The following is a 57,671-nucleotide window of genomic DNA, read 5'->3' as shown; positions in this document are numbered from 1 at the left end:
TAAGACATTCCCACCGAAAATACCACTTCCTTTTCCTTTAACTGGGGATTTCTCCATTCGTGTATAGATTCTTACATCTCTTGTACCACAGCTTGGTGAGCGGTTTTTTAATATGAATCCGTCAATTTCAGGAAACGAGTGAAAAAACTCATTTGAAAATACATCCATTTTTTCGGTAAGGTCCTTTTTGGTCGATGGTTGCACGAGTCTCGGTCCATTGCGGGAGTCTACAAGTCGAATCGTCTCTCTTGGTGTACCAAGCCCGATTTCCACCTCAGGACAAATGGGGATGAACTCGACATACGGCATCAAGCTACGTACAGTCAAATCCTTTAAAACATCCCCGTTATAGCGACAGGCATCGAATTCTAAACATTTACTTACAACCACTCTTGGTTTAGGAAAAAAGCGCATGACTACCTCCCAAATACGTCTATGTAGATATTTACCCTTTAAGGAAGGTGTTATTCATGAAACGTTATTAAAAAAGGAAACTGTCATAAAAGTAATTTGCCAGCCCCATCTACGACAACATTTATTTCTCTAAATGTCGTTCAAGGCGGAGGGATTCAGACACATTCCGGACAGTCTCCTGAGTTGCCAAGTTTTCTTTACACTTAAAGAAAGTATAAACTACTTTCTTCAGTATAAGCGCAACTAAAACTAAGCCTGCGCCAAAGGCTTAACCAAGTTTTCTTTATTTCTTTGTTTTCTTCCTTGATGAATCGACAGATGGTCCTTTTTCATAGCCGGTTCCTTGTCCTTCAGGCTGGGATGAAGGGAGCCCAATCGTTGTCGGATCTTTTTTCTTTTTCTTCAAAATGATCACCTCCGTCTCCTTACTTTTCCCAAAACGTCTGACTTAATCAGTTTCTATGTGTAAAAACTTCAGAGAAGGGGAAGTGTTTGTACAAAATAAATCCAAGGAGGGAAAGAAGATGGGAGATAAAATCTATCACATTTTACCGAATGAAGATAATAATCGTTGGGAAATAAAAATCGAAGGACGTGATCGGCCGGAGAAAACGTTTGATACGAAAGAAGCGGCATACCAGGAGGCGCAGGACCTTGCTGATGCTTCAAGGCCGAGTCAGGTGGTCATACACCGCCAAAATGGCGAAGTAGAAGATGTAAGCAAATATTCGACAAATGGATGAAGAACATAGAAGAAGAGGCTGCCATTTCGGTCAGCCTCTTTAAATGACTACAATCATCTGTAAAATTTAATAATTCAGGCAGAGTTCTGAAAATACCTGATCGTTAGCTTCATTCTCCATCCTCATTGCCATGTCCCCGAGTACCGTCTGCTCTTTTATCGATATTACCACTAGGTGTGGTAGCAGTAGAGGCAGGGTCTTGTGTTTCGTCACGAACAGGATGCATCTGCTGGTGTGTATTTTCCATATAGATGCTTCTGCTAGGGAATGCGACAGAGACACCTTCTTCATCTAGAATTTCCATGATACGGAGGTTGATATCCTGCTTTACATCCAGGAAGTTGATCCATGCAGTCGTTTTTGTAAAGAAATAGATAAAGATATCAAGACTGCTGGAGTTGTAGCTATCGAAATTGACGATGATCAATTCTGGATGGACCTCTTCATGCTCTTTCAACATATTCCTGATTTTCTCAACCACATTTCCAAGTTTTTCCTTTGGTGTCGTGTATTCGACTCCCAGATTGAAAGAAATCCTGCGCTTTCGCATGCGTGTCCAGTTCGTTATCGGTTCATTGGCGATATTAGCGTTTGGTACTGTAACATGGGCATCAGCAAAAGTCCGGACTTGCGTGCTCCGGAATCCGATATCTTCGACAATGCCTTCAACTGAAGGTGTTTGTATCCAGTCTCCAATTGAAAATGGTCGTTCCATGATGATGACGACTCCGCCGAATAGATTACTCAATGCTTCTTTAGCAGCAAAAGCGAATGCTAATCCCCCAATTCCTAGACCGGCAACAAAACCATTTACGTTATATCCCCATTCCTGAGCTAACACACTGATGGCAATCGCTCCGATAACAGCCTTTAGAACTCTGGAGAAGAATGGAATCAAAATCTGGTCCATTTGTAAATCCAATCGTCGATGAATGCTCCTGAAAAGAATGGAAGACGACGACGAAAGATTGATCAATCCCCATGTTACTAGAATGATGACCGAAGTCCGGAACAGCCTAAGAGGCAAGTGGACATCCTCGGTACGCATCTCCAACGAGTTATATGCCAAATATAGACCTAAAAATATAAAAAAGGCATTCAAAGGTTTTTCAAAAGCCAATAATATTTTATGAAGGACTTTGGTTGATGTTTTATCAGTTAATCTAGAAATCAATCTGAAAATATATTTCGTAAATAGTTTTCTGAAAATGACAAATGCAATGAAAATAGCTATAGCAATACCGAAATCAATCCAAAGATCCAAATCGGTAAAGTAATCGACCATTGTATTATACCAATCCGCCATGACGTTGACTGCACCCCTTCTATGTAGGCTATAAAATAAATCTATCAAAAACGAGTAGGAAGGTAAAATATTCTATACGATGTACATAAACATTCTTTCTATGTTGGGCAGAAATGGGGGTGCACAAACGTTATTCAATTATGTTCAAAGATTCGGTCCGAGCTTGTTTCAACGCTTTGAAATAACCAACTTCTTTTGTGATATGGAGGTTTCCATGCTCACAGATCAAGCGATGGATATACTTTTCAAATTCTTCTCCAATGGTTGTGTTTTTGAGTTGTTCCGCAGCAGAACTCATCATCGACTGAATATAATCGACTAATGGGCGTGCATCGGTCACTTTTAAATCACAATCATAGCGATGACAATCGACATCAGTGAACAGCGTCTCAAGTTGATTTGCACCATTTTGCAAACTGAAGGTATGAAGTTCAGGGGTTTCAGGATTAAGCAAGGGGTGGAAATGCATGATGAGGGCAGTTATCTCTGACAAGTGCTTGTCTCCATTAGTGGAAGCATAAAGGAGACCATCCTTTTTAAGTACACGCTTCAACTCAGATAACCCCTCATTCCGCTTGTCATCGGGTACATGATAAAGCATATGATTTGCCATCACAACATCGAAATGTTCATTTCTAAAAGGGAGGGAACATAAATCTCCCACTAGATACTCTACATTTATTTCTGTATGATGAAGGTTTCTTTTTGCCGCCTGTATCATGCCTTCTGAGGTATCAACCAAAATAAGCCTGACATCTGTTGGAAGCTTTTTTGCGTTCATGGCCCAAAATTCCGCCGTGCCACAACCTACATCTAAAATCAGGTCTCCTTCTGACAGATCCATTTCATTGAAATACCACTCGAACCAATTTATTGAATTTGTACTGTAACGTTTATGGAGCTGGATTCTTGCCTCAAGCGGTGAACTTGACTGGTATTGGGATTCAACTGAATCATGCATGATAACTTTACCTCCTATTTGTATCCAATTATATCAAAATCGACCACTGAAATATCGTTTGATTTTGCTATAATTGGAACTGAATTCTATGACAGGGGAGCAGCAAATGACTTTATTCGAACAGGCTAGAAAAATAGCAGGAGTCTATAAGACAAATCCGAAGCTTGAGGTGATTTTTTTAGGAGGGTCAGTTTCGAGAGGCTGGGAAGATCAGTTTTCTGATGTTGAACTTTTTTTGATATGGAATGAACCACCTGATGATCAGGATCGCTTGCATCCCATCAGCCAGGCGCAAGGAGAGATCCTGAATTTTCATCCTTACGAAGACCAGGAATGGTCGGAGTCCTTTTTGGCAAACGGGACAAAATTTGAAATAAGCAGTTTCCTGGGTTCAACAGTGGAGGGGTATATCCAATCGATGACGGATGGGGACACCTCCCTTGAAAAACAATGTCTGATCGGGGCGATTGCAGATGGCGTTCCCTTCAAAGGCACAGCGATTTTTAAAAGTTACCTCACATCAATTTTTCCATATCCAAAAGCTTTAAAAGAAAAGCTTATTCTCCATTCGTTTGACTTCGATGGAAGGTGGCAAAGTCGTGAAGCTCTTGCTCAACGAAAAGATTCACTTTTCCTTCATTCAATATTCGTGGATGTTTCAAAAAAATTACTCGTTACATTGAGTGCATTGAATGAAATGTATATCCATCATCCAGGATTGAAATGGCTGCATGAAACAAGTGAAAGAATGCAAGTGAAACCGGAGTTTTTTTCAGATAGGATTCATCAGATTTTTACAAATAGCTCATTAACGGATAGTATCGCTCAATTGGAGGAGTTGATCAGTGAAACTGAACAACTCATTCAACTGCATTGTCCAGAGGTGAGCATTGAGCACCAGTTGAAGAGAGCGCAATCTACTCGACCAGGAGCACCCAACTTGTGATGAATGGATAGTTAGCCCTTTTTAATGAGATGGAGGGGGGGCTGTCCCGTAAGTGTTTGGCACTCGGAGACAGCTCTCTCATTTGGATGATCAGGCTATCATTTCATCAACTCAGCTTCAGAGAAAGATGCTTAGCTGCAATCATTCCCTGTGCAGTTGCATTGGATATACTCGAAAATACAGGGTGTGTGCATACATCTCCAATTGCGTATATGTACGGGTCGCTTGTCCGTTGACAAGAATCGACCTGAACATAATTCCCTTCATCAAGGTTGACGTATTCTTTAACGTAACGGATGTTCGGTTGGACGCCTATCCGGATGAAGACACCTTCAACCGACAATTGAGTGATAGAGTTGCTCATGCGGTTTCGTAGGTCGACTCCGACGATCCCGTTTTCTGCGTGTTGAATGTTTTTGACGACAGTGTCACATAAAATGGTGATTTTAGAGTGATCTGTCACAGGCCGCTTAAACTCTTCACGTGCCCGGAATTCTTTGGAACGATGGACCAAATAAACTTTTGCTCCGCTTTCTGCCAATAACAGGGCACCTTCGAATGCACGATCGCCACCCCCAACTACAACCACTTTTTTCCCATCAAAACGATGTCGATCCTTTGTGGCAGAATATATTTCACCACGATCGATCATTTCTTGCTCACCTGGTATGTCGAGTCGTCTTACTGAAGTCCCGGTTGCAAGAATCAAATAGCGATAATTGATTTTCGATTCTTTTTCATTTTGTATAAGTGAAGCAATTCGATTGGCATGGTCAAGGCGATGGATTTGCATCTTTACATGATAACAGGCATCCAATTCATCGATATGTTTGGTCAGATGCTGTTTAAGAGTTTGTCCATTTTCATAAACATATCCAGGGTAATCCACGATACGGTTATAGATATCCTTCAATTGTCCACCTAACTCTGACTGTTCTTCAATTAGTAGATAATTCAAGCCAAGGCGTTGACACCAGATTGCCGCAGATATTCCTGCTGGCCCACCGCCGATGATGAGTATATCCGTTTTTTTCACGATTGTTCACCCATTTCATATTTTTCAACCCATTGCTCAAACTCAAGCCAATTATGGACACGTTCAACATCTACATTTCGATTGTATCGATAATCCATTGCGATTGCTTTTCGGCCCGACTCTTCGAAAGCGATTAAATTATGTGGTGCATCGTCAAAAAGGATATCTCCTCTGACCATATCCTTGCGGTGTGTGAAAATCAGATTTCTTGCCCCTATGAACGGAAGATACTTTTCAACCCATTTTTCCTTTTCGGTGTATGCGTAGGTACGGCTGCTTGTAACAATGAGGATGTCATGTCGTTCAGAAAGCCTCCTTAATACTTCTATGGCATTCGGTAATGGCTCCAGCTGGATAAACAAATCCGGTTCATCTAAAAAATCATAGATTTTGGTGCCGCATTCCGTTTTGACGTACTTTTCGCTTTGCCAGCAATGAAGATCTTCTACACTAAGGTTATCGTCATATTTTTCGTTATATCGGCGATGCCATTCGCTCATCAAATCGCAGATCACCGAATCCATGTCGATCAAGAGGGTAATCATTTTTCTGCTCCTTTTATGTCTGCAATTATGGTTTAAAGTATAGCAAGACTTATAAAAAAGATAAAACACTCATGAAAGGGGAGTGTTAGTGTCTAAGAAAAAACAGAAAAAGGATGCATCCCCATCTGGCTTTTCCAACCAGAAGACATGATGCACCATTTCGTCATTATTCCCTATTCAATTTCTTCAGCATTTCCACTCAAAATTTTCGGCTGATTGTTTTCAAGGCCGACCTCATAATTGCATTTATATAAAACGGTTTTCGTACTTTTGTCCTTCGTACGCTCGAGGGCTTCTATAATAATCGTTACCTTATATTTATTCCCATCCTCAACAGGCTCACTGCTGATTTTGTTTTTGGTGATGTCTATGGTATGGATATATCCTTCCCGGAACTTTTTATACGGCGTGCCCGTCTGCCATTTGCTGCCGAGCAGGGAATACGCTGTGACATAATCCCCAAATGCTAGACTGTTGATGAAATAGTCGACCAGGTATCTACTCTTCTCTGCATCTATTGTCATTTCAGAAGAAGGGAGGCCGGTGTTATCATCAGATTCATTTGTATATTCTACAGGATCTTCGGACCAGCCTGAAATTCTCTTATGCACATCTGATAGAGGGATACTGAATCCAATTGACCCTTCTTCCGTTCCAGCTGAATTAAGTGCAAGGACCAGCCCTGTTTGTTTATCAATAAGTGGACCTCCACTGTTCCCTTTGGCGATGGGTGCAGAAATTTGATAGACATTCGAATAGGTATAGCCATCAATCTTGAATTCCCTGTTCAGGCCGCTGATGATACCAGTGGTCACTGTGTTCTGTAACCCAAGGGGACTTCCTAAAGCTACTACTTCATCACCGATTTCGGTATCATAGTCTGTTGCGATTTCAAGGAATTGTTCCCCTGCAAGTTCTGGAACTCGGACGACAGCGATATCAGTTGATTCACCAATACCAATCAATTGCCCTTCGTATTGCTGAGCATTTGTTGTACGGACCATGATTCTCTTTCCACCTTTGACAACATGGGCGTTTGTGACAACATCCCCGTATTCATTATAAAGGAATCCTGATCCCACGCTTTCACTATCATCGTGAGTGACTTCAAGTTGGACAACGCTTTTTTGACTCTCGTGAATGATTGTCTTCAGATCTTTCTCTTTAGGAGAGTCTACTTTTTCCTTTTCGCTGTTTTCGTGACCTAACGATGAGGTAGCCAGGACTTTTACACTACTATAATGATCATGTAAAAAGTAACCTCCAGCAATACCGGCGATCAAAAACAGGGAAGTTAAGAAAATGGAGAGAATGGCAGGACGTTTCACTCTTATCCTCCCTTTCAATTATTTTAGTTTTAGGCTGCTCTCTAAAAGTTTGTTGCTCATGGATTGTTGTAAGTAAAGATGATGAAACTTTTTGGCATTGGAAATATGCAAGACTCCAGCGGGAAAAGTAAGTTAAGCGAGTATTATTTCAAATGCCAATTCGCTTCCTTGTATTTAACGTCAAGCTTTTTATCGACCATGAAATGGGTATATTCAAACGATCCTTTTTCGCCAGGATATAGAATATCAGGATAGATATAGACTTCATTATCATCAAAAACTTTCTTCTTGTTATCAATTAAGGAATAAGCAACCCGAATAGAGTTGATTGGAACTGTAGCTTTGCTTTTGACAGTCCCTTCGACGACAAGATCTCCTAATTCATTCAACGACGTTTTGAGAGAGATGACCTCTAGAGCATCATTCAAATTACGTTCTTTCTCTTCTGCTGCTGCAATGAGGGCTTGTTCAATTCGATGTTCCTCCGCCTTTTCGAAAGCGGCTTGTTCATTCTGGATGGTCGATTTCAAGCTGATGAGCTTCTCATTTTTCGGTTCGTGGTATAATCCTTTTTTTACCGAGGCAAGTGCGGCAGAGTACTGATGGTCTGTCAGTAGTTGGTTCGCTTGGGCATAGGCGATGTTCGTAATCCGGTTACGAAGGTCTTCGGCAATTTCTTCAGCTTCTTCAATATCGAGCTTTTCGGCTTTTATCAAAATCGGCTCCAGCTCTTCAAGCGTAGCCTTACCGTTCATTTCATATCTGATCTCTGCAACATTTACATGCGTTCTTGCACTTTTTATATCAAGTTGGATGGTATCGGCTACTTTTCCCGTGTAACCTGAGACGATTTCCATGGCCTTTTCGATTTGTTCAAAGGACTTGCTGAACTCTTGTTCCTCTTGATGTTTTTTGGCAATATGTAGGCGTTCCTTTGCTTCGATTGCGGAATTGACCAGCTTTCTATTTTCCATTGCCGCAGGAAATTCCGAGCGTATTTCAAGTGCTTCTTCGAAATGTTTGCGAGCTTCCTTATACTCACTTTCGAGTGCTGCTGTTTCCCCTTTTCTAAAAGATTCCATTGCGGCATTCGTCTTATTAAGTTCACTATAAAAATAGCCTGATAGGCAGATTGCAGTAATGACGAAGGCTATGAGCGGTGTCAGCCAGTACCAACGTTTTATGTCTTTTCTTGTAGGTTCTACTGTTTCCAGGCGTTTTGCTCCGCATGTTTCACAATATCGGTCATACGTTTGCAATTTATTTCCACAATTCGAACAAAACATTTTCTTCCCTCACTTTTAGTAGACTCCTGTATTTATTTTGTCATATATTAGGATTCTTTGGAACTGTTAAAATGAAAATATTTCAAGGTTTTTAAAAATGCCACAAATGGTTACATCCATTTCCAAATTGCAATCTAATGACAGGTGGAGCTGTGCCGTCAGTATTGGTACAATAGATAACAAATTGTGTATCGGGATGGATGAAAAGTGAAAAAATTCGCTATAAATAAATGGATTGGAGGTCGGGTGCTCAAGACTGGTCTTGCTGCATTCGTCACAGCGCTGATCTGTAACATTTTCAATCTTCCGGCTCTATTTGCAGTCATCACAGCAATCGTTACTGTTGAACCGACAGCATCCGATTCAATAAAAAAAGGAATGATCCGTTTTCCAGCGGCTATGATCGGTGCCGGTTTTGCCATGCTTTTCGAATCAATGCTTGGGCAGTCTTCACTCGCCTACGCGTTAGCCGCAACGCTTACACTGGCAGTCTGTCACAAATTACGGCTCGATGCTGGAATGTTGGTGGCTACGTTGACAGCTGTTGCTATGATTGCAGAAACGGAAGACCAATTTGTGAACTCTTTTTTTGTGAGACTCAGCACAACGCTGATCGGGCTCGTTGTTTCTACCATCATCAATTTCATTATCCTTCCCCCGCAATATAACGAAATGGTCATCAAGAAAGTAGACGAACTCTATGAGGGTTCAGGTCAACTATTGACAAAGTTTATTGAAGAGAATAACCCGAAAGGCCTGTTGCTCGAATATCAACGCTTAAGCAAGGATTTAGAACGTACTTTTTCGCTTGCCCAATATCAACGGGAGGAGTGGAAATACAGAAGGCATAATTTGAAGGATATCCAGAAATTCGGTGTGGTTGTCAAAAAATTGGAATATTTCCAAAAGATTCTTTATCATTTCGGAAATTTGTTATATCTTAATATAGAGAAGGCAAAATTACCTCCAGACCAATCTCAGACCATTATTCATTCCGCCGCATCAATTGCCGCTATCTTAAAAGATCCCGAACACAACGTAAGTCAACAGCATGACAAGCTGATAGAAGAGCTTGATTCTTTGTTCATTTCTGAGAGGGATCGCCGAAATGTTACCGAAGCTTCCAGTACGAAACGGCATATCTCACAACGCCTGACAATCATATATGAGTTACTCGCACTAGAAGATGTATTAGAAGATCTGGAAAGAATCAGTAAGAAAAGATGAATTTCATTGTGTGAGATTTGAATCTTTTGTGTATTCATGGACAAAAAGTTGCCTCGCAGCTCACGCATCTTTTATTCTTGAAGGAGAACTTTTGTGAATAGGAGAGAAACCATGAATCAGAATTCATCTGCTACAAGTAAGAAAAGCTACACGGGACTTGTCGTATTCCTATCGATTTTAATAAATGCATTGGTCGTCGTCCTTTTCTTTTTACCTGAGTATGAGGGGGAAACGGGCTTTGACATCACAGTATTGCCACTATTGAATGCGATTTTCAATAGTTTTACATTTGTGTTTTTGCTGGCAGCGCTTTGGTTCATCCTGCGTAAAAACATCAAACTGCACCGCCGCTTCATATTTGCCGCATTCACATCGACAACATTGTTTTTAATCTCTTACGTTTCGTATCATTACTTAGCTGAATCAACGTCATATGGTGGAGAAGGACCATTAAAATACATCTACTATTTCATTTTGATCACACACATCATTTTAGCAGCAGTTATCGTTCCATTAGCATTATTGTCCCTGGTCCGTGGTCTGACCATGCAAGTTGAAAAACACCGTAAAATTGCAAGGTGGACAATGCCTTTATGGCTTTATGTCAGCTTGACAGGAGTATTGGTCTATATCCTGATCTCACCTTATTACTAGGTTTTGTTGAATTTTAAGTTGGATGTTCATTAAAAGAAATTCGTGACACTCCCTGCGCTTCGCTTGCCGAAAGGGAGTGATTTACGCTAATCTCAACCAAAAATCGAGGCACTTCTGGAGGATAGCGGGCCAAGTGAGAGCTCGCAGTGAGAAGCAAGCTAGGAGGCTTGTTTTGATCGCCTGGAGGATTTTAGATTTGAAAGTATAACAGAGCCTTTTACTCAAAGCGGGGTGGCCTATGAACCGGGTGGAACTTGATACTCGAAAATTGAATCGGAAAATTCTCAATGTCTACTGGTTGATCATTTTTTTGGCGATCATCATCAAGCTCATCAATTATAACTTCACCGATGCTCCATTAGGAGAGTACCTGATCTATTTCGTAGCCATTCCAGGCGTAATCGGTGCTTTAATTGTCATAGGTTCAGAGGTTGCAGTCCGGTTGGACAATCCTGTAAGAGATTTTATCGTCATCACAGCCGGACTTTTGATTGCACTTAATTTCATCTACAGCCGGCCCGACTTGATCATAGTGAAAGCGGCTTTGTTTTTACCTATTCTTACTTCTGGCGCTTATTTCAAGAAGAAGATCATCATATACACGACTGTGTTGACCATTGTCAGCTATTCTATACTTTCGGTCATCGACCCTATGTTGAGGAGTAGTATCGGCGTCATCGAACATTTCACATTACTGGCGATGCTATCGATTGCAGCCCTTGCCGTTATCGGAATCACTGAAAGAGGATTAGAGTTGACAGAACATTATCGGCAGTCAATAGAAGACCAACAGGATCTGCTTGTGAAAAATACACTGATGGAAAAGCTGTCGAAAACCGATTCCTTAACCGGAATGTATAACCAGATCTCATTCCATCAATACTTAAACGAACTGCTTGCGCACCATTCGCAGTATCATTTTTCAATCCAGATGGCAATCTTCGACCTCGACAATTTCAAACAAGTCAATGACACCTATGGACATCGTGCTGGTGATGAGGTGTTGAAACAAATCGCAGAATTGATTCAGAAGGAGATCACCAGTGATGATTTTGCTGCACGTTATGGTGGAGAGGAATTCATCGTACTTTTTGTCGGAAAACCGATGGAAAGAACGATCATATTGATTGAAGGGATCCGACGTAAAATCGAAGGTATTTCTTTCCGTGTATTGGAAGGCTCAAGGGTGACTGTCAGCATAGGGGTTAACGAATACGAAACAGGCATGGGAAAAGAAGCGTTTTTTGAAAAAGCGGACAAACTCTTGTACTCTGCAAAACGAAATGGTAAAAATCAAGTGAAGACAGGCTAGAAAGAACCTCGGTATTCGCAGGTTTTTTCTTTTTGGTTTTGTGAGAGAGAAAGCCACGGGAAGTTCGGACAGGAAGAGGAGTAGAAAGAGAAAGGCTGTCTGAAGCTGAGTCAAGTTCGGACAGGTAGAGGGAAAAAAGGTGAAAAGTTGTCCGAAGTCGGGTTAAGTTCGGACAGGAAAAGGAGCAAAAAGTGAAACAGTGTCCGAAGATGGATCAAGTTCGGACAGCTTTGCGAAAACAGCCTTTAAAATAAAAGGGATTTGCTATTCCATAGAGAATATAACGATTCTGCTAATTTTTCAGGGAGGGTTCAATATGACAACAATCGCATTCATCAGACATGGGGTTACGAATTGGAATCTAGAAGCAAGAGCTCAAGGGCAATCGGATATTCCTCTTAATGAAGAAGGAATACTACAAGCGAAAGCATTGGGGCGGCGGTTTGAAGGAGAAGAATGGGATACGATCTATTCGAGTGACCTGAGCCGTGCAAAAACGACAGCAGAAGCAGTCGGGGAAGTTCTGAGCCTTCCAGTGCAAACAGATGAAAGACTCCGGGAACTGCATTGGGGAGAAATGGAAGGCACGAATGAGGAGGAGCGGATTGAACGTTGGGGTGAGAACTGGAAGGATCTTGACCTGAAATTTGAAAAAGAAGAAAGCATAGTTGCAAGAATTCAGTCCTTCATAGAAGAGGTGCAACATAAACATCCTGTCGACCGAATCATCGTGGTCAGCCATGGCGCTCTGCTCAATCATTTGTTCACGCACTTGAAAAATGATTTTGAAAGATGCCGTTTTGGTAATACATCCGTATCGATTTTCAAGTTTGCAGATGAAAATTGGGAAATTCAGCTTCTCAATTGTTCTGAACATCTTTCGACGATTGAGGAAAGAGAAGCTTGAGCGAATATTATCACTTTAGTGAAGAAGGGCAAATCAAAGAGTTCCATCCGCGAAAATCACCTTCCTTTCTGGAGGAGCCCCCTTATGTTTGGGCGATTGACAAAGCGCACAGTCCGCTCTATTTGTTCCCGAGAAACTGTCCGAGAATCGCATTTTGGAAAAACGCCCACACCACCAATGAAGATATCCAGGCGTACAAAGTGGATACAAGGATGGTCATCGTAATTGAAAAAGGTTGGGTGGAGCGGTGGAAGAGCGCGGTTCTCTATCAATATATGTTTAATGGGAAATCGTTTAAGTGTTTTGATCGTAACGCAGGTTATTACACCTCCCGTTCAACGGTGGTTCCTACCTCTGTCAAAAGACTGGAAGGGTTACCTCTGCTGCTTGAAAAAGAAGGGATCGAACTACGGTGTCTACCGACCTTGAAATCGGTACGAAATGAAATTCCGAGGTCCACGTTAAGCTTTTCGATGATCAGATTGAGGAATGCAATAGTGTGATTCCTTCTTCAAGCCAAACGTGGTATGATGGATAAATGAATTTTCAAGTTGGGGGAGACATCATGAAATCATTCATCATACGTCTGATAAGTTTTGTGCTTGGACTAAGTTTGATATCACTTGGGGTCAGTTTAACGATAAAAGCCGAATTAGGAACAGGTGCCTGGGATGCGCTCAATGTCGGTCTCTCGAAAACGATTGGTTTGACCGTCGGAAGCTGGGTGTTCATTGTAGGCGTCGTGTTGATCATATTGAATGCAATCCTTTTACGGGCACGTCCTGACGTTCTTGCTGTCATTACGATCTTTTTAGCAGGAGTATTCATTGACAGTTGGCTGCTCGTGGTTTTTGATCAATTCAATACGAGTGGATTGGTTCAACAAATCATTATATTTGCTGTCGGGATGGTCATCATAGCTTTTGGAATTTCAGTTTATTTGCAAGCGAAATTTCCTCTTATCCCGATTGATAAACTCATGTTAGCCATCCAGAAACGATTGGGTGTCAGTATGGGTGTTGCAAAAACGATCGGGGAATTGTCTGCCCTTGTAGTCGCATTTCTTTTCAGCGGGCCGATAGGGTTTGGGACATTGATCGTCACATTCACGATCGGCCCACTTGTCCAATTGTTCGCACCACCCGTCCAAAAATTCCAGCAACGGTTGCAATCGTAATTACGAGGATCACCTCTTTCGAATGAGGCGGTCCTTTTTTCAATATTGAAGGAATTCGTAAAGTTGTTCAGTATAGTAAACAATAAAGAAAAAATGGGAGGTCATTCATTATGCATGCAGGTACAGTGACAGATTTGATCCGTTATCCCGTAAAATCCATGCAAGGTGAATTTTTATCAGCAGTCCGAGTCCATGAATATGGGGTGGGAGGGGACAGGGTATTCGCATGGGAAAAGAGTGATAAGCCAGGAAACCATCTCACAATCCCGGATTCACCATTCCTATTGGATTACGATGTGAAACTAGAAGAAGAGGGCACACTCGTATTCATAAAAGATGGCCAGCGTTTTGAGCAAGATGACATGAATGTACAAAAGGATCTTGAGGATAAAGCAGGGATGAGTATCTCTTTGGTACATACTGATCCGGACAGCACAGGGCCCTCATATTGGGATTCGCCGTTATTGCTTACGAGCAAAGAATCGTTGAAAGAACTGAAAAAGTTATGTAATCGGGAGGAAATGGATATGCTGCGTTTCCGCCCGAATCTGGTAATGGATTTTGGGGAGGCAAAACCTTTTGCAGAAGAATCTTGGATCGGCAAAGACATCAAGATAAATGATGTAATCCTGCATGTTGAAAAAGGCTGTGAACGCTGTGCTTACGTAAATGTTGACTCCAAAACCCAGGAAGTCGATACGAACGTTCTAAAGACCGTCGTCAAAGAAAACAAACAGATCTTCGGTGTTTATGCATCCGTAAAAAAGACCGGCACAATCAATATTGATGATCCGATTGAAGTGCTATGAAGTGAACCTCCAAAAAACGAGGAGACTCGAAAAAAAAGGTCTCCTCACGTCAACTCCGGCGGCTTACGATGTTTCGTCGCTTGTTCATACGCATATGCCAGACCAATCAAGGAAGGTTCACTGTATGCAAGGCCAGAGAATACTACTCCTACAGGCTGCCCCTCTTCTGTAAAGCCTCCAGGTACAGCGATGGATGGGTAACCTGCCTTAGCGGAGACCCCTGCACCATTTGAGTTAGGAAAAAGGAGGGCATCCAGTTGATGCTCCGCCATTACCACATCGATTCCCCTTGTCCGGGAAAGCTGCAGGTCACGCAATCGACTTTCAATATATTCTGGTTCTGTCAATGTACCTGATGTCTTATCTGATTCAATCAGGATATCTTGGCCATATTTCAATGCACGATCCTGATTCTCCTCATTAAACCGGATCACATCTGATAAAGAGTGGACTGGAGAGGTGGACGGCAATTTACTCAAATACGCATTCAGATCAGATTTGAATTCATACCTTAGGACGTTGTAATCCCACGTTTGATCAGACTCCATCGGAGAAATCGATTCAAGTTCAACGATCGTGGCGCCCGCATCCCGAATATCCTCGATCGCTTTGTCCATCACCTTCCGTTGCGGTTCAGGGAGAATATCGATATAAAGGGTGCGGGCTACACCGATTCTTGCGCCATGAAGCGCATTTGCATTCAAAAAAGAGGTGTAGTCGCGATAGCCCCGCTCGATGCTTGTTTGGGTGATTCTATCTTTTTGATCCTGCCCTGTCAATGCCCCTAACAAGATTACTGCATCAGTTACAGAACGCGCAATCGGTCCAGCAGTATCTTGACTGTGTGACAACGGGATGATCCCAGCACGGCTGATAAGTCCCACTGTCGGCTTGATCCCGACAACATTGTTCTGACTTGCAGGGCTTAGGATTGAGCCGGAAGTTTCAGTACCGATGGCAAGTGTAGAGAAATGTGCCGATACGGCAACCGCCGAGCCGGAGCTTGAACCCCCGACATCAAAATGACTTCCATACGGATTGAGTACTTGCCCACCTCTGGAGCTGTACCCATTTTTCATCGACATGCTCATGAAATTCGCCCACTCTGTCATATTCGCTTTACCTAAAATGACAGCACCGGCTTTACGGAGTTTCAGTGCGACTGTCGCATCTTCTTCAGCATAGTGGTCCGCGAGTGCAAGTGATCCGGCGCTCGTATGCATCAAGTCTGCTGTACCGATATTATCTTTTAAAAGGACTGGGATCCCGTGCAGAAGACCTCTCATCCCTTTCAGTTTCCGTTCTGCATCCAGAGCTTCCGCAATTTGCAATGCCTCTGGATTCACTTCAAGTACAGCATCTAAATTCGCCGAGGCATGGTTGTTTTTTGCGATATATTCCAGACAACGGCTTACAAGCTGCAATGAAGACAGCTCACCATTGTTCATCACTTTTTGGATTTCAAGGATCGTGGCACGTTCCAACCAATCCTCATTGCGCAGTTTATAACTTTCCCTCATTCTTAGCGACTCCTTTTATGTAATCTGATAACTAATTTCAACAGTATTGAACCGAACTCCTTTTATAAGAAAGGACATATACTGACAATTTTCTCCGAGAATCTGATACGATAAACAAGCGATAACTGAATAACAGTGTGACAATGTTGAATTGAATCCGCTTTCATAATACTATTAAACTATAAAATTGGTCATCTTTGGGTGATTGGGGAAGGTGAAATTAAATGGGGAAGACGAAACACACTGGTCCGATGAAACTGAAAAAGAATCCCGACCCATCCTTATGGGTGAGCAAAGTTCCATTCGGATTGGGTAAAATAAAGCCGCATCACATACGGGATACGGTAAAAGTTGCATGGGAAAACAAAGACAATCTTCCTTATGCAACACGAATTTTGACTCAAGGCGTTTGCGATGGCTGCGCCCTTGGAGTTGCCGGTTTACAGGACCAAACGTTACAAGGACCACATTTGTGTACGACAAGGTTGAATGTTTTACGATTGAATACGATGCCTGAGATGAAGCCTGAAGTCATCCACGCAGATGTTGATGAGCTAAGGAAAAAGAGTAGTACAGAATTACGGAAACTAGGAAGGATTCCCTATCCATTGATTCGAAAGCCGGGTGAAAAGAAGTTCAGCCGCCTTTCCTGGGATGACGCTCTTGACCTGGTGGCAGAGAAAATGAAGAAACTTGACCCGAAACAGTACGGATTCTATTTGACATCACGTGGTATAACGAATGAATCGTATTACACGGCAGCGAAGGTTGCACGTTTCTTAGGTACGAATAACATCGATAATGCCTCACGAATCTGTCACTCACCTTCAAAAACTGCATTGACCAGGTCACTAGGGATCGGCGCTTCCAGCTGTAATTATAAAGATTGGATCGGAACCGATGTCCTTGTGTTCTGGGGTTCTGTTGCAGCTAATAACCAGCCAGTTTCAACAAAATATATGTACGCAGCGAAACGCAGAGGGACGAAAATCATCATCATCAACCCTTACTACGAACCATCCATGGAGAAATATTGGATTCCTTCGATTGCTGAGTCAGCTTTATTTGGTACAAAAATTGCGGATGACGTTTACCAGGTTAATATTGGCGGTGACATTGCCTTCATGCATGGGATCATGAAGCACTGGTTCGAGATGGAAGAGAAAGCACCAGGCTCTGCAATCAACCATGATTTCATACGGGAGCATGTCAATGGCCTTGATGAACTGAAAGAAAAAGTCCAGTCCTATGATTGGGAGACCCTTGAAAAATCGTCCGGACTATCAAAAGAACGAATCGAAGAGCTTGCAATCGTATTAGCAAAATCAGATTCTGCTGTATTCGTCTGGTCGATGGGCTTGACACAGCATCGCTTCGGCACGGATAATGTGTCGCAAGTTGCCAACCTTGCACTTTTACAAGGATTTTTAGGAAGAGAACATTGCGGTGTCATGCCGATTCGCGGGCATTCCGGAGTCCAGGGTTCTGGAGAGATGGGTGCTGATCCTTTCGTTCTACCAGGAGGCGGATTCACTGATCAAAACGTTGAGCGTGTTGAAAAGGTATGGGGATTCGATATACCAAGATGGCAGGGTGATATTGTCGGTGTTTCCCTTGAAAATGCTTTGCTTCCAGAAGAGCATGAACGAAAATTGAAGCTTTACTACATGTCAGGGGGGAATTTCCTCGAGACGATGCCGAACCCTGATTTTGTCAAGCAGTGCCTGGAAAGCGTTGATATACGTGTACATCAGGATATCATTTTCAATACATCCACCTTTGTTGATGCGAAAGAAGCAGTGATCGTACTACCAGCAATGACCCGATATGAGCAACCTGGAGGAGGAACTTCGACTTCTACGGAACGAATGGTATACTTTTCACCGGAAATCAAAGGTCCTCGAATAGAAGAAGCGCGCTCCGAGTGGGAAATCTACGTGGATTTGGCAAAGCGCGTAAGCCCTGAACGAGCACACCTTATTGATTTTAACGATGCGCAGGAAATCCGTGAAGAAATTGCTGAAGCGGCTCCGAATTATGATGGAATCCAGCAATTGAAAGAGAAAGGTGATGTATTCCAATGGGGCGGAGCCTGGCTTTGTGAAGATGGTGTATGCCCGACATCTGATAGGAAAGGTAATCTGATCGCGATGGAACTTCCAGAGCTCCGCAAAGCTGAAGGACACTTTTATGTGACCACGCGACGAGGCAAGCAATTCAATTCCATGATCTATTCCGATCAGGACCCGTTCAATCAGGCGGAACGTTATGATGTTTTGATGAATGAAGAAGACGGAAAAAAATACGGAATCGAGCAGGGGGATGCAATCGTTGTTTATAACAAACATGGATTATTCCATGGGAAAGCTCGATTTGTCGATGTGAAACCCGGCAACATCCAGGTGCATTGGCCTGAAGGAAATGTCCTCATTCCAAAAGGGGTTTATGAGCAATACGCAGGGATCCCTGAGTATAATACAGCCGTCATTGTCGAAAAATCAGAAACCTTCCATGCGCAAAAAGATACAAAATACCTTGAAAAACGGATAGAAGAACTGGAAATGGAAGTTGGATAATTCCAGTGGAGAAAGGGCGGACCGTTTCAATCCCTCTTTCTTTTTCAGCGGGACAGGTGAGACCATTCCATGTCGCAAGCGACGAGTGGTCTCACCGCACGCCCCGCGGAAAACGAGTATCCTGGAGCGGAAATCAACCACTTTTAAAGAAAACTTGGCGAGACCAAGCCTTTTGTAGGTCGAGCCTTAGTGCCCTTATACTGAAGAAAGTATTTTATACTTTCTTTAAGTGCAAGAGCAACAAAGTTTGCGAAAACATCCATTTAATTTCACGAATAGAAAGGACAAACCGATGGGTGATAAATTGATTTTTGACCCTTCTTGGGAAAGGGCGATTGCAAACCAAGATCGAAACAGAATTGAACAGTTACATAAGAAATCACCTATACAAGAAGGAAAACTGACATGGACGCCGATCCGAGCGGCAATGAACCATCAAGGGTCTTTGTTAGCAATGGTCCTTATCCAAAACGGCACAAGTGAAACATTTAAAGCAGCCGATATCCTCCTCGACTATTATGAAAAAGAAAGAGGTTTGGTCGCTTCATCCCGTTTCGATTTATCCCAGGTTGTGCTCTCATCTAATACCTCTATGCCCTGGACATTTGTTTTTGCGAAAAGCAGCATTCTTCAACGTCCTTTACTTATTAATTGGCATTTGAAACTATCAAAAGATTCAAATTATTGATAAAAATTAATTTTTTTCCTACTCTTGTACTATTTACTATGGTAAAATAAGTATGATTATACATTCGAAAAGGGGGATGTTATACATGATGTTTAAAAAAATCTCGCTTGCATTCGTCAGCTTGCTAGCTCTTGCAATGGTATTGGCAGGCTGTGGATCACTTGGCGGCGGAGCAGACGCTGACCCAGAAGAAATCAGCATGCTGACTGGCGGTACGGGTGGTACATATTATCCACTTGGCGGGGAAATTGCAACGATCATGTCTGACAACACAGAGAAAACAGTTTCAGCACAGGCTTCTGGAGCTTCTGTAGAAAATATGCAAACCCTTCAAGATGGGGAAGCTGATTTAGCATTCACCCAAACGGACATTGCGAGTTATGCAGTCGATGGAAAACTCATGTTCGAAGATTCAGCAACTGATAATGTACAAGCTATCGGTACATTATACCCTGAAACAATTCAAATCGTAGTTTTGAAAGATAGTGACATCGAGTCTGTGGAAGATCTGAAAGGGAAAAGGGTTTCCATTGGTGATGTTGGAAGTGGAACAGCAGAAAATGCGAAACAGATCCTTGAGATCCATGGATTGACGCTTGATGATATCAAAGTCGAAAACCTTGCATTTGATGAATCTACTGAACTGATGCAGGATGGCGATATCGATGCAGCCTTCATTACATCAGGTGCACCGACCGGAGCAGTGGAAGGACTTTCTGCTCAAAAGCCGGTTCGTATTGTTCCAGTAGCTGCTGACAAAGCAAAAGAACTTAGCGACAAGTATCCATTCTATGCAGAAGACACGATTCCTGCAGGCACATATGGACTTGAAGAAGATGTGGAAACTGTTGCTGTATTAGCGATGCTTGTAGCACGTGCAGATTTGAGTGAAGACGCTGTTTACAACTTGACAAAAGCGTTCTTTGACAATGTTGATGGCGTCAAGCATGCAAAAGGTAAGTTGATCAGCCCAGAAAAAGCCCTTGATGGTGTCGGAATCGATCTTCACCCAGGTGCAGAGAAATATTTTAAAGAAGAAGGCTTGAAATAATAACCTAGTGAGTGAATGAGGCTGGCTCAAAACCGAAGTGTGACACCATTCCATCCCTTGTTTATGGGTGACGTCACATACTGATTGAGTCAGCCTTCCTTATATCATTGGCTTTGTCCGGATGTGTTGGATGATGAAAAAATATACGAAGATTTTGAGCAGCTTGATTGTCATGATCGGGCTTATTTTAATAGTACTTATACCTTATGGAAAAGTATTAGCCATATCTTTCGAAAATAGCGGGAAGGTCCTTGCGTATGTGAAGGTAGAAGAGAATGCTGGTTTTCACATTCAATATACCCACTCGGTGCATAAAACACCCGTGATGGAAACATATGAAATCAATGAAAACAAAGAAATCGTTCAAACAGAACTAGCTTATGAAAACTTCGCCATCGGCATGCCATCTAATGCTACGGGGGAGGAAAAGTTCGTTGAAAAGGACGGGACCTATTACATTACCAATATGAATAGGATTTTTCCTTATATTGATGTTCGAATCGGACAAGTAATAGCAAATCATACATTGATTCTAAACAATGATAGGTTCCCTTTGGATCAGGTTGTCAAATCAGGCAGCTGGATCCGTTTGAAGGTTCAACCTATGAATCTATGGCAACGGCTGAAAGGAGATGAGATTTTTGGATGAAAAAGGATTGAAAAAAGATCAGCAGGTTACAGATGAAGAATTAGAGCAAATGATGGCAAAATACGATCCTGAAGCCGGTTACCGTAAATTGAAAGGAATTCTTGGTTGGGTCGTCATCATTCTACTTTTAAGCTTTTCTTTATATCAATTATATACATCGACATTAGTTCGCTTTTCACCACAGGTTCACCGATCCATTCACCTGGGATTTGCTTTGGCGTTAGCTTTTTTACTATTCCCAGCCTCAAAAAAGAACCGTTTGAAGGATGCAAAACGGAAGTTCCAGATTACGTGGCTGGATGGAATATTGGCGTTGCTAAGTGTAGTGGTAGGCTTGTATTGGCCTATGAATATCAACGAACTCGTACAAAGGGTCGGACGACTTGAAACGATCGACCTTCTGGTGGGAGTGCTTGCGATCGTACTCGTACTAGAAGCGACACGCAGGGTAGTCGGTCTTCCGATTACGATTATTGCGGTGGTCTTCTTGTCTTACGCTTATTTAGGACCGATCATGCCCGGGTTCCTGCAGCATCGTGGAATTGGAATCGAACGGATCATCCGTACAATGTTCTTTACGACGGAAGGGATTCTTGGAACACCATTGAAAGTTTCATCCACGTTCATTTTCCTGTTCTTACTATTCGGAGCGTTTTTAGTAAAAACTGGAGTTGGACAATATTTCAATGATCTAGCTGTTGCTCTGACAGGCAGACGTACCGGTGGCCCAGCGAAGGTTGCAATTTTCTCTAGTGCGCTTCAAGGGACGATTTCCGGAAGCTCTGTCGCAAATGTCGTAACTTCAGGTTCCTTTACGATTCCGATGATGAAGAAACTAGGTTATCGGAAAGAATTTGCGGGAGCAGTAGAAGCCGCAGCGTCTACAGGAGGTCAGTTAATGCCACCGATCATGGGGGCAGCAGCCTTTTTAATGGTTGAATTCATCGGTGGAGGTATCACGTACTGGGAAATCGCAAAGGCGGCCGCGATTCCAGCTTTGCTTTATTTTACGGGAATTTGGATCATGACCCATTTCCAGGCGAAGAAGATCGGGTTGAAGGGCCTTAGTAAAGAGGAAATGCCGGACCGGAAAGAAGTGTTGAAAAAGATCTATCTTTTAGCACCGATTTTCGTTGTTGTCATATTGCTGATGTCTGGGATGAGTGTTACACGTGCTGCACTCTGGTCGATTGTTTCCTGTATCATGGTCGGAGCGATCAATAAAGAAACACGGATGGGACCGAAGGATTTTGCTGAAGCTTTGATCAATGGTGCCCGTACTGCAATTGGCGTCGCGACAGCAACAGCTTGTGCAGGGATAATCGTCGGTGTTGTAACCCTGACAGGCCTAGGGTTGAAAATGGCAGGAGGTTTGATCGATTTATCGAACGGCATCCTATTCTTTACACTATTCTTTACGATGGTGGCCTCGATCATCCTGGGTATGGGCTCCCCAACGACAGCAAACTATGTCATTACTGCGACGATTGCTGCACCAGCATTATTAGCCCTGGATATACCTGAATTGTCTGCCCACATGTTCGTCTTCTACTTTGGAATAATAGCAGACATTACACCACCGGTAGCTCTGGCTGCCTTCGCAGCTGCGGGGGTCTCTGGCGGCGAGCCGCTCAGGACCGGGGTCAATTCGGCAAAACTGGCCATAGCGGCCTTCATCATCCCGTATATATTCGTCTACTCCCCCGAGTTGATGATGATCGATACGACGTGGGATCAGACCCTGTGGATCGTCTTCACATCCGTACTAGGTATGATTGCAATTGGAGCGGCAATGATCGGATATTGGATGAGAAAAACACATTGGGTTGAGCGGATTGTGGCACTCGCTGCAGGTATCATGTTGATTTATCCAGAAGGTTCTACAGACTTATATGGTCTAGCTATCTTCATCGGCCTATTCGCTTTACAGTTTTTCATCAAACGTAATGAATCTGAGCAGAAACCTCAATCAGCAGGTGCATAAGTTTAAAATGGGGAGGGGCTTATCGAAGCTCTTCCTCTTTATTTAACAGACATGTATATATTATTGGGATCTATGAACTTCACTCCCTTTCCGTGGGTGATCGACAAGCCTCTTCGCTAACTTCCACAGGATGTGGTGGCTTCGACGTTTGTCGAACCTTAACCGCTGCGGGGTCTTGTCTGGTGCGCTTTTCCTGCTGGGGTGTCGCAAAATTCACTTGAAAAATTTCCTGAACAAATAAACTTATTCATTACCTGAATCAGGGTAAAAAGAGTATCATATATTTTGACAGGACAAAAAGAAGAACGTTATAATTATCTCGAATTCGAGATAATTTCTCAAAGGAGATTCAGCACATATGAAAGACTCATCATTGGAACTATTCGTTGTACTTTCCCGCGCATATCAATCGATAATGGAGGTGGCTCGGAAAGATATACAAAGGTTTGGTCTGAATTTGACTGAATTCGGAGTACTTGAACTTCTTTACCATAAAGGACCCCATCCTTTACAAAAAATCGGCGGAAAAATTTTATTGGCAAGTGGAAGTATCACGTACGTCGTCGATAAATTAGAGGAAAAAGGATACTTAGAAAGAAAAGCGTGTGAAAAAGATCGACGAATCACATATGCCTTTTTGACGGAAAAAGGAAAGGCGTTGATGGAAGATATTTTCCCTTCGCATGAAGAAGTGTTGAAACAAGCTTTAAGCGGCATTACAGAGGACGAAAAAACAGAGGCAATCCGGTTGTTGAAAGAGCTTGGGAAATACGCTGCGGGAAGGAATTGATTTTAGCTTGGCTATGCCAAGTTTTCTTTACACTTAAAGAAAGCATAAAATACTTTCTTCAGTATAAGTGCAACTAATGGCTCAGCCTGCGCCTAAGGCTTGGCTTTGCCAAGTTTTCTTTACGACATATATCTCGAATTCAAGATATACGAAACTAGTATAAATTTATAGAAATACGATTAACTTCAATCAGGTATGGGAATTTATAAACAGACGAAATTTTAGAGGAGTGATGTTTAAATGGCAACGAAAATTTTGATTCCTTATTACAGTGCCTATGGACATATCTACCAAATGGCTCAGGCGGTTGCAGAAGGAGCAAGTCGAGTAGAAGATACTGAAGTGAAACTTGTTCGGGTGAAAGAGTTTGTAGAAGTGAAGGATGCGATGTCTTCTCAGGAGTATTATGTAAAGGCACAAGAAATGCAGTCCGATGTACCAGAAGCAACTCATGACGACTTGAGGTGGGCTGACGGAATCATTTGGGGAATCCCGACACGTTATGGTTCAATGCCTGCACAAATGAAACAATACCTTGATTCAGCAGGTGGATTGTGGATGAACGGTGAACTTGAGGGTAAGGCAACGGCTGTGTTTACGAGTACAGGGTCTGTCCATGGTGGTCAAGAAGCGACAGCCCTTACATCTTTCGTACCATTCATGCATTTTGGGTTAATCTATGTTGGATTACCATATGGTCAAAACCCAGAACAATTGACTGCAGAGGCGAATGGGGGATCCCCTTATTCTGCATCGACGATCGCGGGACCACAAGGGGGAGAACAACCGAAGGAAGTTGACCTGGTCATGGCAGGTCGTCTTGGAGAGCGGGTTGCAAAAGTTTCAAAAGCGCTGAAACCCCTGCGGTAAATTTGGAAAGGGTTGGCCAATTGTAGGTCAATCCTTTTTCCAAATTAAAAAGTATAAAATACTTTCTTCAATATAAGCGCACAAGCTGGTGGCTTCTGAAGCAATACACCGTACGAAGGAAAACCAATTGCTTTTTCAAGGAAATAAAGCTCAGCCTGCGCAAAAGGCTTGGCAAAGCCCGAGTTTTCTTTAGAGGCAATGTTATCAACGGATAAGGAGGTATATGATGACTTTGAAAATAGAAATCTATTCTGATTATGTATGACCGTTCTGTTATTTAGCGGAGGTACCGCTAGCAGAAGCGATGGAAGGCAAGGATGTTGAAGTCGAGTGGATGCCGTACGAACTGCGGCCGGATCCGACGCCCACGCTTGATCCCGATTCAGACTATATCCGGAATGCCTGGCATCAATCGGTCAAGCCGATTTCTCAAAAACTAGGCGTGGAGATGAACCTTCCACCCGTTCAACCAAGAACTCATTTGCCATTTGAAGGATTCCAATATGCGAAGGAACAAGGAAAAGCAAACGAGTATAATCATAGAATATTAAAAGCGTTTTTTGTAGAAGGAAAGGATATTGGCCAAATAGATATTCTGGTAGATCTTGCTGAAGAGGTTGGCTTGGATGGTACGGAATATCGTAAGGTGCTTGATTCGAGAACATATAAGGAACAACATCAAGAAGCGTTAAGGACAGCAGTACAGAAAGATATCAGAGCGGTTCCCACATTTTTCATCGGTGACCGGAAGATACAAGGTTTATATCCCGCAGACCGCCTGTCAGAAATCATTGAAGAAGAATTGAATAAACAAAACAGCACATCCGATGCATATGACGGAACATCCTGTGACGTTGATGGCTGTTAAAAACTACTGACTCGATCAGTAGTTTTTTATTGATTTCCTTTAATTTAAAAGAAAAAAGCCGATATAAAGGGAAATCATTCGCTTTGGGGGTTCGGTCGATGACGATGGCGGCAGCACAACATATCACGAGTTTACTGAATGGGGCAATCGGCGTCATAAAGACGGTCATACCAATGGAGTTCGAAATGGGAAAGCCTCAAAGCGAAATCAAGTTCGAATATAAGGATCCACAACAAGCAGGTGTCATCATAGGTCTTGAAAAAGAGATCAATGGTTCACTCCTTTTCATTGCGTCAAAAACTTTTTTTGGAGAATGCGGGAATCAAATGTATGGGATGCCATTTGAAGGTGAGATGCTTGATTCTTTCATCGGGGAGTTGGGTAATATCCTCGCTGGCAATATTGCAACACAATTAGCGAATGCAGACATTACAGTAGACATCACAACCCCTCGAGTGGTAAACGAAGTTTCTATTGCGGATGCAGCGAAACTCTTGTTGTTACCCTTGAAATTCGATACAGAAGAACTGACCATCGTTTTTGCAATCTATTAAAGGGTTGAATTTCAAAGACTCTTTTCTAAAAAATTGTTGCTTTTGAGTCATTTTTAAAAAACACCTTGTGTAAAGTTGATGGAGAGCAGACTCCTGTGGGCTCACCGCACGCCCCGCGGAAAGCGAGCATCCTGGAGCGGAAATCAACAATTTTTAAAGAAAACTTAGCGAGACCAAGCCTTTTGTAGGTCGAGCGTTAGTTGCCCTTATACTTAAGAAAGTATTTTATACTTTCTTAAGTGCAAGAGCAACAAAGGTTACGAAAAAAACCTCAAAAAATAGAGCAAAGAAAAAGAAGCTGTCCATTTGGGGGCAGCCTCTTATCGATATACCTAAACTATACCCAGTCTTGTACCTTTTTGTGATCTGTTACTAACATGAGGATTTTTCCTTCATCAAGTCTTTCCTCATATTGATCAGCTTCAAGTTGGGAGAATCCCATTTCTTTTAACTTCGCTCTCAACTCGTCACCCTTCTTATTGAATATATTTCCGACAGCTGTATCAAGTCCCATTTCCTTAACTCCGACCGTGTTGGCATCTGCACTGCCAGCTACCCTGTTCGTCCGGTCATCATCATGTGAGATTACGTACACATCGTCTTTATTTAATCCTCTGTTCTGCAAGTCTTTCACATCATTCTTCAACTCTTCATCATTAACATATTCTCTTACAATAGGTTTTTCCATTTTGTAAAACCTCCTTTGTCAATGTATTATTTCAATATCACAATAACAGCTTGTTTAAACCTCTTTTCCTGTAAATATCGATTAACACTCCGTTACATCAATATAACGTTTGTTGCGAAGATTAAATTCATTGTGTATGAGATTATTAAAGTGGTAAGGAGGGAAATAGGGGTGTGTGAAGGAGGAGATAGAATGAATGATAAAAAAAGCTTGGAAGCTTGTCCATCCTCTCCAAATTGTGTGTCATCCCAAAGTGCTGGTGAAAAGCATAATATCTCGCCTATCTCATACAACAGTTCTTCTGATCATGCCTATGAAACAATATTGAAAGTACTTAACAACATGAGCGGGACGAAGGTGGTAGAAGAAGCGAAGGATTATATTCGAGCTGAGTGCAAGTCAAAGTGGCTGAAGGTCGTTTCCGATTTGGAATTTTTAATTGATGAGAGCAAAAAAATCATCGATGTCCGGGCAGCATCCCGAGTCGGATATACAGATTTAGGCGTTAATCGAAAAAGAATCGAATATATCAGACAGAAATTCATCCAAAAGGTATAAACATCTAGAAGAATGGAAGCGACAATGGGTTCATGAAAAACGCCCGTTGTGACTTCCATTCTTTTTATTTTAGTTATTCAAAAGTTTCATAACCGATATTACGTCTTAACTTGTGTTAATCCGATTGAATTCTAATAGAAGAAGGGAAGATTGATAGAAGACTTTGACCTGCATTGGCAAATCTCAAAGTTTTTTGTAGATAATTTCTTTGTTCTGGCTTTCAGATTGTGACAAACATTGAGACAACCATTACGTATACTTGGATTCATAAATGAATAAGATGATAAGTTCCGGGAATGAGGAGGTGGATGTTTGTTTCGGAACCCATTCAATTGATGAGGGAGAAAGGGGTATAGGTTTCATGATGAGCGAAATCGTTACGTATTGTTTAGTGGTATGGCTTGCACTTATGAGTATTGTACGTATTAATCACCACGGTTTGAACGATAAGCAAAATGGATCTCTTCCCGATCGTGTACCGTTTGTTGGAGTCAGAAAGCTTGAAGCAGTCATTCTCAACCGAAGTGTGTATGTGTTTTACCGACTGAAGAGACATGTGCTTTGGGATACATCATAAAAGCAGAAGTAGTGTGATATTTTCCACTTATGTTGTGCTAGACGGGAGAAGCCCTTTATAATGAGGAAAGAATGATGTGAAGAAAGAGGGATTCTCTTGAGTATACAATCCAGTTTAGTTGTCCAGAAAATGATTGACCGCCTTGAATCTATTAAAGGAGAGGTTGATGAGAGTTCATCTTCAAGTCAAGTTCAGAGTGAACTGAGTGCGATCAAAGCATATTGCGACTTGTTGTTGGAATCTGCGGACCAAAAACCGTCAGCGCCTAGAACGGTGAAAGTTGATAAACCGAGTCCACAGCCTATCCAAGACGTGTCCTCTAAGCGTTTGAAAGAAGATGAAGAGGTGAACGGGGATTCAATATTCGATTTTTAAATAAAAAACCTTGGTTGACTTTTATTGAAAATTATTTTGAGCGAAATTCGCGATACCTCTGCAGGAAAAGCGATCCAGGTAAGACCCCCGCATTTTTAAAGGATCTTCGACTGAAAACCACCATGTCCTATGGTGAACGTCGAAGCCAACACATCCTGTGTATGTGAGAAGGCTTGCGGAAAGGGAGTGAATTTAGCCTGAAATCCAATATTTAAAATAAGCATGTTTAAACGTTTCACTCATTTGTGAAGCAATTTGAACATCCAATATAAGGAAAAAGGGAGGACTCCTCAATGCTTTCCATCTCCGCAAAAAAAATCTGTGATCAGCATTGTTAATTTGCTGATTTGTTGAAGTGCGGAAGATCAAGCATTGCGCTAGAGTCGCTCCCTTATTGAAGTTGGATTATTTTGATGTTTGATATTGATAGATCCTTGCTTCATGTGGTCGAAGGGTCGTATCGCGGTCAGCTACTTCCGGAGAAACATCCTTGTAGTTCATGATCTTAAGCTCTGCGTTCAAACTTTCCTCAGGTAAGGTCATTCTGTTATTTTCATCGGAATGATTCAATACTACTAGCCAGGTGACACCGTCCAAGCTCCTCGTATACATATAAAGATGTTCATCACCATCAGACAAATCTTCATAATCACCATATACCATGACATCATTGTTTTTTCGAAGCTCGATCAACTTCTGGTAATAGTAAAAGATCGAATCAGGGTCCTCCAATGCTTTCTCTACATTGATTTCTTTGTAATTTGGATTGACAGCAATCCATGGTTCACCATCTGTAAAGCCCGCATTTTCTGTTGCGTCCCATTGCACGGGGGTTCTGGAATTATCCCGGCTTAACGGCTTCAACTCTTCTAAAACTTCATCGGGATTTCTTCCTTTCCCGACTTCCTCTTCGTATTTGTTTCTCATAGCGATATCCTGATAATCATCAATAGAATTGAAATCTACACCAGTCATACCGATCTCTTCACCCTGAAAAATATAAGGCGTTCCAGGCAGCGTATGCACCATTGTTGCGAGCAGTTTTGCGGATTCCACACGATACTCGCCATCGTTTCCGTACCTTGTCACCTGTCTTGTATGATCATGATTGTTCAGGAATTGCGAGTTCCAGCCTTTGCTGAACATTCCTTCAAACCATTTCTTCTGGATATCTTTATATTGAAGCATATCCCAATCTGGCATATCGTCGGCTACTTGGAAATGGAAGAGGGTGTCCAGCTCATTTCGGTCTTCTCCAACATATTTTAATCCGTCTTCTGGCGTGACAAAAGGAATCTCTCCCACAGTCATGATATCGTAATGACGCAATACATTCTTGTTCATTTCCTGTAAATATTCATGTATACCAGGATTATTTCCCAGATAATTTATTTTTTCAGGAGTTCTTGCGTCTGGAAACCCTTCAATTTTTGCAAGCAGATTGATGACATCCATTCTGAATCCATCAATCCCTTTATCCAGCCAGAATTTCATCATATTGAAAATTGCTTCTCTCACTTCGGGATTCCGCCAATTCAGATCAGGCTGCTCGACAGCAAATGAATGAAAGTAATATTGTCCGGTCTTTTCATCAAATTCCCACGTAGATGGAGTGAAATAAGATCGCCAATTGTTCGGCGGGGTTCCATCCGGTTTTGGATCTTTCCAGATATACCAATCACGTTTAGGACTATCCTTTGATGAACGTGATTCCTGGAACCAGTGATGTTGATCGGATGTATGATTGACGACAAGATCCATGATCAATTTCATATCACGTTTGTGCGTTTCATTTAAAAGCTTCTCCCAATCTTCTATCGTTCCAGCCTTTTTCATGATGGATTGGTAGTCTGAAATATCGTACCCGTTGTCCTTATCAGGTGATTCATAGACAGGGTTCAACCAGATGACATCCACACCCAACTTTTTAATGTAATCCAATTTTTCTATGACACCGTTAATATCTCCATATCCATCTCCGTCTGTATCATAAAAGCTTCTCCAATACACTTGATAGACAACTGCTTCTTTCCACCATTGCCGTTTCAACGTACAGACCTCCTTGAAGTGAATTTCGAAAAATTTGACCTCATCCTTCGCAATTGTTGTTGCTCTTACACTTAAAGAAAGTATAAAATACTGTCTTCAGTATAAGGGCAACTAAGGCTCGACCTACAAAAGGCTTGGTCTCGCCAAGTTTTCTTTAAAAGTCTTTGTTTTCGCTCCAGGATGATCGCTTTCCGCGGGGCGTGCGGTGAGCCCACTCGTCGCCTTGCGACCTCAGGAGTCTCCTTTTCAAGGAAGCATTTGTGCTCCTGCGTCTACAAGAAAGTCCTGTCGAAGCGAGCTTCCTCGTCGTATGCCTTGCGAGGAGATTATTCAGGTTGTAGGCACGCTGATCTCGCTGGAGTCTCGCACCTTGCTCTCCAATCAACTTGCACAAGGTGAGTTTTTAAAAATAACCTATCGCCATTATCCAATGTATGATTGGAAGTGTAAAGTCTGGGGACTGCGGGAATCAATATAGGAGAAGATTCAGCAGGTAGGATTGGAGAGAGTGTCATGTCGAAAATTAAAAGTCTATCAGCCCTTGTCATCATGTTTTTTACTATGTTCTTATTAGGCGGATTATCAAGTACGAAAGGAATTGTCCTCGATGAAGTCGAGAGGGATATCGGGCTTGATTTAAGTGAGTTTGGACTGGTGGTTTTCATCTTCCAATGGGGATTTGTATTAGCAAGTGTAATTATCGGTTATTTTACAGATAAACGTGGTGTGAAAGTTATGATGGTGATCGGAAGTATCATCATGGGAGCAGGGCTTCTCGGTACTGGTCTTGCACAGACTATCGCGTTTTTCCTTGGGTTTTACCTCATCGTCGGGTTTGGTCTCGGAGCGATGACGGTCGCCTCCAATGCAATTGTTCCCGCAGTCTATCCGGAAAAACAGGGGACGATGTTCAATATTGCAATGGGAATATACGGTTTCGGAATGTTTTTATTTCCGATCGTGTTGAAGATGATGTTTTCAAACGAAATTTCCTGGCGCTATTTTTATATCGGTATCGCTATATTGTTGATTGCTTTGATTTTTTATGTGTTTAGTGTGAAACTGCCTGAAGGGGAAGTCGATAAGGTCAACCTATCAGCTTTCAAAGAAATGCTTGGCCAATATCAGTTCATCCTCGTCATGATCTTTTTGATTTTCTATGTGTCAGCGGAAGTGTCCTTTTTGAACTTTTTCCCGACATATTTAAAAGACTTGACTCTCGGTGGTGCATCTGAAGCAGCAAAGAACAGTATGGTTGCAACGATCATCTCCGTATTCTCACTTTGTTTCACTGTGGGGCGTTTAGCAGGTGGATGGCTGATCAATAAGCTTGGTGAAAGAATGCTATTGTTTTCTTTTTCAGCACTAAGCCTTGTGTTTGTCACGATCAGTAAAGTGTTTGTGGATGACTGGGTATACTTGTTTGGTGTTGCCGGATTGTTTTTCTCCGTTCTGTTTCCAACTGCAACCGCTATCGGAACGAAGTTAAGCAGAACAGGCGGATCGGCCCTCGGTCTGGTTTATGTAGCAGCAGGGATTGGCGGGGCATTCGCTGGCTGGATTGTGGGCGTCGTGTCTGAGGCGTATGGTTCGGATGCCGGGTTCAACCTGCCGATCGTTTTCTTAGCGATTCTATTGGTGTTATCGTTTTTCATCCGGACACCAAGCACAACGGAATCAGCGAAAAGCAAAAGGGAAGCTTGAGCATATTGTTCGCTTAAGTGGGACGATAGACACGGACATAGAACACCCGAAAAGCCTTATGGTCAAAGGGTGTTCTCTTTTTTATACTTAAAATAAGAACAAATGTTCGCATTTTGTTTGTTTTTTTGGACGTTCGAATTGCTTTACATTTAAAGAAAGTATAAATACTTTCTTCAATATAAGGGCAACTAAGGCTCAACCTGCGCTAAGGCTTGGGTGAGCCAAGTTTGCTTTATGGATAACGGGAGGGATGCAGAAATGAGAGATGCAGAGCGTATATTACGTCAAATAGAAAGACAGGGGGATCTCTTATCAGCATTTATAAACCATCAGGATAATCGGATTGAAATGCTGCAATTCATCAATTCTCCATCGGTTGATCAATACACGGAATTGAATCATCGCTTCCAACAATTTTGTTTTGAATGCCGATTCATTCATTACATGTCGAAATTCATTTATTATCAAGCGATCAACTATATACGAAAACTCCGGAAAAATCAGTTTCCCACCATTGAAGAGACAGCTTTGGAAAAAATTTTCACAGAAGACAACACACTGAAAGACTATATCCAGACAGAATTCGAGTGTCCTATATTGAGCCAAGCCATTTTAAGATTGACAGAGCGTCAAAGGAAAATCATCCATCTACACTATCAAAGAGAATGGAAATTGAGGGAAATTGCACATTCTCTCAATGTGAGCCCACAATCAATTTCAAAAACACATCGACGTGCTTTGGATCATTTGAAAAAATGGATGGAAGGTGAAAAATATGCTTGAAGGAACGAATGTCGTCGGATGGTTCAACTTGATTTCAAACATCGGTTTTCCGACAGTAGTGGCACTTTATCTTTTGTTTCAATTTGAAAAGAGACTTGTCAATCTAGAAAGCTCCATTCAAGAAATTGGAGAACACTTGGAAGAGAGGAATGAAAGACATGGATTTATACGGAAGCGTGCAAAAAGCAAAGAAAAAGAATGATAGATCTTCAATTCAGCATATACTCGAGCGCCTGGAACCAAAAATCAAACAGACAGTCATATCGATGGAAAGACGTTATCAGGAAGATATCGAACAGGAGGTCAAGTTACGGGTGATGGAAGCGGTCCAAGGTTATGATACAGATCACCTACCGACTTTGAAGGAATTGTTGGAAAAGACCAAGGAGGGACAAGCTGTCCTTGAGAAGTTGAAAAATGACAAATGTTAGACGTCTTTTTTAAACGGTTGGCAAGCGGAAAAGTTTTCATTACACTTGAAGAAGCATTGTAACGATAATCCAATATGCCAAAAGGAGAAGAATCATGTTTAAATTATTTATTCTTTTAGGTGCATTAAATGCGGGCCTAGCCGTAGTTCTCGGTGCTTTTGGAGCTCATGGCCTTGAATCGAAACTCTCCTCCAAGATGATGGAAGTGTACAAAACAGGTGTACAATATCACATTTTTCATGCACTCGGACTCTTCGTAGTCGCATTTTTAGCTGATAAATTCCCGAACTCCTCAATGCTTGGGGCAGCAGGGTGGATCATGCTTTTAGGGATCATTCTTTTCTCGGGAAGTCTGTATGTATTGAGTGTGACCGGAATTTCGAAATTAGGGATCATCACGCCATTTGGAGGTCTGGCGTTCATTATCAGCTGGGTGCTGATCATCATCGCGATGTTGAAAGTATAGGTTTCCAGCAGCAAAAAGAGTTTGAGTTTTCAGCTCTTTTTGCTTTTTTTAATTCAAGGAAAAAGCCCGAAGGCTAGATTTGAATTTGTCAGTTTTGCTTAACGGACACCAGAGCTCTTATTTATGAACAAACCCTCTTTTCTGAAGACTTAACGGACACCAGAGACGTTATTTGGGTGAAATGAGCCTAAATCAACCCTATTAACGACAAATAGCGGCTCTCATGTCCGTTAAAGTGCATGCCCAGTGTGTGCCTGGCACCGATTGGGAAGCTGGTTGTAGCAAGACTTTCAAAATGGTGCCAGGCACCAACGAGATGAAGCACCAGCAAAATGAAAAAGGGGCGTCATCACATCAATGGATGCGTTATCCGCCCTTTCTCAATACTTACCTTGGAGAGTAAGTCACCATTTGTCCAGCGCTTTGAGCACTTTGATTGTTAAAAGGATAACTGTACTCGATTTCTTCATCAAACGTTACATAATCCAAGTACACCATCAATAATAAATAACGTTTTCCTGTTTCAGGATCACTGATGATGATGTGATCTCGTCCTGCAGCCTCTATTACACCTCTGAAAATTTTTGCCGGCCATTTCGGATTGCCTTCGAATGTCATATAGAATGTTCCAACTTTACCCCGGTTCAAACGAAGGATATTCTCAATATACGACTGTTCGACCGGGAGTTGGCCGTTCATTTGCGATGCACCAGGAAATCCTGATGGGAATTGACCAGGCACAGCCTGCATTCCTTGCATGCCTTGAGTACCCGGCATACCTTGCATCCCTTGCATCCCTTGCATGTTGTTTTGATTCTGACGATAATTCGGATAGTTCATAACAAACCTCCCCATCTTCAATGATACTCCCTATTAAACAGGTATACTCGATGCTCGGATAAGTTATGACTATTAATACATTGAATAGACCTCAGTACAGTCTGCCTCAGTAGGCTGATAGAAACAATGGGATTTGAAACGACCTGCATTCCCCCCATGAAGTAGGCTTTCACTTACTATACGTATGATTGAGCAATCTGAAATTGTTCACGGACAAAGTTTTTTCAGAAAAACAAAAACAGCCTTCAGATGAAGGCTGTCGATTAATCCAATATGTTTATACAGCTAAGAAGGAGCTTACTTTTTCTTTCGGCAATATGTTACCTACGTAGAATGAACCGAATTCACCAAAACGTGCACTTACTTCGTCAAAACGCATTTCGTATACGAGCTTTTTGAACTGGAGCACATCGTTTGCAAATAGGGTAACGCCCCATTCCCAATCGTCGAAACCGACTGAACCGGTGATGATTTGCTTCACTTTACCTGCATAACCGCGGCCGATCATGCCGTGACCGCGCATCATATCACGACGCTCGTCCATTGAAAGCATGTACCAGTTGTCGTTTCCTTCGCGGCGCTTGTCCATCGGATAGAAGCAAACATGCTCCCATTTCGGAAGGGTTGGCTTCAAGCGTCCCTGGATCATTGGATCTGTTTCTGGGTCCACATCTTTAGAAGCCATATAGTTGCTCAGCTCTACGACTGAAACATATGAATAGACAGGAATCGTGTACTCTGCAAAAGTCGTTTTGTTGAATGCTGTTTCAATTTCATTAAGTTCTTGCATTGTCGGACGGAGAAGCATCATCATGAAATCAGCTTTTTGTCCTACGATTGAGTAGAATGCGTGACTTCCTTGTTGTTGTGCTTCAGTCACTTCCCATTTTTCAAGAAAAGTGAGTAGCTCTTGGATCGCATGCTCTCGCTCGTCACTTGAAATGGATTTCCATGCTGCCCAATTCATCGTACGAAAATCATGTAAACAATACCAGCCATCTAAGGTTTTAGCCGCTTCGTTCAATATAGACACTCCTTTATCTCATTACTATCAAGATTTTTCCCGTAACCATCATATCACAAATCACTGCAAACAAAAAAAGTGGAGTCTGACAGTTTTATGAAAGTATCATCCTTCCGTTTAAAGGTTTGATTAGTGGATAGAAAGGTTAAGAGAATTGTGAAAGTAAAAACTTCTTTGGTGAAGCGATTACATCATACTCTTTTGGTTTCATACAGGGATAAAAAGGAGTATTGTAGGACATGAAAAAGATAGAATCATTTTATAAACAGTGAATAAAACTCTGTAACAATAGAAAGAGGAGGCGTAAAAATGAGTAATATGTTTTCGGTAATGGAACAGAGACTTAAAGCGATCTATCCTTCAATTGTTTTTCCAGAAGGAAATGATCCTCGTATCATAGATGCAGCTCTACGTTTGGCTGAGGAGAAGATTTTGAAACCGATTTTGATCGGGGACCAGGCATCCATCAGAATGACTTTGGAACAGAAAGGACTTGACCTCGACCTTGTCGATATTCTTTCACCAGCTGATTATGATGGTTTCGATGAAATGGTCGACCTATTTGTAAATCGCCGGAAAGGGAAAGTCAATGAACCTGAAGCGAGGGAAATCCTCCAGGATGTCAATTACTTTGGCACAATGCTCGTTTATATGGATAAGGCTTCAGGACTAGTAAGTGGTGCTGCCCATTCAACGGCAGATACTGTGCGTCCCGCTCTGCAGATCATCAAGACGAAGGAAGGCATCAAACGGACCTCAGGTGCTTTCTTGATGGTGAAAGAAGAAGAGCGGTACATTTTTGCAGATTGTGCAATCAATATTGAACCATCCGCAACGGATTTAGCTGAAATTGCAGCAACTAGTGCTGAAACAGCGCGGGTATTCGGTATCCACCCAAGAGTTGCGATGCTCAGCTTTTCTACAAAAGGGTCAGCAAAATCGGCTGAGACACAAAAAGTGATCGATGCGGTCACCCTGTTGAATGAATTAGGGACTGATTTCCCTATCGATGGTGAGCTTCAATTCGATGCAGCGTTCGTGCCGGAAATAGCTGCAAAGAAAGCACCCGATTCCCCACTTGAAGGTAGAGCGAATGTCTTCGTCTTTCCTGGTCTGGAAGCAGGGAACATCGGTTATAAAATGGTTCAGCGCTTAGGAGGTTTTGAAGCGATCGGCCCAGTGCTCCAAGGGCTTAATAAGCCAGTGAACGACCTTTCTAGAGGATGTAACAGTGAGGATGTCTATAAGTTATCCTTGATAACAGCGATGCAAGCAGTACAAGGTTAAAAACCACACAACAATGAGAAAAAAATCGAGTGTGAAACCATAAATGAAATGGTTCAGACTCGATTTTTATTTTTTGCATTTAAGGAGGCGGGGACGAAACTATTGACTACCAACAGAAAAGACGAACAATGAAAATAGTGGATAAATGAAAGTAGACAAGCGTTGGCCACATCCCTAGGCTCCTGCAGGAACAGCACGAGTAGAAGCCCCCCCCCGGGGAAGCGGAGGATGTTGACGTAGCGGTGCCTTCTTTTAATGCTCACTATGAAACCCTGACAAATTGTATTGTACAAGATTCACTTGTCCCAGCCTCTTCAATAAAAGGGCTACTATGGCTGAGCCTGCCCCAAAGGCTTGATTTGCCGAGTTTTTTTATGTCATCTTCACCGTTCCAGTGCCTTTTTGTTTCGTTCGACGACACGTTTCAGGTAGTAATCATATTGATTGATTTCGGATATGGATAATTGTGCTGAAAGCAGCTCCGAATCTTGCTCTTTTAAATAAAGTAATAAATCCTTCATTAGGTCACTGACAGTGAATGGCTTCTCCCCAAGCTCTGTTAAGGATGCCATTACGTCTGGGTCAACCAAAGGATACGTAAATTTCGTTTCGTGTTCTCCTTTTGCCCGTTCATAAAATCCTCGGATCAACTCAGCACGCTCAGATCCAGAACCGTCCACGCATAGGTAGATTTGAACCGCAATCCCACCGCGCAGGCGCCGCTGCGAAATGCCAGCGAACTTCTTTCCATCAATGCTCAGATCATATTTTCCCGGACAGTAGGATGTGCTGATTTCTTTTTGTTCAAATGTTAACCCATACAGCTTTAAAAGTTGCTCAGTAAGGTAGACCATCGCATCATATCCAAGGTCGATATCGATTTTCTGGTCTTTTTCAGAAAGCACGAGGGATAAATTCAAAACTCCAGCATCAAGTACGACGGCTAGTCCACCGGAATTCCGCACGATGACTTCATACCCTTGTTCTTTGAGGTACTCGACGCCATCTGAAAGGTTTGGAAGCCTGCTGTCCTGAATTCCTAATACGACTGTTTTAGGATGGACCCAGGCACGGACTGTTGGTGGAGAATTTTCAGAACCGATGGAACTGCAAAGGGTGTCATCCATTGCAAAAGATTGAAGAGCATGGAATGAATCTCCAAGTGTTGTCTGGTCTATGATACGCCATTCAGGCTGGGATAATATACGTTTAATCATTTCTTCCATTGCTAAAGCTCCTTTAATAACCTCAACCGTTCTATTATAGCATGTCCTGTGAAAATCGGAATCTCACTCGCTGGGTTTTGTCGATATTTTTATGCTTAACATTAGGAAAAACAGGGAAAATAGGGGTGTAAATGTATGTGAATAGGGGATTTTATACATACAGAAAAGGAGGGGAAAAAGAGAATTTATTGCTATTTTCTAGTAAGGAATAATATTACAAACGCTTACATATCAATGCTTTAACGGGTTTGGTCCTGTATAAACATGCGAAATGTTTTATATTGACATTTGACAACACTCATAAACCATAAGAAAATATCCCATAGCGTAACATAATTAGGTAGGAGGAGAAAATATGAAGTTAAGCGTACAAATCATTATCGGTCTCATATTAGGTATAATCATTGGTATTGTTCTTAACCTTTTTGCCGCCGATTTATTCTCAGTACTAGATAAATACGTTTTCGGCCCGGTCGGAACGATCTTCTTGAATCTAATCAAAATGCTAGTCGTACCGATTGTCTTTTTCTCGATAGCTCTAGGTGCAGCGGGAATCGGAGACCCTAAAAAGCTAGGACGTATCGGTGGAAAAACAATTGGTTTCTTTCTTATCACCACAACGATTGCGATTGTAATAGGGCTTGCTTTAGCTTATGTCATCCAGCCAGGTGCAGGTGGAGGTTTTGACACAGGGCAGGCTAATTTTGAAGCAGAAGAAGCACCACCAGTCGTTGATACATTGTTGAACATCATCCCGACAAATCCGATTGATGCCATGGCGAAGGAAAATATGCTTCAAATCATTGCCTTTTCAATCTTTGTAGGGTTTGCGGTTGCAATGTTAGGTGAAAAAACAAAAGGTGTACGACGTTTGCTTAATGAAGGTAATGACATACTGATGTATCTCGTTAATATTGTCATGGTCCTCGCTCCATACGGTGCATTCGCATTGATCGCGTCTGCAGTCGGAAACTTCGGTCTAGATGCGTTGCAAGCGATGGGACTTTATTTCGGAACAGTGTTGCTTGCATTGCTCTTGCATGCAATGATCACATATGGAACAGCTATTTCAACACTTGGAAAAATGAATCCGATCAAATTTTTCAAGGCCTTTGCGCCAGCAATGACGGTAGCATTCAGTACCTCCAGCAGTAGCGGTACGCTTCCTGTATCCATGAAAACTGCTCAAGAAAACTTGAATGTACCAAAACAGGTCAGCAGCTTCGTTCAGCCTCTTGGAGCAACGATCAATATGGATGGTACAGCAATCATGCAGGGGGTTGCAACAGTTTTCATCGCCCAGGTTTATGCGGTCGATCTTTCTGTGACGCAGCTTATTACAGTTGTCCTTACTGCAGTACTTGCAAGTATTGGTACAGCGGGTGTGCCGGGAGTAGGACTGATTATGCTGGCGATGGTCCTCAAGCAAGTAGGGCTGCCAGTTGAAGCGATTGGACTTGTGCTAGGTGTTGACCGTCTATTGGATATGACTCGTACAGCGGTTAACATTTCTGGTGACGCAGCTTGTGCGGTCATTGTCGCTCAGTCTGAAGAAAAGCACGGCGGAGCACCACAAAAAACGCCAGATCTGGATATCTAATTTTATAACACAAAAGATACAGAGCTGACCGGAGGAGGATTCTCCGGTCAGCTTTTTAAATAGTTATGGAAGTATAAAATTCGGATCTACTACAGTACCTCCAACTGTAGTAGTTTTTGTTATGGAGACAACTATTTTGGAGCGGAACTTTTTGGAAGTGTACCTACCCCGGTTCGTTTTTTATTGGGACAGGACAATAGAGGCAATCCTATCCTTATCCGCCCAAAAAAATCAAATTTGCTTTTCGCAGCAAATTAAGGATCTCGAGAGAACTTCGACTAACTACAAATTCCCGCGAATACAAGTAAAACCCCACCTGTTCAATAACGTATACATCCCCCTTTATATGTGAACAATGGATTTGAAAGCCATTCATTGAAACGGGGTCTATTTTTCATGAAAAAAATAATCGGGAGATCCTCAAAAAAAAATCGGAATAAAGAACGTGTAGCCAATCAAGCGAACTTGAAAAAGAACGAGCCACTAAGTGCCGACCTTAATGACAATATCGAACATATTACGACACTAATGGGGGAGAGCATCGATTTACATATCCAACGGTTTCAATCCGGAAATGGGATAGAAGTTGCTCTTATTTATATCGAAGGTATGGTCGATCAGCATATCCTGACACATTCTATCACCAGTGCTTTGATGGACCTGAAAACGATTGAGGTTCCAAATGATATTAAGGCAGTCGACTATTTTACTGAATCGGTATTATCAACTTCCAAAACGATGAAATTGAATAAGTGGAATGATACTGTTTCGGTATTACTTTCTGGCGATGCAGTAATTCTGATCCAAGGCTCAGATCAAAGTATTGGATGCTATTGTAAGGGCGGGAAAACAAGGGACATTACTGAACCTTCTTCAGAACTTGTGGTCAGAGGTCCTAAAGATAGTTTTACTGAATCGCTTCGGACGAACACGACGTTGATCAGGCAGCGGATCAGAAATCCAGCTTTACGTATAAAGTCCATGCATATTGGCGAGGTGACGAAAACTGAAATCAACATCCTGTACATTGATGGAATTGCAAAGGAGAGCCTGATAAAAGAATTGAAGGACCGGTTATCCAAAATTGAAATTGATGGAATACTAGAATCAGGTTATTTAGAAGAATTCATACAGGATCAAACCTTCACTCCATTTCCGCAAGTGATGAACACGGAACGGCCAGATGTGGTCTCAGGAAACCTTTTGGAAGGGCGGATTACTGTCCTTGTGGAAGGGACGCCTTTTGGATTGATCCTGCCGGTGTCATTTTTTCAATTTTTCACTTCTCCAGAGGATTATTATTTACGGTCGGATATTGCCACGTTTCTAAGATTGTTACGGATTTTCGTATTCTTTGTTTCTTTGATGGCACCTTCTATTTACATAGCAGTGACGACGTTTCATCAAGAAATGATCCCCACCGTCTTATTATTAGGACTGGCTGCACAACAGGAAGGCGTGCCATTTCCTGCTTTCATTGAAGCGATGATCATGGAAATCACGTTTGAAATACTGCGGGAAGCAGGTATTCGTATGCCACGGGCGATTGGCCAGGCGATTTCGATCGTGGGAGCTGTCATCCTCGGGGAAGCGGCAGTACAAGCTGGTCTTGTATCCCCGGTGATGGTTATCGTCGTTGCATTGACAGCGATCTCTAGTTTTGCGACACCACGCTTCAATATCGCGATTTCAGCAAGGCTGATCCGTTTTGTATTGATGATTTCAGCTGCTACTTTCGGCTTTTATGGAATTACGATCGTCCTGATCATGATGATCGCTCATCTAAGTAGCCTGAGATCGTTAGGTATCCCTTATTTGACCTCTGTTGCTCCATTCAATGCGAGCGATCAAAAAGACACATTCATCCGTTTTCCATTGTGGGCGATGAAAAGAAGACCACATGACACACCCCAACCGAATGCTTTGAAACGACAAGCTGCCGATGAATAGATTTAAAGGAACACAGAAAGGAACGGAAATATGAAACGCATCCTCCTCCAGTTCTCATTATTGCTCATCCTTCTACCGCTTTTGACCGGATGTTGGAACAGCCGCCAATTGACTGATCTTGCCCTTGTTATGGCAATGGGCTTCGATCGGACGGAAGAGGGACGATATAAAATATCATTCCAGATTGCTGTGCCTAGCAGTTCTTCTTCTAAATTTTCGGGTAACTCCGATAAAAGCCCGCCGGTAGTTGTGTTCACTTCGACTGGAGATACGGTTTTCGAGGCATTAAGAAGAGCAGCAAAATCGGTACCGAGGAGGATGTTTTTCTCGCATACGAGCAACATCATCGTCAGTGAAGAAATTGCACGACAAGGATTAAGTGACATGCTGGACCTCATTGATCGGGATCCTGAATTCCGGACACAGATTCATATCCTGATTGCAAGGGAGAGCAGCGCAGAGGAGCTTTTGCGACAACTTACACCGCTTGAAGAAATACCTGCACGTAAGATCAGTGGGAGCCTTGAAAATACAGAAAGCCTGATAGGTACAGGATTAGCAATGACAGTTGATGAAATGATCGAGACACTGATCATCAAAAACAAGCAACCGATCATCACTGGAATCAAGTCCGATAAACAGCCAATAGTAACTCAAGAACGTGCCGGAGAACCGAACCTGATCATCGATGGCTTAGCGATCTTCAAGGAAGACCGTTTACAGGAGTGGGTTGACGATAAGGATGCAAGGGGGATTCTTTTAGCATTGGGAAAAATAAAGAGTACGATCGTCAATCTTTCTTGTAAGGGAGAAGAAGATAAAATTGCTATCGAAGTCATTCGTTCGAACACATCGCTTACAGTCAACATGGAACAGGAAATTCCTAAGTTAAAAGTAAACTTAGGCCTGGAAGGGAATATTGCAGAAGTCAACTGTCCATTGGCCATTGAATCTTCAAAGGTCGTCCATCAGCTGGAAAAGAAAACAGAAAAAGAGTTGACAAACGAAGTCATGAAATCAATCCATTCAGCCCAGGAATTGAAACTGGATATTTTTGGATTCGGGGAGGGGCTACACCGGAAAAACCCTGAAGTATGGAAAAAGGTTAAGCATGACTGGAACAATCTTTTTTCTGAAGCTGAAGTGGATGTCAGTACAGATTTCCAGATTAGAAGAGCGGGACTTCGTACGAAAACCATCTATCCATCCGGATCGAACTGAGCAAAACAATTGGGCAAGGAGGAAGGCACATACTATGGAACAAGTAAAAATAAGCACCATACAACTATATGTATTGATGGTCTTCTTCCAACTTGGCAGTGCAGTTGTAGTGGGGCTTGGTCTACAAGCGAAGCAGGGTTCATGGATCGCTATCTTGCTAGGAATGGTAGCAGGTATGGTGTTATTCTGGATGTATACTCGGATTCATCTGTACGATCCTGAAAACACTTATATGGATATGCTCCAAATGGCCTTCGGGAAAGTAGTTGGAAAAGCAGTTGGATTCATATACATCATTTATTTCACTTATCTTGCAGCTCGTATTCTCCGTGATTTTGGTGAATTGCTGCTTTCAGCCACCCTGGTGGAAACACCGTTGTTCGTTATTTTAACGATCATGATCCTCGCTTCATTTTACGTCATTTCGAAAGGGATAGAAGTGCTCGCTAGGACAAGTGAATTTTATTTCCCTATCCTTACCGGGCTGGTGTTCTTAGGTATCGCCTTATTATTTGCCTCTAAAGCAGTTGATTTGAAAAAATTACAACCTTACTTAGGGGATGGTTGGGGAGTGATATTGAAGACGGCTTTCCCGATGACGATGACCTTTCCGTTCGGAGAATTGGTTGCTTTCTTGATGTTGTTCAGATATGTCAATAAAACGAAGAAGATCAGGCCGACGGGGTATTTTGCGATTTTGACAAGTGGTGTGATGCTTGCCTTTACAGCTATGATGGATATAGCAGTCCTTGGTGCTGAAACTGCTGCACGAACCACCTTTCCTTTACTGATGACCATCAGCCATATCCAAATCGGACAGTTTATCCAACGTCTTGATGCAATCGGTGTTTTCATCTTGATCATCGGTATGTTTTTCAAAGTGTCCATTTTTTATTATGTTGCAGTATCTTGTACTGCTTCAGTTTTCAATGTCGACAAATTCAAACAGCTCTTTTATCCCATCAGCTTAGTGATCTTGTTTGGAGCACTGACCATCACTTCGAACTTTTCCGAGCATCTAGAAGAAGGAATGATCCTCGTGCCCTTCTTTTTACACCTGCCATTACAGCTTGGTGTGCCTTTCCTGGTTCTAGCCATCCTTGCAGTCCGTTATCGGAAGGAGTTCAACGCTGTAAAGTGATATAAAATTGGACACCTAAAAATAAAAGAAGGAAGAATACTAACACAAACTCGAATTCTTCTGGTACCTTCAACGGGTTCAATTGGTCGAGGATTTCGATATGAGTATCCAGTTTGTAATCCATCAAAACAGTCATGGCGACGAAGGCACATACCAGTAGGATCGTAATGCCGATGATTTTCATGTTTCCACTCCTGTCCTCATGCTCGGGATAATCTTATTTTCTGCAAAAAAAATTTTTCTATGACCTAAGACATACAGTGGAACGAAAGTAAGCTTTTTCACTTTTTTCGAAGAGGTTTTCATTTCATTTTAGAGAATATATAATTGTAATATTGTCGAAAAACAACATGAGAGAGGCTGACTTTTTTGAAGTCAGTCCCCAATCAATATAGACGCAGCTTCTTCAGGTGTAAGGAGAAAGGGGTATCAAACCAGGCGATGAGCTATATGCTGCAACAATTAGACGAAGAAAAAGTATTTAAAGATCCTGTACACAGATACATACACGTACGTGACCGTATCATCTGGGATTTGATCGGAACGAAGGAATTCCAACGTTTGAGAAGGATCCGTCAACTTGGTACCACGTTTTTAACGTTCCACGGCGCTGAACACAGCCGGTTCAGCCATTCACTTGGGGTATATGAAATCGTTCGTCGGATCATTGAAATTTTTCAAGGGCGGCCGCATTGGGATGATGAAGAGCGCATCCTCTGTTTAGCTGCAGCACTTTTACACGATGTCGGACATGGCCCCTATTCACATTCCTTTGAAAAAGTATTCAATCTTGACCACGAAGATTTTACACAATCGATCATTCTAGGAGATACGGAAGTAAACAGCGTCTTAAAGAAGGTCGATGATGACTTTCCGCGTAAGGTTTCCGAAGTAATCGCAAAAACCTATGAAAACAAGCTTGTCGTCAGCATGATCTCAAGCCAGATCGATGCCGACCGAATGGACTACTTGCTCCGTGATGCTTATTTCACGGGGGTCAGTTACGGTCAATTCGATATCGAGCGGATCTTGAGGGTCATGCGACCGAAAGAAGACCAGGTCGTGATTAAACATAGTGGGATGCATGCTGTCGAGGACTACATAATGAGCCGGTACCAAATGTATTGGCAAGTTTATTTCCATCCAGTGACGCGCAGTGCTGAGGTCATCCTGTCGAAGATTCTTCATCGTGCAAAAGCACTCTACAAGGAAGGCTATACCTTTAAATTGGAACCGATCCATTTTGTTTCTTTATTCAACGATAACGTTGATCTCGATGACTATTTCAAGCTGGACGAAGGGATCATCCAGTTCTATTTCCAGGCCTGGCAGGATGAAGAGGATGAGATTCTCAGTGATCTTTGTGAGCGTTTTTTGAATCGTCGTCTGTTCAAGTATATGGAATTCAACCCAACCGTCCATATGGAACATTGGCACAGGCTTTATACGTATTTCGTCAAAGCTGGGATCGACCCGGATTATTATTTGATCGTTGATTCGTCATCCGATCTTCCTTATGACTTTTATCGTCCAGGTGAGGAAGAAGAACGCCTGCCGATCCACCTATTGATGAAAAGTGGGGAATACCGGGAACTGTCTAGAGAGTCTACTGTCGTCGAAGCCATTTCAGGTAAAAAACGGACCGATCACAAGTTGTATTATCCATCAGATCTAGTAGAAAAAATAGACGATCATGATTTAAAGAGAAAAATCAGTGAAATATTAGAATTTTAGGAGGGGATTCTTCGTGCTTGAGCATCATGCGCGGTTGGTTGCATTGTTCGATTATGCCAGAGAGGTCGTAGGACGGAAGAAGCTTCAGAAGATGGTATATATCGCTAAAAAGTTGAACTTTCCTTTCGGAGAAAAATATCAGTTTCATTTTTATGGGCCATATTCAGAGGAATTGACTTTGCGTGTCGAAGAACTTTGTAATCTTGGGTTTATCGAAGAGACGAGAGAAAAGGTATCAGGCTATTATCAGTATCGCTATACATTGACAGGTGAGGGTGAACAGTTCTTAAAGCATTATGATCTGGATCTGGAGCCGTTGAAGGAGTGTGTTACATCGATGAATGAACAGCCTTCACGAATCCTCGAGCTTATTTCGACCATCCTTTATTTCGATCACCTTCCGAAAGAAGAGGTGGTTGAAAAGGTACAAGTCGTTAAACAAAAACAGAAATATACCGAAGAAGAAATAGAAGAGGCATTCCGTTATATCGAGGATTTGAAAAGCCAGACAATTGTATCGTAAGGTGAACATTTGAATAATCAAAAGGCACATCAGTGAAGGTTTCTGTAGCTGAGTGCCTTTTGATATGGGTTTGATTTACATTAGGTCTTTTTTACTGATTTCTAGGATTATGCATAATTTTCAGGAATTACTCGTCATTTTTCTGGAAATCATGAAAAAATTCCAGGATTTCACGCATCTCCTGAAAAACATATTGACAAACACTACATTTAGTGAGAATGTAAGATTAACAACACAATATATTGATATTTTTCAAGTGACAGGTGTCTCGATAGGAGACTTGATAGGGAATCTGGTGAGAATCCAGAACTGTCCCCGCAACTGTAATTGTCGACGAACGGAATATGCCACTGTATAAGAGAGTCTAGTAATAGGTACTTATATGGGAAGGTTCCTAGTAGGGTGAAGCAAGAGTCAGTAGACCTGCCTGAGCTTGAGTGTTTCAATTCTTCGGGGATTGAGGGTTGAAGCGTGGACGGCTATTCAGTTCGAGTGTGGATCTCTTTTTCAAGGTCATGTCTCAATGTCATATCGTCTCCGTTTCAACCACTCGATAACCGGGTGGTTTTTTTGGATTCATAGAAATGGAGGAATGGATATGTCGACTTTACTTAATAAAAAACGCTTACCGAAACGTATCATCGATCTGACTGAAAAGCTTACTGAAAGATTTCCACATCTAGATATATCGGATTTCACTGAGAAAGCTGCACTGCAATGGGATGAGGCAGATGAGAACGCACTCCTCAACTTGTTGCTGCTCGAAGGGATGGCACGGATCACCCAAGAAGAACCGGATTGGACGTATGTCTGCGCCAAAATCCATCTCCACTCTCTCTATAAGGAAGCGGCACATAACCGTGATCAACTACCTGGTTACGGAAGCTTCCGTGGGCTGCTGCAATCACTCATCCAAAAAGGTCTGTTTGATAAGGAGCTTCTAACACATTATACGAAAGAGGAAGTGGACGAGCTTGAAGCCGCCCTTGTACCTGAACGCGATGAGCTGTTCACATATGCCGGGATCCGGATGTTAGCCGATCGTTATCTGGCTCGTGATCATGATCGTCATTTGTACGAACTGCCTCAGGAACGCTGGATGGTCATCGCGATGACTTTGATGATGCCTGAACCGAAGGAAAAGCGGCTTGAACTTGTAAAAGAAGCGTACTGGGTGCTGTCCAACCTCTACATGACAGTCGCCACACCAACGCTTGCAAATGCCGGAAAAGCCCATGGGCAGCTCAGCTCGTGTTTCATTGATACAGTAGATGACAGCTTACGTGGAATCTATGACTCAAATACAGATATCGCGATGCTCAGTAAGGCAGGTGGGGGGATCGGAGTCTACCTCGGTAAGATCCGTAGCAAAGGGTCTGACATAAAAGGTTACAAAAACACTTCATCCGGAGTGATCGCCTGGATGAAACAGCTTAATACGACAGCCGTGAACGTCGATCAGCTCGGTCAGCGTAACGGAGCTGTCGCCGTCTACTATCCTGTTTTCGGAAAAGACATTTTCGCATTCCTTGATGCCAAGTTGAACAATGGCGATGAGCGTCAGAGGACGCATGACTTGTTCACGGGCGTCGTCATCCCTGATCTCTTTATGGAAAAAGTCGAACAACGTGAAGAATGGCATTTGTTCGATCCTCATGAGGTCAAGAAACAGATGGGATTCGAGCTTGATGATTTTTATGATGAAAAAGAAGGTGGCGGGAGGTTCCGGGAAAAGTACGAACAATGCGTCAAAAATCCGTTGCTGTCACGGGAGACAGTTCCTGCGATCGATATCATGAAGCGGATCATGATCAGTCAGCTTGAAACTGGCGGTCCGTTCATGTTTTACAAAGATACAGTGAACCGCCTTAATAACAATCATCATGAAGGCATCATCTATTGTACCAACCTTTGTACGGAAATTACGCAAAATCAATCAGCAACAACTGTTGAAGAGGAAACGACTACAGATGGAAAAATCATCATCACAAAAACACCGGGTGATTTCGTTGTATGTAATCTATCAAGCCTCTCTCTTGCAAAAGTCGTGAAGGAAGAGGTGCTGGAGCGGGTCATTCCGATCCAGGTGAGGATGCTTGATAACGTCATTGAGCTCAATAAAAATAAAATCGAAGTGAAGCAAGCGATTTTGACGAATGACAAATACCGGGCGATCGGATTAGGGACGTTCGGATGGCATCACTTACTCGCACAGGAAGGGATACGCTGGGAGTCGGACGAAGCGGTGACATTCGCGGATCAGCTCTATGAAAAAATCAATTTCCTGACAATCCAGGCTAGCCATGCCCTCGCAAAAGAAAAAGGTGCTTATCCGAGATTTGAAGGAAGCGACTGGAGTACAGGCGATTATTTTAAAAAGAGAGGGTATGAAAGTACAGATTGGAGCGATCTAGCTGAAAAAATCCAACAAGATGGCGTCCGTAACGGTTGGCTGCTTGCAGTCGCACCGAATGCCTCGACGAGCATCATTGCAGGGTCCACTGCGAGTATCGATCCGATTTTTAAAAAGCAATATGCAGAAGAAAAGAAAAACTCGAAAATCCCTGTGACGGCTCCAGACTTGTCAGCTGAAACAACATGGTTCTACAAGAGTGCGTATGATATCGACCAAAAATGGAGCATCCGTCAAAATGCAGTCAGACAGCGCCATGTCGATCAATCGATATCGTTCAACCTTTATGTACGGAATACGGTGAAAGCGAAGGAGCTTCTAGATCTGCACTTGTCCGCCTGGAAATCTGGATTGAAGACGACCTATTACGTCCGGTCCACCTCCCACGACGATATAGAAGGGTGTGATTCTTGTGAAAGCTGATGCAACTGGAACCCTGAATCTAAGAGAACTTTATGTGCCAGAAGCACCGAACGCATCCACGGGAATTTTGAACGGCAAAAGTTCGAATGTCTTGAATTGGGACGATGTCCGCTATACATGGGCTTACCCGTTGTATAAACAGATGCTTTCAAATTTCTGGACCCCATTCGAAATCAATATGTCAGGGGATCGCAAGCAATACGCGGAGCTATCTGCGGACGAAAAAGAAGCGTTCAACAAAATCATCGGCCTGCTCGCATTTCTCGATAGCATCCAGACCGATTATGCGAACAGGGTGGCAGGTTATTTGACGGATTCGAGCTTGACAGCATTGATGACAGTCCTTGCTTTTCAGGAGGTCGTCCATAATCAGTCATATTCTTACGTCCTTTCAAGTCTTGTCGATAAAGGGAAACAAGATGAGATTTTCGAGTATTGGAAGCATGATTCGGTCTTGAGGGAGCGTAATGAATTCATCATCGAAGGCTATGAATCATTCGTGAAAAACCCGACACCAGAAACGTTCTTGGAATCGATCGTCTACGATGTTGTATTAGAAGGGTTGAACTTTTACTCAGGATTCAGTTTCTTCTATAACCTTGCACGGAACCAAAAGATGGTGTCGACTTCGACGATGATCAATTACATCAACAGGGATGAACAGCTCCACGTCCATCTGTTCACGAAAATCTACCATGCGGTCATCGATGAATTTTCGTTGGATCCAGTAGAAGCAAACCATTTTGTCAGAAGAACATTCGAAAAAGCGACAGAGCTTGAAATCAAGTGGGGGAATTACATTCTAGGAGATCGGTTCCCTGGAATCACGTCATCTGAACTTGATTCCTATATCAAATTCATCGCCAACAAGCGGGTGAATCAGCTTGGGGCGGAGCGGCCGTATCCTGAACATCGCAAAAATCCGATGCCATGGATCAAAGCCTATGAATCAGTGAATGAAGGGAAAAGTGACTTTTTCGAACAAAAATCCCGCCAATATACGAAGGTTTCTGACGATAACGGTTTTGACGAGTTGTAATAGAAGACTTAATGCCTAACAGATAAAATTCACTTGATTGCCAAAAATAGTATAAGGAGTTTCAGGATCTCTCCCGTATTACTAATAATAGGAATGATTATTAGCAGGGAGGGATCGACGTGAGTAAAGAAAATGAAGGGAAGAAAAAGCCTGAAGGTGATGAGATCCAGTATTCCGATCTGATTGGTGATATCATCAAACGTGCTGAACAGGAAGGTGCGTTTGATGATTTGCCTGGGAAGGGAAAACCGCTGAAGTTGGATGGGGACCATTCGTATAATCCTGATGGCCTGTTGAATAAGGTGATGAAGGACAATAATATCCTGCCGCCATGGATCCAGATGGATAAGGAAATTGAACGGATGAAAGAAGAATTGGCGTCCTACTCAAGTGAATATAATATCCGGAAGTCTGTCGAGGAAATCAACAAGAAAATTTTCAATTACAACCTGAGCTGCCCGCCACCTGCACAGAAACGAAAATTGAAATTGGAAGATTACTTGCCAGCGGAATAATATGCGTTTTGTAGATGTATTTTTGTTTTTGTAGTTAATTTTTCATTTTTGTAGATGACACCCCCATTTTTGTAGATAAATTCATATTTTTTGCATTTACCTTCGATTTTTGTAGATAACAACTGGTTTTCACATAGGTGACCGGCAGCATCCTCACTTTGAGGTCTCGAAATGTTCATTTTTTCCTAAAGTACAGCGGATTTCGTGAATTCAAAATAGAAATTCCCTATTTTCAATCAAAAAAGACCTGAATGGAAACATTATCTTCCATCAGGTCTTTCGTCTTTAAACTCCAGGTCAGCATTGAAGTGGTAAATCTACTGCTTTTTGTAATTCCTTGGTACATAATCAGGGTAATCGCTGATAATGCCGTCGACTCCAGCATCAAGAAGCGGCTGGACGTCTTCTTTTGCGCGGACCGTCCAGGGCATGACTCCCATGTCTAGAGCGTGGATACGGTCGACTAAAGCACGATCGATTTGATTTTTGTGCGGATTGACATAATCGGCATACGACTTGAATTCATTCAAGGATTCATCTGTAAGGTCGAGATAGTTGGAAGTAAGCACCCCGATCGGAACTTCAGGTAAAAGGTTGTGGAAGGTCTTCATTGATTCGAAATCAAAAGACTGGACAATGACGGAATTGTTTTCTGGCTGATCCATATTCCGTTCCTTCAATGCTTCCGCCACTTTTCTTTCAATACCGGGATAGTTAGAAGGAGCCTTCAGTTCAATCAAGAGTTTTGTTTTACCACGCATTCCATCCAGCACATCTTCAAATGTCGGAATCGGCTCACCTTCAAATTCAGGTGCAAACCATCCCCCTGCATCAAGGGCCCGAAGCTCTTCGTATGTAAAGTCACTTACTTTACCAGTGCCATCTGTTGTCCGGTCTACAGTAGTATCATGAATAACGACGAGTTCCCCATCCTTACTCATCTGTACATCCAATTCAACGTAATCTGCTTTCATCTCAAACGCTTTCCGGAAAGCAGCCATCGTATTTTCAGGTGCATAACCTGCAGCTCCGCGATGACCTACATTTTCGACATGTTCATGACCTACAGCAGCTGCGCGTTCGAGCGGTAATGCAAGAAGAACGGCAATAATAGAAAGAGTAAACAATGCCATTGCGAACCTTTTTCCTGTAAAAGTAAACATACGCTCATCCCCATTCAGGTAAGTTTTAAATACAGTACCTACACTAACGGGGTTCTTTTAACGTGGTATGAACCTGAATATAATTTTTATGGAGGATAAGGGGTACAAAGGCTGATGGTTTGTTACGGGAATGTTGACTGTAGGAAATTCGTGGCAATAACGTATACAGAAAATTTTCATAAAATAGGCAAAAGGAAAGGAATCGCACTCAGACGATTCCTTAATCAACTCTTTTAATTAATGCGGCACAAATGCCAATTGGATGAAGAATAATACGGCGAACAGCATGACGAGAGGATGAACTTCACGCCATTTGCCTCGAACGATTTTCAAAAGTGGATAAGAGATGAATCCAAGTGCGATTCCTGTTGCGATACTTGATGTAAGTGGCATCGTCAATATGATCAGGAACGCAGGGAAGGATTCGTCAAAAGTGTTCCAATCGATCTTCGAAAGGCTTGACAGCATGAAGCTACCAACGATGATCAAAGTTGGAGCAGTGATGGCAGCAAGTCCAGAAATCGCCCCTACCAGCGGAGCAAAGAACATTGCGACGATGAACAGGAATGCGACAACCATATTGGTCATTCCGGTACGACCGCCTGCTGCAACACCTGAGGATGACTCGATATAAGCACTTGTCGGGCTTGTTCCGAAAATCGCTCCAACAGAGGTAGCGACAGAATCCGCAAGAAGCGCTTGACGTGCACGCGGCATTTTATTCCCTTTCATCAAGCCAGCTTGTTCAGCTACCCCGATCATCGTCCCGGTCGTATCAAAAATCGTAACGAGCAGGAATGAAAATACAACAGCATAAAGACCATAGGTGAACATATCCGTGATAGCAGTAATCGGGTTTCCGAAAATGAAAGCATCCGGCATCGATGGTAATCCAACCACACCATCCTTAAATTCTAGCTGTCCAGTGAAATAAGCGATGGTTCCAGTGACAACCATCCCCAGGAACAAGGCACCGTTCACATTCAACGCCATCAGGATCAGTGTTACAGCAAGTCCAACTAAAGTTAAAATGACCTGTGGCGAGTGGAGATCCCCTAATCCGACAAGGTTCTGTGGATGGGAAACGACAAGACCAGTCAGTCTGAGACCTATGAATGCGATGAATAATCCAATTCCAGCAGTGATTCCGTGCTTCAGGTTCGAAGGGATCGCTTCAATCAGTTTTTCACGGAAAGGTGTCAGTGATAGGATCACGAACAAAATACCGGCAATGAACACTGCCCCGAACGCTATTTCATAAGAGACACCCATACCACCGACGACAGAATACGCAAAGTAGGCATTCAACCCCATTCCAGGCGCGATTGCGATCGGGTAGTTGGCGAACAAGCCCATCCAAAGCGTTCCCACGACAGTCGCAATGATCGTTGCCATGAACACAGCATCGAAAGGAGCACCGGCTTCACTTAAAATACCCGGGTTGACGACGACGATATAAACCATGGTCAAAAATGTCGTCAAACCAGCAATTAATTCGGTTCTAACGTTAGTTTGGTTTTCTTGTAGCTTAAAAAAGTTGGTAAACATAAGATATACCCCCAAAATACGAACAATTATAATAACCATCCATAATAATATTCGTTTTTAATTCAGAATGCAAGAGCTAATCCGTAATCATTCATAAGAACTGAATAGTATGATAAGATAAAATCATACATTATAGAGGATGTTCGTTTTTAGAAGATATAATTAGAGAATTATGGGAGGTTTTGGACGTGAAAGATCTCTTTGAAAACAATAACAATAAAAATAATGATGATGGCGGTAAAAAGCCGAAGAAAAAACAAGGATTTACAATATTAAGCGGAGATTCGACAGATGGACACGGCGGTTATGGTGTTGGCACAATCAACCTCAACAACCTGACGCCAATCTTTGTCGACCCTGCAGATGAAGAAGTTTTCGTTGATATGGGAGCATTGCACGCCAGAAGCTCGGTTGAGAAACGAATCAAATTTACGGCGAACCGAGAAGATGCACCGAATCCGAAACTGTACTGGCTCGTATGGGTGATGGTCGATTCTTCAAATGAAGGGCCGTTTTATGCCGGACTTGGAGCCTGTGAACTCCAGGTTGATGCAGAAGCAAGACGAGGCTATAAAAGCATGCCTGAACACGTGAACAATATGGATAAAGCACTTAAGAAAAAAGTCGTCGTCGACCGCATGGACGAAAAATCGAAAGCGTTGTTGAAAAAGTTTTTGATCGAACATAACGAGGAGTTCTGGGAACGGGCGAGCGAGGACGTGAAGAACGCCCTTTAAATCCTGTCTGCAGTCTTCTGCAACGCTCTTTTCTAAAAGATTGCTGCTTTTGAGTCATTTTTAAAAAACAACCTTGTGCAAGTTGATTGCAGAGTGCGAGACTACAAATAAACGACTTTCAAGAACAACAACGTTTCTGCCAAAACGTTGTAACTGAGATTTCTTTGAACAGTTTTTGAACAAAATGTGAAAAACCTGTGCGCCGAACTCGAAATCGAGTAAAATGAAAACTAGTTTTACACACATATTTACTAGGACAGAAAAAGGGATTGGCTCATCATGAGTCAATCCCTTTTTCGAGCCATACCTTCATGAACAGTTCAGACAATAACCCCAAAAAGGAAAAAGCGGACGAATCCGCTTTTCAACCTCTTATCCAGTTCCAAATCTTCTTGAAAAAGCCTTTTTCCTCTGTTGGTTTTGGAGAAACCGGCATTGTTTTTTCCTTATTGTCAGCATCACCTGTACAATACTTCGTAGGCTCTGTCCCTTCGATATAATACGAAAGCTTTTTTCCAGGACAGCTGTCACTCGCGAGCAAGCCTGTATCTGGATTGACATACACGCCGACCACATCCTTAGGCTTAGGGAATTGTGCGACCGGTCGCCCTGCCATCGCATCCTTCATGAAATGCCCCCAAATGTTTTTCGAGTAGAGGACATCATTGAACGGGTGTAATGTTTTACCTTTATCATATCCCGTCCATACACCAGTTACGAGCTGAGGCGTATAACCGATAATCCAGTTATCATAGTTGGTAGAGCCAGTTTTCCCGGCTGTCGGACGATCAACCAAACTGTTGATGGAAGCACCCGTGACTCGTGTATAGTCATTAAGACGTTCATCGAAAACGCCTTTCATCATGTCTGTCATCACATATGCGTATTCCGGCTCGACGACTCGCTTTTTCGCGATATCTTGCTCGTACACGACGTCTCCTTTATAGTCTACGATCTTTTTGATGAATCTTGGTTCTGTTTTTAAACCATTATTCGCAAATACACTGTATGCAGATGTCATCTCAAGGACCCCGACCGGCTTTGTACCGAGTGCTAACGACGGGAGCGGAGCCAGATCGCTTTTTATACCAAAATCCTTGGCCGTTTCAACTAACTGTTCAGGACCGATGAAGATGTTGGTCTTCACTGCATAAACGTTGTCAGAAACAGCAATCGCTTGAGCTAATGTAATGTTGTCATTGGCATAATGGTTGCCGAAATTTTCAGGTGTATACTCATTCTCTTCTCCTTCAAAGAACGTCGTCCTCTCGCTCATCAACAGACTAGAAGGTGTAAAACCATTCTTCAAAGCAGCGGTATAAAGAAATGGTTTGAATGTGGATCCAGGTGCTCGCCGTGCCTGGGTTGCGCGATTATAAGCGCTTTCCAGGTAATCCCTGCCGCCGACCATCGCTTTGATATCGCCGGATTTCGGATCTAAGGCGACCATGCCCACTTGTATATTCGAAGTTCTTGGAATCGATTTTTCAACCCAGTGCTCTGCTTTTTCCTGTAATTCCGGATCCAGGGTCGTATAGACGTGGTAACCGCCCAGCTTTACTTCTTCAGCATCCAATCCGATTTTATTTTTCAAAAGGTATTCGACTTCATCTTGAAAGTAAGATGCTTTTTCAACCGGCAAGTTCGCTTTCCCAACGATTTCTAATGGTTCTTCGTAGGCTTCAGCTGCTTCTTTTGCACTTGCCGCACCTGTAGCGACCATTGCATCAAGCACAATTTTTTGACGTTTTTTTGCACGATCCATATTGACGACTGGACTATAATAGGACGGTCCTTTAGGAATACCAGCCAGCATGCTTGATTCAGCCAAGTTCAAATCTTTCGCAGATTTCCCGTAGTAATATTGAGAGGCTGCTTCGATCCCGTAATTCCCATGTCCGTAATAGATGGTGTTCAAATAACCTTGAAGGATTTCATCTTTTGTATAGTTGGCTTCGATCCTTGCTGCATAAATGGCTTCTTTCAGCTTCCGTTCCCACGTTTTATCTGGCGCAAGGAATAGATTCCGAGAGTACTGCTGCGTGATCGTGCTCGCGCCCTGCACTTTAGAGCCTGCCCGGATGTCCGCCAGAATGGCAGCCGCGATCCTTTTATAATCAAATCCATGGTGGCTATAGAATCTCCTATCCTCAACAGCAACCGTCGCTTCTGTCATATAGGGGGAAATATTGTCAAGTTTTATCCAGAAGCGATTTTGACCAAGTGGTTCATACTCCCCGATGATCGAATCATCTGATCCATAAAAGACCGTTGTCTGAGGAACTTTCAACGGTGGAGGGCCAATGAGATTGATCGTGATAAGGAATATGGAACCGATCAATAGAACAGGCAATGAAAATATCAATAATGTACGAAGCCAGAGCCAAACGATTTTCCATGTTCTCATCAGACGATCGACCGTTATGACTTCCATGACATGTCCCCCCTTTACTCACGTATCTCTACACGATTGGATAGGATAACTTTTCAGTAAAATGACGAATCCAATGCAGTAGAAAAGTTTAAGAAGATAGTATAAGTTCTACCGATGGCTCAGCCTACGCTAAGGCTTGGCTTTGCCAAGTTTTCTTTACTAGTATGGGAGGGTTCTAAGGATTCTAAACGTTGACATGAAAGAGTCTGTTAAAATTTAGCTATAAAATTCTCTTGCAAAAATAGGGCAATCGAGTATACTTTTCTTGCACATTATGAATTTGGAAGTTTCAAATGGATGACTGAGGGAAACGGACAATAGATGATCGATTATGGAACAGAGTCAGATTGAATTTCGAAACTGGTCAAATCCTTGTGATACAATGCGAAATGAGATTTAAAAAAGTCTAAGAAATTTCCTGATTAAAAATAAAATTTTGCAAAGCTTAAGAAATAAAAATGAGGTGAATGGAATGGAATTATGGTATACCGAAAAACAAACAGAGAAGTTCGGCATCACTGCGAAAATCAAGCAGACATTACATACGGAACAAACGGATTTTCAACGTTTGGACATGATCGAAACAGAAGAGTTTGGTAACATGCTTGTTCTGGACGGCATGGTCATGACGACACAGAAGGATGAATTCGTCTATCACGAAATGGTCGCTCACGTTCCTCTTTTTACACACCCGAATCCGAAACACGTCCTTGTTGTCGGCGGTGGAGATGGCGGTGTGATCCGTGAGGTGTTGAAGCATCCTTCCGTGGAAAAAGCAGTCCTTGTTGAAATTGATGGAAAAGTCATCGAGTATTCGAAAAAGTACTTGCCTGAAATCGCCGGGGATCTGGATGATCCACGTGTTGATGTACAAGTGGATGACGGATTCATGCACATCGCCAAAAGTGAAAACGAGTATGATGTCATCATGGTCGATTCGACTGAGCCAGTCGGTCCAGCAGCTAAATTGTTTGAAAAAGGCTTCTATGAGGGGATTTCAAAAGCCTTGAAAGAGGATGGT

General features: G+C 42.5%; 55 protein-coding genes, 1 pseudogene and 1 riboswitch (2 of these 57 only partly in view). Of the genes and pseudogenes, 38 read left to right on the top strand and 18 right to left on the bottom strand.

The window, feature by feature from the left end; all coding sequences use genetic code 11:
• Positions 1 to 414 carry the beginning of a DUF523 and DUF1722 domain-containing protein gene (locus N8M93_RS09285; protein WP_261131242.1) on the bottom strand. The gene continues 561 nt to the left of window position 1, outside the view, so the window shows 414 of its 975 coding nt (coding positions 1-414); its start codon is at positions 412 to 414; its stop codon lies off the left edge, out of view.
• 283 nt (positions 415 to 697) lie between these two features.
• On the bottom strand, positions 698 to 820 hold the full coding sequence (locus N8M93_RS09280) for a YuzL family protein (RefSeq protein ID WP_261131241.1): 123 nt from the start codon (positions 818 to 820) through the stop codon (positions 698 to 700).
• 118 nt (positions 821 to 938) lie between these two features.
• On the opposite strand from N8M93_RS09280, the gene N8M93_RS09275 reads away from it, so the two are divergent.
• Complete coding sequence (locus N8M93_RS09275; RefSeq protein WP_261131240.1) at positions 939 to 1,157, top strand: DUF2188 domain-containing protein; 219 nt, start codon at positions 939 to 941, stop codon at positions 1,155 to 1,157.
• A gap of 109 nt (positions 1,158 to 1,266) precedes the next feature.
• On the opposite strand, the gene N8M93_RS09270 is transcribed toward N8M93_RS09275, so the two are convergent.
• Together N8M93_RS09270 and N8M93_RS09265 are read right to left on the bottom strand one after the other, a co-directional pair.
• Entirely contained in the window at positions 1,267 to 2,463 is a 1,197-nt protein-coding gene (locus N8M93_RS09270) for a mechanosensitive ion channel family protein (RefSeq protein WP_261131238.1), read from the bottom strand.
• Between the two features lie 130 nt (positions 2,464 to 2,593).
• On the bottom strand, positions 2,594 to 3,424 hold the full coding sequence (locus tag N8M93_RS09265) for a class I SAM-dependent methyltransferase (protein ID WP_261131236.1): 831 nt from the start codon (positions 3,422 to 3,424) through the stop codon (positions 2,594 to 2,596).
• A gap of 106 nt (positions 3,425 to 3,530) precedes the next feature.
• Between N8M93_RS09265 and N8M93_RS09260 the strand changes: the two genes are divergently transcribed.
• Positions 3,531 to 4,370: a cytoplasmic protein gene (locus tag N8M93_RS09260; RefSeq protein WP_261131234.1), complete on the top strand. Its 840-nt coding sequence runs from the start codon at positions 3,531 to 3,533 to the stop codon at positions 4,368 to 4,370.
• Positions 4,371 to 4,476: 106 nt separating this feature from the next.
• Here the strand turns inward: N8M93_RS09260 and N8M93_RS09255 are convergent, their stop codons facing one another.
• From N8M93_RS09255 to N8M93_RS09240, 4 genes are all read right to left on the bottom strand, one after another.
• A complete protein-coding gene (locus N8M93_RS09255) occupies positions 4,477 to 5,406 on the bottom strand; it encodes an NAD(P)/FAD-dependent oxidoreductase (protein WP_261131233.1) in 930 nt (309 codons plus the stop codon).
• Positions 5,403 to 5,951 carry a 5' nucleotidase, NT5C type gene (locus N8M93_RS09250; RefSeq protein ID WP_261131232.1) on the bottom strand — a complete coding sequence of 183 codons (549 nt, stop codon included), beginning with the start codon at positions 5,949 to 5,951 and terminating at the stop codon, positions 5,403 to 5,405. The genes N8M93_RS09255 and N8M93_RS09250 overlap by 4 nt, the downstream gene beginning before the upstream one ends.
• A 173-nt stretch (positions 5,952 to 6,124) precedes the next feature.
• Positions 6,125 to 7,279, bottom strand: coding sequence for a S1C family serine protease (locus tag N8M93_RS09245; protein ID WP_261131231.1), 1,155 nt, complete (start codon positions 7,277 to 7,279; stop codon positions 6,125 to 6,127).
• A gap of 143 nt (positions 7,280 to 7,422) precedes the next feature.
• A complete protein-coding gene (locus N8M93_RS09240) occupies positions 7,423 to 8,565 on the bottom strand; it encodes a zinc ribbon domain-containing protein (RefSeq protein ID WP_261131230.1) in 1,143 nt (380 codons plus the stop codon).
• A 207-nt stretch (positions 8,566 to 8,772) separates the two neighbouring features.
• Between N8M93_RS09240 and N8M93_RS09235 the strand changes: the two genes are divergently transcribed.
• The 7 genes from N8M93_RS09235 (at position 8,773) to N8M93_RS09205 (ending at position 14,651) form a co-directional block, all read left to right on the top strand.
• Positions 8,773 to 9,792 (top strand): aromatic acid exporter family protein, encoded by a 1,020-nt coding sequence (locus N8M93_RS09235; RefSeq protein ID WP_261131228.1) that lies wholly within the window; start codon positions 8,773 to 8,775, stop codon positions 9,790 to 9,792.
• Positions 9,793 to 9,903: 111 nt separating this feature from the next.
• Positions 9,904 to 10,446 carry a DUF420 domain-containing protein gene (locus N8M93_RS09230; RefSeq protein ID WP_261131226.1) on the top strand — a complete coding sequence of 181 codons (543 nt, stop codon included), beginning with the start codon at positions 9,904 to 9,906 and terminating at the stop codon, positions 10,444 to 10,446.
• 238 nt (positions 10,447 to 10,684) lie between these two features.
• Entirely contained in the window at positions 10,685 to 11,758 is a 1,074-nt protein-coding gene (locus N8M93_RS09225) for a GGDEF domain-containing protein (RefSeq protein ID WP_261131224.1), read from the top strand.
• A gap of 316 nt (positions 11,759 to 12,074) precedes the next feature.
• Positions 12,075 to 12,665 carry a histidine phosphatase family protein gene (locus N8M93_RS09220; RefSeq protein ID WP_261131223.1) on the top strand — a complete coding sequence of 197 codons (591 nt, stop codon included), beginning with the start codon at positions 12,075 to 12,077 and terminating at the stop codon, positions 12,663 to 12,665.
• Positions 12,662 to 13,168, top strand: coding sequence for a DUF6886 family protein (locus N8M93_RS09215; RefSeq protein ID WP_261131221.1), 507 nt, complete (start codon positions 12,662 to 12,664; stop codon positions 13,166 to 13,168). Before N8M93_RS09220 ends, N8M93_RS09215 begins: the two co-directional genes overlap by 4 nt.
• 62 nt (positions 13,169 to 13,230) lie before the next feature.
• Positions 13,231 to 13,842 carry a YitT family protein gene (locus N8M93_RS09210; protein WP_261131220.1) on the top strand — a complete coding sequence of 204 codons (612 nt, stop codon included), beginning with the start codon at positions 13,231 to 13,233 and terminating at the stop codon, positions 13,840 to 13,842.
• 110 nt (positions 13,843 to 13,952) lie between these two features.
• Entirely contained in the window at positions 13,953 to 14,651 is a 699-nt protein-coding gene (locus tag N8M93_RS09205) for an MOSC domain-containing protein (RefSeq protein ID WP_261131201.1), read from the top strand.
• Positions 14,652 to 14,695: 44 nt separating this feature from the next.
• Here N8M93_RS09205 and N8M93_RS09200 read toward each other — a convergent pair whose 3' ends face one another.
• Complete coding sequence (locus tag N8M93_RS09200) at positions 14,696 to 16,171, bottom strand: amidase family protein (protein ID WP_261131200.1); 1,476 nt, start codon at positions 16,169 to 16,171, stop codon at positions 14,696 to 14,698.
• 224 nt (positions 16,172 to 16,395) lie between these two features.
• Here N8M93_RS09200 and N8M93_RS09195 point away from each other — a divergent pair, with 224 nt between their 5' ends.
• The 9 genes and pseudogenes from N8M93_RS09195 (at position 16,396) to N8M93_RS09155 (ending at position 26,201) form a co-directional block, all read left to right on the top strand.
• On the top strand, positions 16,396 to 18,747 hold the full coding sequence (locus N8M93_RS09195; protein ID WP_261131198.1) for an FdhF/YdeP family oxidoreductase: 2,352 nt from the start codon (positions 16,396 to 16,398) through the stop codon (positions 18,745 to 18,747).
• Positions 18,748 to 19,039: 292 nt separating this feature from the next.
• A complete protein-coding gene (locus N8M93_RS09190; RefSeq protein ID WP_261131196.1) occupies positions 19,040 to 19,435 on the top strand; it encodes an SLAP domain-containing protein in 396 nt (131 codons plus the stop codon).
• Between the two features lie 85 nt (positions 19,436 to 19,520).
• Positions 19,521 to 20,486, top strand: coding sequence for a TAXI family TRAP transporter solute-binding subunit (locus N8M93_RS09185; protein ID WP_261131194.1), 966 nt, complete (start codon positions 19,521 to 19,523; stop codon positions 20,484 to 20,486).
• A gap of 130 nt (positions 20,487 to 20,616) precedes the next feature.
• Complete coding sequence (locus N8M93_RS09180) at positions 20,617 to 21,135, top strand: DUF1850 domain-containing protein (RefSeq protein ID WP_261131193.1); 519 nt, start codon at positions 20,617 to 20,619, stop codon at positions 21,133 to 21,135.
• A 49-nt stretch (positions 21,136 to 21,184) separates the two neighbouring features.
• Positions 21,185 to 23,119, top strand: coding sequence for a TRAP transporter permease (locus tag N8M93_RS09175; RefSeq protein WP_261131460.1), 1,935 nt, complete (start codon positions 21,185 to 21,187; stop codon positions 23,117 to 23,119).
• 358 nt (positions 23,120 to 23,477) lie between these two features.
• Positions 23,478 to 23,909 (top strand): MarR family winged helix-turn-helix transcriptional regulator, encoded by a 432-nt coding sequence (locus N8M93_RS09170; RefSeq protein WP_261131191.1) that lies wholly within the window; start codon positions 23,478 to 23,480, stop codon positions 23,907 to 23,909.
• A gap of 240 nt (positions 23,910 to 24,149) precedes the next feature.
• Complete coding sequence (gene wrbA / locus N8M93_RS09165) at positions 24,150 to 24,779, top strand: NAD(P)H:quinone oxidoreductase (RefSeq protein ID WP_261131189.1); 630 nt, start codon at positions 24,150 to 24,152, stop codon at positions 24,777 to 24,779.
• A 277-nt stretch (positions 24,780 to 25,056) separates the two neighbouring features.
• Positions 25,057 to 25,647, top strand: a pseudogene (locus N8M93_RS09160) (DsbA family protein); the annotation flags it as partial.
• 98 nt (positions 25,648 to 25,745) lie between these two features.
• On the top strand, positions 25,746 to 26,201 hold the full coding sequence (locus tag N8M93_RS09155) for a chemotaxis protein CheX (protein WP_261131185.1): 456 nt from the start codon (positions 25,746 to 25,748) through the stop codon (positions 26,199 to 26,201).
• A 337-nt stretch (positions 26,202 to 26,538) separates the two neighbouring features.
• On the opposite strand, the gene N8M93_RS09150 is transcribed toward N8M93_RS09155, so the two are convergent.
• The gene (locus N8M93_RS09150) at positions 26,539 to 26,889 is read right to left on the bottom strand and encodes a general stress protein (protein ID WP_261131183.1); all 351 of its coding nucleotides are present in this window, start codon (positions 26,887 to 26,889) and stop codon (positions 26,539 to 26,541) included.
• A gap of 192 nt (positions 26,890 to 27,081) precedes the next feature.
• Between N8M93_RS09150 and N8M93_RS09145 the strand changes: the two genes are divergently transcribed.
• From N8M93_RS09145 to N8M93_RS09135, 3 genes are all read left to right on the top strand, one after another.
• Positions 27,082 to 27,447: a DUF1499 domain-containing protein gene (locus N8M93_RS09145; protein ID WP_261131181.1), complete on the top strand. Its 366-nt coding sequence runs from the start codon at positions 27,082 to 27,084 to the stop codon at positions 27,445 to 27,447.
• Positions 27,448 to 27,808: 361 nt separating this feature from the next.
• Positions 27,809 to 28,024, top strand: a complete 216-nt coding sequence (locus N8M93_RS09140) for a hypothetical protein (RefSeq protein WP_261131179.1) — start codon at positions 27,809 to 27,811, stop codon at positions 28,022 to 28,024.
• 96 nt (positions 28,025 to 28,120) lie between these two features.
• Positions 28,121 to 28,399, top strand: coding sequence for a YwdI family protein (locus N8M93_RS09135; RefSeq protein ID WP_261131177.1), 279 nt, complete (start codon positions 28,121 to 28,123; stop codon positions 28,397 to 28,399).
• A gap of 405 nt (positions 28,400 to 28,804) precedes the next feature.
• Here N8M93_RS09135 and N8M93_RS09130 read toward each other — a convergent pair whose 3' ends face one another.
• Entirely contained in the window at positions 28,805 to 30,448 is a 1,644-nt protein-coding gene (locus N8M93_RS09130) for an alpha-glucosidase (RefSeq protein WP_261131175.1), read from the bottom strand.
• A gap of 513 nt (positions 30,449 to 30,961) precedes the next feature.
• On the opposite strand from N8M93_RS09130, the gene N8M93_RS09125 reads away from it, so the two are divergent.
• The 5 genes from N8M93_RS09125 to N8M93_RS09105 all read left to right on the top strand — a co-directional run bounded on the left by N8M93_RS09125 (position 30,962) and on the right by N8M93_RS09105 (position 33,832).
• The gene (locus tag N8M93_RS09125; RefSeq protein WP_261131174.1) at positions 30,962 to 32,152 is read left to right on the top strand and encodes a sugar MFS transporter; all 1,191 of its coding nucleotides are present in this window, start codon (positions 30,962 to 30,964) and stop codon (positions 32,150 to 32,152) included.
• A gap of 258 nt (positions 32,153 to 32,410) precedes the next feature.
• The gene (locus N8M93_RS09120) at positions 32,411 to 32,935 is read left to right on the top strand and encodes a sigma-70 family RNA polymerase sigma factor (RefSeq protein ID WP_261131173.1); all 525 of its coding nucleotides are present in this window, start codon (positions 32,411 to 32,413) and stop codon (positions 32,933 to 32,935) included.
• A complete protein-coding gene (locus N8M93_RS09115) occupies positions 32,928 to 33,137 on the top strand; it encodes a YvrJ family protein (RefSeq protein ID WP_221567365.1) in 210 nt (69 codons plus the stop codon). Before N8M93_RS09120 ends, N8M93_RS09115 begins: the two co-directional genes overlap by 8 nt.
• A complete protein-coding gene (locus N8M93_RS09110; protein ID WP_261131172.1) occupies positions 33,085 to 33,366 on the top strand; it encodes a helix-turn-helix domain-containing protein in 282 nt (93 codons plus the stop codon). Before N8M93_RS09115 ends, N8M93_RS09110 begins: the two co-directional genes overlap by 53 nt.
• Positions 33,367 to 33,460: 94 nt before the next feature.
• Positions 33,461 to 33,832 (top strand): DUF423 domain-containing protein, encoded by a 372-nt coding sequence (locus N8M93_RS09105; protein WP_221567363.1) that lies wholly within the window; start codon positions 33,461 to 33,463, stop codon positions 33,830 to 33,832.
• A gap of 387 nt (positions 33,833 to 34,219) precedes the next feature.
• On the opposite strand, the gene gerQ is transcribed toward N8M93_RS09105, so the two are convergent.
• Together gerQ and hemQ are read right to left on the bottom strand one after the other, a co-directional pair.
• Positions 34,220 to 34,672 (bottom strand): spore coat protein GerQ, encoded by a 453-nt coding sequence (gene gerQ, locus N8M93_RS09100; RefSeq protein WP_396125474.1) that lies wholly within the window; start codon positions 34,670 to 34,672, stop codon positions 34,220 to 34,222.
• A 277-nt stretch (positions 34,673 to 34,949) separates the two neighbouring features.
• Entirely contained in the window at positions 34,950 to 35,696 is a 747-nt protein-coding gene (gene hemQ / locus N8M93_RS09095) for a hydrogen peroxide-dependent heme synthase (RefSeq protein WP_261131170.1), read from the bottom strand.
• A 309-nt stretch (positions 35,697 to 36,005) separates the two neighbouring features.
• On the opposite strand from hemQ, the gene pta reads away from it, so the two are divergent.
• Positions 36,006 to 36,983 (top strand): phosphate acetyltransferase, encoded by a 978-nt coding sequence (pta, locus tag N8M93_RS09090; protein WP_261131169.1) that lies wholly within the window; start codon positions 36,006 to 36,008, stop codon positions 36,981 to 36,983.
• 383 nt (positions 36,984 to 37,366) lie between these two features.
• On the opposite strand, the gene N8M93_RS09085 is transcribed toward pta, so the two are convergent.
• Positions 37,367 to 38,200: a lipoate--protein ligase family protein gene (locus N8M93_RS09085; RefSeq protein WP_261131458.1), complete on the bottom strand. Its 834-nt coding sequence runs from the start codon at positions 38,198 to 38,200 to the stop codon at positions 37,367 to 37,369.
• Positions 38,201 to 38,564: 364 nt separating this feature from the next.
• Between N8M93_RS09085 and N8M93_RS09080 the strand changes: the two genes are divergently transcribed.
• The 4 genes from N8M93_RS09080 (at position 38,565) to N8M93_RS09065 (ending at position 44,121) form a co-directional block, all read left to right on the top strand.
• Positions 38,565 to 39,809 (top strand): dicarboxylate/amino acid:cation symporter, encoded by a 1,245-nt coding sequence (locus N8M93_RS09080; protein WP_261131167.1) that lies wholly within the window; start codon positions 38,565 to 38,567, stop codon positions 39,807 to 39,809.
• Positions 39,810 to 40,205: 396 nt separating this feature from the next.
• Complete coding sequence (locus tag N8M93_RS09075; RefSeq protein WP_261131165.1) at positions 40,206 to 41,759, top strand: spore germination protein; 1,554 nt, start codon at positions 40,206 to 40,208, stop codon at positions 41,757 to 41,759.
• Positions 41,760 to 41,789: 30 nt separating this feature from the next.
• On the top strand, positions 41,790 to 42,980 hold the full coding sequence (locus tag N8M93_RS09070) for a Ger(x)C family spore germination protein (RefSeq protein WP_261131163.1): 1,191 nt from the start codon (positions 41,790 to 41,792) through the stop codon (positions 42,978 to 42,980).
• Positions 42,981 to 43,014: 34 nt separating this feature from the next.
• Positions 43,015 to 44,121 (top strand): spore germination protein, encoded by a 1,107-nt coding sequence (locus N8M93_RS09065; RefSeq protein ID WP_261131161.1) that lies wholly within the window; start codon positions 43,015 to 43,017, stop codon positions 44,119 to 44,121.
• Here N8M93_RS09065 and N8M93_RS09060 read toward each other — a convergent pair.
• Positions 44,105 to 44,305, bottom strand: a complete 201-nt coding sequence (locus N8M93_RS09060; protein WP_261131160.1) for a hypothetical protein — start codon at positions 44,303 to 44,305, stop codon at positions 44,105 to 44,107. The two genes, N8M93_RS09065 and N8M93_RS09060, sit on opposite strands and share 17 nt — an antisense overlap.
• 257 nt (positions 44,306 to 44,562) lie before the next feature.
• Here N8M93_RS09060 and N8M93_RS09055 point away from each other — a divergent pair, with 257 nt between their 5' ends.
• From N8M93_RS09055 to N8M93_RS09035, 5 genes are all read left to right on the top strand, one after another.
• Entirely contained in the window at positions 44,563 to 45,855 is a 1,293-nt protein-coding gene (locus N8M93_RS09055; RefSeq protein WP_261131158.1) for an HD domain-containing protein, read from the top strand.
• 13 nt (positions 45,856 to 45,868) lie between these two features.
• Entirely contained in the window at positions 45,869 to 46,378 is a 510-nt protein-coding gene (locus N8M93_RS09050; protein WP_261131156.1) for a YwgA family protein, read from the top strand.
• 244 nt (positions 46,379 to 46,622) lie between these two features.
• Positions 46,623 to 46,824, top strand: a riboswitch (cobalamin riboswitch).
• 146 nt (positions 46,825 to 46,970) lie between these two features.
• On the top strand, positions 46,971 to 49,214 hold the full coding sequence (locus tag N8M93_RS09045) for a ribonucleoside-diphosphate reductase subunit alpha (protein ID WP_396125473.1): 2,244 nt from the start codon (positions 46,971 to 46,973) through the stop codon (positions 49,212 to 49,214).
• Positions 49,204 to 50,253 (top strand): ribonucleotide-diphosphate reductase subunit beta, encoded by a 1,050-nt coding sequence (locus N8M93_RS09040; protein WP_261131153.1) that lies wholly within the window; start codon positions 49,204 to 49,206, stop codon positions 50,251 to 50,253. The genes N8M93_RS09045 and N8M93_RS09040 overlap by 11 nt, the downstream gene beginning before the upstream one ends.
• 119 nt (positions 50,254 to 50,372) lie before the next feature.
• Positions 50,373 to 50,768 carry a DnaJ family domain-containing protein gene (locus N8M93_RS09035; RefSeq protein ID WP_261131151.1) on the top strand — a complete coding sequence of 132 codons (396 nt, stop codon included), beginning with the start codon at positions 50,373 to 50,375 and terminating at the stop codon, positions 50,766 to 50,768.
• 317 nt (positions 50,769 to 51,085) lie between these two features.
• On the opposite strand, the gene N8M93_RS09030 is transcribed toward N8M93_RS09035, so the two are convergent.
• Together N8M93_RS09030 and N8M93_RS09025 are read right to left on the bottom strand one after the other, a co-directional pair.
• Complete coding sequence (locus N8M93_RS09030) at positions 51,086 to 51,931, bottom strand: glycerophosphodiester phosphodiesterase family protein (protein WP_261131149.1); 846 nt, start codon at positions 51,929 to 51,931, stop codon at positions 51,086 to 51,088.
• A gap of 237 nt (positions 51,932 to 52,168) precedes the next feature.
• Complete coding sequence (locus N8M93_RS09025; RefSeq protein ID WP_261131147.1) at positions 52,169 to 53,479, bottom strand: NCS2 family permease; 1,311 nt, start codon at positions 53,477 to 53,479, stop codon at positions 52,169 to 52,171.
• 188 nt (positions 53,480 to 53,667) lie between these two features.
• On the opposite strand from N8M93_RS09025, the gene N8M93_RS09020 reads away from it, so the two are divergent.
• Positions 53,668 to 54,216, top strand: coding sequence for a YwhD family protein (locus N8M93_RS09020; RefSeq protein ID WP_261131146.1), 549 nt, complete (start codon positions 53,668 to 53,670; stop codon positions 54,214 to 54,216).
• A 364-nt stretch (positions 54,217 to 54,580) separates the two neighbouring features.
• Here the strand turns inward: N8M93_RS09020 and N8M93_RS09015 are convergent, their stop codons facing one another.
• On the bottom strand, positions 54,581 to 56,650 hold the full coding sequence (locus tag N8M93_RS09015) for a transglycosylase domain-containing protein (protein WP_261131145.1): 2,070 nt from the start codon (positions 56,648 to 56,650) through the stop codon (positions 54,581 to 54,583).
• A gap of 472 nt (positions 56,651 to 57,122) precedes the next feature.
• On the opposite strand from N8M93_RS09015, the gene speE reads away from it, so the two are divergent.
• On the top strand, positions 57,123 to 57,671 hold the 5' portion of the coding sequence (gene speE, locus N8M93_RS09010) for a polyamine aminopropyltransferase (RefSeq protein WP_261131144.1). The gene runs 279 nt beyond the window's last position; only the first 549 of its 828 coding nucleotides appear in the window; it begins with the start codon at positions 57,123 to 57,125; its stop codon lies beyond the right edge, outside the window.

This window comes from Bacillus sp. Marseille-Q3570 (genome assembly GCF_946151055.1).
GTDB lineage: Bacteria > Bacillota > Bacilli > Bacillales > Fictibacillaceae > Pseudalkalibacillus.
Note: the sequence above shows the minus strand (reverse complement) of the source record. Positions and strands in the feature narration are given on the sequence as shown.

Excerpts from the sequence above, each read along its gene's own strand:
- N8M93_RS09275 (WP_261131240.1), top strand. The coding sequence starts at position 939 with ATGGGAGATAAAATCTATCACATTTTACCGAATGAAGATAATAATCGT.
- N8M93_RS09270 (WP_261131238.1), bottom strand. The coding sequence starts at position 2,463 with ATGGCGGATTGGTATAATACAATGGTCGATTACTTTACCGATTTGGAT.
- N8M93_RS09265 (WP_261131236.1), bottom strand. The coding sequence starts at position 3,424 with ATGCATGATTCAGTTGAATCCCAATACCAGTCAAGTTCACCGCTTGAG.
- N8M93_RS09260 (WP_261131234.1), top strand. The coding sequence starts at position 3,531 with ATGACTTTATTCGAACAGGCTAGAAAAATAGCAGGAGTCTATAAGACA.
- N8M93_RS09250 (WP_261131232.1), bottom strand. The coding sequence starts at position 5,951 with ATGATTACCCTCTTGATCGACATGGATTCGGTGATCTGCGATTTGATG.
- N8M93_RS09240 (WP_261131230.1), bottom strand. The coding sequence starts at position 8,565 with ATGTTTTGTTCGAATTGTGGAAATAAATTGCAAACGTATGACCGATAT.
- N8M93_RS09230 (WP_261131226.1), top strand. The coding sequence starts at position 9,904 with ATGAATCAGAATTCATCTGCTACAAGTAAGAAAAGCTACACGGGACTT.
- N8M93_RS09225 (WP_261131224.1), top strand. The coding sequence starts at position 10,685 with ATGAACCGGGTGGAACTTGATACTCGAAAATTGAATCGGAAAATTCTC.
- N8M93_RS09220 (WP_261131223.1), top strand. The coding sequence starts at position 12,075 with ATGACAACAATCGCATTCATCAGACATGGGGTTACGAATTGGAATCTA.
- N8M93_RS09210 (WP_261131220.1), top strand. The coding sequence starts at position 13,231 with ATGAAATCATTCATCATACGTCTGATAAGTTTTGTGCTTGGACTAAGT.
- N8M93_RS09205 (WP_261131201.1), top strand. The coding sequence starts at position 13,953 with ATGCATGCAGGTACAGTGACAGATTTGATCCGTTATCCCGTAAAATCC.
- N8M93_RS09200 (WP_261131200.1), bottom strand. The coding sequence starts at position 16,171 with ATGAGGGAAAGTTATAAACTGCGCAATGAGGATTGGTTGGAACGTGCC.
- N8M93_RS09195 (WP_261131198.1), top strand. The coding sequence starts at position 16,396 with ATGGGGAAGACGAAACACACTGGTCCGATGAAACTGAAAAAGAATCCC.
- N8M93_RS09190 (WP_261131196.1), top strand. The coding sequence starts at position 19,040 with ATGGGTGATAAATTGATTTTTGACCCTTCTTGGGAAAGGGCGATTGCA.
- N8M93_RS09185 (WP_261131194.1), top strand. The coding sequence starts at position 19,521 with ATGATGTTTAAAAAAATCTCGCTTGCATTCGTCAGCTTGCTAGCTCTT.
- N8M93_RS09180 (WP_261131193.1), top strand. The coding sequence starts at position 20,617 with ATGATGAAAAAATATACGAAGATTTTGAGCAGCTTGATTGTCATGATC.
- N8M93_RS09175 (WP_261131460.1), top strand. The coding sequence starts at position 21,185 with ATGATGGCAAAATACGATCCTGAAGCCGGTTACCGTAAATTGAAAGGA.
- N8M93_RS09170 (WP_261131191.1), top strand. The coding sequence starts at position 23,478 with ATGAAAGACTCATCATTGGAACTATTCGTTGTACTTTCCCGCGCATAT.
- wrbA (WP_261131189.1), top strand. The coding sequence starts at position 24,150 with ATGGCAACGAAAATTTTGATTCCTTATTACAGTGCCTATGGACATATC.
- N8M93_RS09155 (WP_261131185.1), top strand. The coding sequence starts at position 25,746 with ATGACGATGGCGGCAGCACAACATATCACGAGTTTACTGAATGGGGCA.
- N8M93_RS09150 (WP_261131183.1), bottom strand. The coding sequence starts at position 26,889 with ATGGAAAAACCTATTGTAAGAGAATATGTTAATGATGAAGAGTTGAAG.
- N8M93_RS09145 (WP_261131181.1), top strand. The coding sequence starts at position 27,082 with ATGAATGATAAAAAAAGCTTGGAAGCTTGTCCATCCTCTCCAAATTGT.
- N8M93_RS09140 (WP_261131179.1), top strand. The coding sequence starts at position 27,809 with ATGATGAGCGAAATCGTTACGTATTGTTTAGTGGTATGGCTTGCACTT.
- N8M93_RS09125 (WP_261131174.1), top strand. The coding sequence starts at position 30,962 with ATGTCGAAAATTAAAAGTCTATCAGCCCTTGTCATCATGTTTTTTACT.
- N8M93_RS09120 (WP_261131173.1), top strand. The coding sequence starts at position 32,411 with ATGAGAGATGCAGAGCGTATATTACGTCAAATAGAAAGACAGGGGGAT.
- N8M93_RS09115 (WP_221567365.1), top strand. The coding sequence starts at position 32,928 with ATGCTTGAAGGAACGAATGTCGTCGGATGGTTCAACTTGATTTCAAAC.
- N8M93_RS09110 (WP_261131172.1), top strand. The coding sequence starts at position 33,085 with ATGAAAGACATGGATTTATACGGAAGCGTGCAAAAAGCAAAGAAAAAG.
- N8M93_RS09105 (WP_221567363.1), top strand. The coding sequence starts at position 33,461 with ATGTTTAAATTATTTATTCTTTTAGGTGCATTAAATGCGGGCCTAGCC.
- gerQ (WP_396125474.1), bottom strand. The coding sequence starts at position 34,672 with ATGAACTATCCGAATTATCGTCAGAATCAAAACAACATGCAAGGGATG.
- pta (WP_261131169.1), top strand. The coding sequence starts at position 36,006 with ATGAGTAATATGTTTTCGGTAATGGAACAGAGACTTAAAGCGATCTAT.
- N8M93_RS09085 (WP_261131458.1), bottom strand. The coding sequence starts at position 38,200 with ATGATTAAACGTATATTATCCCAGCCTGAATGGCGTATCATAGACCAG.
- N8M93_RS09080 (WP_261131167.1), top strand. The coding sequence starts at position 38,565 with ATGAAGTTAAGCGTACAAATCATTATCGGTCTCATATTAGGTATAATC.
- N8M93_RS09075 (WP_261131165.1), top strand. The coding sequence starts at position 40,206 with ATGAAAAAAATAATCGGGAGATCCTCAAAAAAAAATCGGAATAAAGAA.
- N8M93_RS09070 (WP_261131163.1), top strand. The coding sequence starts at position 41,790 with ATGAAACGCATCCTCCTCCAGTTCTCATTATTGCTCATCCTTCTACCG.
- N8M93_RS09065 (WP_261131161.1), top strand. The coding sequence starts at position 43,015 with ATGGAACAAGTAAAAATAAGCACCATACAACTATATGTATTGATGGTC.
- N8M93_RS09060 (WP_261131160.1), bottom strand. The coding sequence starts at position 44,305 with ATGAAAATCATCGGCATTACGATCCTACTGGTATGTGCCTTCGTCGCC.
- N8M93_RS09055 (WP_261131158.1), top strand. The coding sequence starts at position 44,563 with ATGAGCTATATGCTGCAACAATTAGACGAAGAAAAAGTATTTAAAGAT.
- N8M93_RS09045 (WP_396125473.1), top strand. The coding sequence starts at position 46,971 with ATGGATATGTCGACTTTACTTAATAAAAAACGCTTACCGAAACGTATC.
- N8M93_RS09030 (WP_261131149.1), bottom strand. The coding sequence starts at position 51,931 with ATGTTTACTTTTACAGGAAAAAGGTTCGCAATGGCATTGTTTACTCTT.
- N8M93_RS09025 (WP_261131147.1), bottom strand. The coding sequence starts at position 53,479 with ATGTTTACCAACTTTTTTAAGCTACAAGAAAACCAAACTAACGTTAGA.
- N8M93_RS09015 (WP_261131145.1), bottom strand. The coding sequence starts at position 56,650 with ATGGAAGTCATAACGGTCGATCGTCTGATGAGAACATGGAAAATCGTT.